Consider the following 47,780-nt stretch of genomic DNA (forward strand, 5'->3'; position numbering starts at 1 on the left):
CGGCGGCAAAGCCGTTGGCCGAGGCGCCCGCCGCCGGCGCCAGGTAGCCCGCCAGCGTCGCCGTCCAGTCCTGCGGCCCGGCGCCGCGATCCGGCACGGCGAAGCGGGCACCGGGAAACAGCCCCGCATAGGCGGGCAAGGCCGGCTCGCCGCGCATCGCGACCAGGTCCTGCCCGCGCTCGGGGGCGGCCAGCGACAGCCGGGCCCGCAGCACCTCGCGCCGCATCTGCACGCTGGAGGAGGCGGCGAGCAGCTTCAGGATCGCCAGCGAATCCGCTGGCTGCCAATAGGCGATGTCCTCGGGATAAAGGAAGAATTCCGGCGCGCCGCGCCCCCGCGCACCCAGGTTGATCTGCTCGACCCAGGCGTTGACGCCGGCGGCATAGGCTTCCAGCACGTCCAGCACCTCGGGATCCTGGGCCTGCAGCGAGGCGCGGGCATTGCGGTAAAGCCCAAGCCGCCGCGCTAGGTCGTCGGCGGCCAGCGCGCCCGGGCCATAGATCTCGGCCAGCCGGCCCTGCGCGGCGCGGCGCAGCACCGTCATCTGGAACAGCCGGTCCTGGGCATGGGCCAGGCCAAGCGCGAAGAACACGTCGCGGTCGGTCTTGCCGAAGACATGCGGCACGTCCTCGGTGGTGCGCACGATCTCGATCGGGGCCGAGATGCCCTCGACCACATAGCTGCCGTCGTAATCGGGCAGCGAACGGATGGCGAAATACCAGGCCAGCACCACCAGCGCGATGGTCAGAAGGATCAGCCCGACCGTCAGGCGCACAAGCCAGCGGAAAAGTGTCACCATGAAAAGGCGCGGTCCCGAGCTTGGGCGCGAGAGGTTGACCCCCGCGCCGGGTGATGAAATTCATCGGGGTGAATAGGGCAGGGCGCGTGTCGGATCAACGCGCCTTTCACCAGCTTGGGGAGAAAGTGATGGCGCGCGTGGCATTTCTGGGACTTGGGGTGATGGGCTTTCCCATGGCGGGCCATCTGGCCGCGGCCGGGCACGAGGTGACGGTCTGGAACCGCAGCCCCGCCAAGGCCGAAGCCTGGGTTGCCCGGCACAGGGGCCGGCTGGCCGCCACCGCCCGCGAGGCGGCCGAGGGCGCGAAATTCGTCATGGCCTGCGTCGGCAATGACGACGACCTGCGCCAGGTCTGCCTGGGCGAGGCGGGTGCCTTTGCCGGCATGGGCAAGGGCGCCGTCTTCGTCGACCACACCACGGTCTCGGCCGCGGTGACACGCGAGCTGTCGGCCGAGGCGGCCGAGGCCGGTCTCGGCTTCGTGGACGCGCCGGTCTCGGGCGGGCAGGCGGGGGCCGAGAACGGCCAGCTTTCGGTGATGTGCGGCGGCGCGCCGGCCGATTACGACCGCGCCGAGCCGGTGATCGCCGCCTATGCCAAGATCTGCAAGCTGATGGGCCCTTCGGGCGCCGGGCAGCTGACCAAGATGTGCAACCAGATCGCCATTGCCGGGCTGGTGCAGGGCCTGTCGGAATCGCTGCATTTCGCCGAGAAGGCCGGCCTCTCGATCGCGTCGGTGGTCGAGGTCATCAGCCAGGGCGCCGCCGGCAGCTGGCAGATGGCGAACCGCCACCAGACCATGGCCGAGAACCGCTTCGACTTCGGCTTCGCCGTGGACTGGATGCGCAAGGATCTGGGCATCTGCCTGGCGACGGCGGACGAGACCGGCGCCAGCCTGCCGGTGACGGCGCTGGTCGACCAGTTCTACAAGGAGGTTCAGGCCATGGGCGGCGGGCGCTGGGACACCTCCGCGTTGATCGCCCGGCTGCGCCGGTAGCGCGCGGCTTGCCAAACGCCGGCGGCTCGGGCTATCAGCCGGGGCGGGGGCGGTTAGCTCAGTTGGTAGAGCGCTTCGTTTACACCGAAGATGCCGGGGGTTCGAGTCCCTCACCGCCCACCATGCCCCAGGAACCCGGCCGCCTGTCCTTCGCCCCGCTCCCGACCTTCGGAAGCGACGGCGCCGGGCAGCCTGCCGGACAGGGATGGCGCGTGCCGGTCCTGCCATGCGCCCCGCCGGTGTCGAGGGAATCGCCGCGGCCATGCCGGAACAGGTCGCGGCGGCGGTGCCGCAACCTGCGGCTGTTCGTGCCTCCCGTGCTTCCGACCGGATAAAGTATTGATAGATCAAATGGTTGGAAGCGGTTTCCCGGCCGTTTCACCACCTGTCCCAAAGGGCAACTGGCCTTTGACCCGCGGATCGCGTTAATTGCATTCCATTAAATGTTCTCAATTTCGGGTTGGTGAGTGATGCTGGTAAACGGTAAGGTCCTGAATTTTTCCGCGACGAACGTTGCCTGCGAGGCGGGCGAGCTTGGCTTTGCGCATCTGCAGGTCTCGGGAATCGAGACGCGGGGCGTGGACTTCTCGGGTTCTGTCGCGGATTGGTGCGAACTCGGCTTCTCGATCTGCGAAAGCTACCTGATCGAGGCGCAGAACATCTTCATCGAAAACGACCTGGGCGGCTTCCTGTCGATGGCAGAGGCGCAGTTCGACGCCGACCTGTCCGACGAGGTGCTGGCCCATGCCAATGCGCTGCTTCGCGGCGTCGCCTTCCGTCGCCTGGCCGGCGAGTTGCAGGTGGTCGAGACGGTCGAGGGTCAGGCGGACCTGGACTGGCAGGCGGTCGCCAACCTGTGGCGGGCCATGGAAACGACGCAGGGCGACATGCGCATGCCGCGCCTGGATGCGGGGTTCGAGAAGCAATTGCGCGCGGCGATGTGGCTGAGCTGAGCCGCGGGCGCGCATCCGGCGATGCTTGGATCGCCGGCCGGTTTTGGCTATGACGGCGGTCCAGACCTGAAAGGATGCCGCCCGTGGACGCAACCGACCGCATCGCCCGCACCATCGCCGCCGAGATCGCTGCCAGCCCCGCCCAGGTGGCGGCGGCCGCCAGCCTGCTGGACGGGGGCGCCACGGTGCCCTTCGTCGCCCGCTACCGCAAGGAGGTGACGGGCGGGCTGGACGACACCCAGCTGCGCACCCTGTCGGACCGGCTGGCCTATCTGCGCGAGCTCGAGGCGCGCCGGGCCTCGATCCTCGAATCCATCAAGGGGCAGGGCAAGCTGACCGACGAACTGGCCCGCACCATTGCCGGGGCCGCGACCAAGGCCGCGCTGGAGGACATCTACCTGCCCTTCAAGCCCAAGCGTCGCACCAAGGCGATGATCGCGCGGGAAAACGGGCTGGAGCCGCTTTTGCGCGCCATCCAGGACAACCGTGCTGCCGAGCCCGAGGCGCTGGCGGCGGGCTATGTCTCGGAATCGGTGCCGGACGTGAAAGCGGCGCTGGACGGCGCGCGCGACATCCTGGTTGAGGAGCTGTCCGAGAATGCGGCGCTGCTGGGCCGGCTGCGCGAATTCATGCAGGCCGAGGCGATCATCTCGGCCAGGGTGGTGCCGGGCAAGGAGCAGGTCGGCGCCAAGTTCAGCGACTATTTCGACCAGTCCGAGAAATGGGCGGCGATCCCGGCGCATCGGGCGCTGGCGATCCTGCGCGGCGCCAAGGAAGAGGTGCTGACCATCGAGATCGCGCCCGAGCCGGAAACCGGCGCGGCGCGGGCCGAGGGCATCGTCGCCTCGGCCCTGGGCCGGCTGGGCGACGGGCCCGGCGACCACTGGCTGCGCAAGGTCGCGGGCTGGTGCTGGCGGGTGCGGCTGTCGAACACCATGTATATCGACCTGCTGACCGAACTGCGCACCCGCGCCCATGCCGAGGCGATCCGGGTCTTCGCCCGCAACCTCAAGGACCTGCTGCTGGCCTCGCCCGCCGGGCCGCGCCCGACCATCGGGCTGGATCCCGGCATCCGCACCGGCGTCAAGCTGGCCGCCGTGGACGGCACCGGCAAGCTGGCCGAGACGGCGACGCTTTACCCGTTCCCGCCGAAATCCGACCTGCGCGGGGCGGAAGCGGCGCTGTCCGCCGCCATCACCCGCCACAAGATCGAACTGATCGCCATTGGCAACGGCACCGCCAGCCGCGAGACCGAGCGTTTCGTGGCCGAAGTGCTGAAGCGCCTGCCCGAAGGCGTGAAGCAGCCGGTGAAGGTGATCGTCTCCGAGGCCGGCGCCTCGGTCTATTCGGCGTCCGAACTGGCGGCGCGGGAATTCCCGGATCTCGACGTCTCGCTGCGCGGCGCGGTCTCGATCGCCCGGCGGCTGCAGGACCCGCTGGCCGAGCTGGTCAAGGTGCCGCCCGAATCGATCGGCGTCGGGCAATATCAGCATGACGTGGACCAGCGCCAGCTGGCCAGGACGCTGGAAGCCGTGGTCGAGGATGCGGTGAACGCGGTGGGTGTGGACCTGAACACCGCCTCGGCCCCGCTGCTGGCGCATGTGGCCGGACTTGGGCCGTCGCTGGCGCAGAACATCGTGGCCTGGCGCGACGAGAACGGCGCCTTTCCGTCGCGGGCGGCGCTGAAGAAGGTCGGCGGACTTGGCCCGCGCGCCTTCGAGCAATGCGCCGGCTTCCTGCGCATCCGTGACGGCAAGGAGCCGCTGGACGCCTCGGCCGTCCACCCCGAGGCTTACGGCGTCGCCCGCCGCATCGTCGCCGCCTGCGGCCGCGATATCCGCCAGATCATGGGCAATGGCGCGGCGCTGAAGGGCATCCGGGCGGAAGCCTTCGTCGACGAGCATTTCGGCCTGCCCACCATCCGCGACATCCTCTCCGAGCTGGAAAAGCCCGGCCGCGACCCGCGCCCCAGTTTCGTCACCGCAAGCTTCGCCGAGGGGGTCGAGGATATCAGGGATCTGCGCCCCGGCATGGCGCTGGAAGGCACGGTGACCAATGTCGCGGCCTTCGGCGCCTTCGTCGATATCGGCGTGCACCAGGACGGGCTGGTGCATATCAGCCAGCTTGCCGACCGTTTCGTCAAGGATCCGAACGAGGTGGTGAAGGTCGGCGACGTGGTCCGGGTGCGGGTGACCGAGGTGGATGTGGCGCGCAAGCGCATCGGCCTGACCATGCGCAAGGACGGCGCCGCCGCCGCCCGCGAGGCGGAGAAGGAGCGCGGGCCCAGGGCGCAACCGGGACGCGGCCCGAAATCCGCCGCCCCTGCCGGCAAGGAGCAGCCCGGCGCTCTGGGCGCGGCGCTGCTGAACGCGCTGCGCAAGGATTGAGGGGCTGCCCCCGCTGCGCCCGCCATCGGGTATCTGGGCAACGAAGAAGCCGGCGCAGTCAGCGGCTCGGGCCATCCTGCCGCAGTGATTGCGCCGCACGGGCGCCGACGGCCCGGATGTGCAGGGCCGCTTCGACCGATCCGCCGCTGTCCACCGGGCTCGCGGACCTTCGCCCCGACAATCGCCGGCGCCCGGGGGGTGGTCGCCGCCAGCGACCTTTTCCATTGCCTTCCGGGCATAAGGCGAAGGTGGAAGCCGAGGCGGAGAGGCGGGCTGCGACAGCCACGGGCTGTTCGCCGCGACGATTCAGGCGCTTTGCGAGAGGCTGGATTGGGCCGCGCCCTGGGTCACAGATCGGCTGCTGAGATTCTATAAGTGGCTTCTTTCAATGCAAAATATGATGAAGTGGCGGAGAGGGTGGGGCTGCGGTCGAACCTTCTCTGGCTGCAGAGCCTCCGCCCAGGCCATTGAGCAGCAACAACAGCCAGCCCGGCGTTTCGGCCAAGCTCCAAGTCTATTCTACACCGTCAAGTGCGGGATTATCTGCAGGCGTCAGTTCAAAAGACGCGCTGTCAAGGACATCGTCTATCAACAATTCATAGATGGTCGGTAACTCTGAGCGTTGGGCCGTTGGATTGCGGACGATCGTGAGCCGTGCGCGGTCGCGTTTGCCGCTTAACGCGGATCAGGGACTGGCCAATCGTCGGGAGAACAGTCCCCCGGACTGTTTTCTGATCCTCCTCATACATTGCAACCCGCTAAGACCGATGCCCCATCCTGTTCCTCTCGGCCTGCGCCATGGCCGCGACCGTCATATATTGGTTGTGAGGCCTGACTCTAATCGGCGCTGGCCGCGGTCACCCGGAACGGACTGGATTCGGCAAAGCTGCCGGCGATGTAGTCTTCAAGCCGCAGCAATGCCTCCGGTGCCTTTCCCGCGGTGCGGTGCAGGCGCAGGTTCAGTTGCTCAAGCTTCGGCAGGCGGCCTCGTTCGGAAACGACGCGGACACCGTCAGGAATGGTGCTGCTGCCCATGGCGGTGACGCCGATCCCGGCGCGAACAGCGGCTGTAATGCCGTTGTAGCTGGAACTGAGATAGACGATGCGGCACGGTCGCCCGATCCCATCGAGGGCATGCAGCATCTGGTTGCGGTAGATGCAAGGTGGCGGTGCCAGAACCAAGGGCAACGGGTTCTGCTGGTGGGCGGAATGGTCGAGGCTGCCGATCCACACCAGCGGTTCCGTGAAGATCAGACGGCCCTCCTGGACGGCCGATTCCTCGTGAAGCGCGATGACCAGATCGAATTCGCCGGCATGCTGGCGACGCAGGAGATTCCTGCTCAGGTCGCTGGTAACCTCCAGAATCACATTCGGATGTGCCTGGGCGAACTTGCCCAGGAACTCGGGCAGCAGCGATGCCGTATATTCGTGTGGGGCTCCCAGTCGGACGCGCCCCGCGACATCGGGTTGGCGGAGACTGGCCAGCGCTTCGTCATTCAGGGCAAGGATGCGCCGCGCATACTGGGCAAGCGCCTGGCCTTCGGACGTCAGGTTTAGCCTGTGTGCATCCCGTTGAAACAGCGGCACATTCACCAGTTCCTCAAGCCGCTTGATCTGAAGGCTGACGGCCGACGGCGTCCGGCTGACCAACTCGCCTGCCCGAGTAAAGCTGCCGCTTTCGATGGCTTTCACGAAGGTGCGAAGCAGTTCCATCGGAATGTTCTTCATGCCCCACCTATTGTGAGTTTTGTTCAATCTATAATTGAAACAATGAATTTCCCAAAGGTCAACCGGAGACCTATAACGCAAGTGTTCGCACAGGGAGAGCCCATTGGAGGGATGGAGGACCGAGGTGTCCGAGATGCCTGTCCTCACCTGATCTCCCAAGCCTAGCCGAACACCAAGGAGGACGACCAGTTCAGCTAAATGACCGGGCGCGCGCAGCGTCCCGGAACGGATGCGCCTTCAAAGGCCAGCCGATGCAATGGTTCGGGAAGAGAGAGGAGATCAGCCGAAGATGACAATTTCCAAGCAACAACCTGCTGCTTCGCCGGCGCCCGCCGGCATCGAGGAACCGCACCTCGAACGCCAACTTGCCAATCGCCACATCCAGCTTATCGCCATTGGCGGCGCGATTGGCACGGGCCTTTTCATGGGGTCGGGCAAGACGATCTCGCTGGCCGGTCCGTCGGTAATCTTCGTCTACATGATCATTGGTTTCTTCCTTTACTTCGTCATGCGGGCGATGGGCGAGATCCTGCTGTCCAACCTGCATTACAAATCCTTCGCCGACTTTTCGGCTGATCTCGTGGGTCCCTGGGCGGGCTTCTTCGTCGGCTGGACATACTGGTTCTGCTGGATCGTCACCGGGGTCGCGGACATCCTGGCAATCACCGGCTATGTCGGCTTCTGGTGGCCCGATCTGCAGCTTTGGATCCCGGCTCTGGCGGTCATTTTTCTGCTTTTTGCTCTGAACCTGCCTTCGGTGAAGGCTTTCGGCGAACTGGAGTTCTGGTTCGCGATCATCAAGATCATGGCCATTGCCGCGCTGGTTATCGTCGGCGTGCTGATGGTGACGCGCGGCTTCGTCGCGCCTAACGGTGCGACCGCGCAGATCTCGAACCTGTGGAACGATGGCGGCTTCTTCCCGAAGGGTTTCGTGGGCTTCTTCGCAGGGTTCCAGATTGCCGTCTTCGCCTTCGTCGGCATCGAACTCGTCGGCACCACCGCCGCCGAGGCGCGCGATCCCGAGACCACCCTGCCGCGCGCGATCCGCGCCATTCCGATCCGGGTCCTGCTGTTCTATGTCGGCGCGCTGGTTGCCATCATGGCGGTCACGCCCTGGCGCGAGATCTCGCCCGATCAAAGTCCCTTCGTCTCGATGTTCGCGCTGGCCGGCCTTGGCATCGCGGCCTCGGTGGTGAACTTCGTCGTGCTGACCTCGGCGGGCTCATCGGCCAACTCCGGGATCTACTCGACCTCGCGGATGGTCTATGGCCTGGCGCAGGAGGGCGATGCCCCGGCCGTCTTCGGGCGTCTGAGCAGCCGGCACGTGCCGGTAAACGCGCTGCTGCTTTCGTGCATCTTCCTGCTGTCGGCGCTGGTGCTGCTGTTCTCGGGCGAGACGGTCCTGGCCGCATTCACCCTGGTGACCACGATCTCCGCGCTGCTGTTCATGTTCGTCTGGACTATGATCCTGGTCAGCTACATGACCTATCGCCGCCAGCGTCCGGAGTTGCATGAGGCGTCGAAGTTCAAGATGCCCGGCGGCGTGCCGATGTGCTGGGCCGTGCTGGCGTTCTTCAGTTTTATCCTGTGGGCCCTGACCACGCAGCCCGACACCCGGCTCGCCCTGCTCGTCACCCCGCTCTGGTTCGTCGTGCTGGGGATCGCCTGGATGATCGTGCGCCGCCGGCCGCGCCATCTGCGGCAGTACGAGGCCTTCAAGCACGACCTTGCCGAGTGACATCTCGCGGTGGGGACGCGAGCCGTGCGCCCCCACCACCTGCCATTCCCATTCAGGATGAACCGGATGCTCGACACTCATGATGACATTGCCGCCTTTGATCCCGCGCCGTGGACCGCGCTTGAGGACGACCGCCGCCGGCAGGAAGAACAGATTGAACTGGTCGCTTCGGAAAATCATGCCAGCGCGCGGGTCAAGGGCAACGCTGTCGTCGACGCGCCGGAGCGCGCGAACATGACCCGCAACAAGAATGGCGAGCGGAACGATCCCGAAAAGCCGACCGTCACCTCGGGCATCCGCCTGGGCACGGTAGCGGGGCGCAGCCGCGGCTTCGGACTCGAGGAGTTCCGGAAGATCGGCGGGCTGATCGGCGATGTTCTCGATGCCCCGCGCATCAACCCCGTGGGCGATGCCGAGGTGGAAGCCGCCGTCCGCGCCCGCGTTCCGGGCCTCTGCCGCCGCTTCCCGATCTACGGAGGCAAACATGCGTGACTTCGATCTGGTTGTGATCGGCGCCGGCCCCGGCGGCTATGTCGCCGCGATCCGCGCGGCGCAGTTGGGGCTGAAGGTCGCCTGCGTCGAGGAACGCGCGACGCTGGGCGGGACATGCCTGAACATCGGCTGCATTCCATCCAAGGCGTTGCTGTGCTCGTCCGAGCATTGGACCGAACTGAAGCATCTGGGTGCACATGGCATCAGCGCCAGCGAGATCGCCTTCGACCTGTCGGCGATGATGGCCCGCAAGGAGAAGGTGGTGGGCGACCTGACCAAGGGCATCGCGCATCTTTTCAAGAAGAACGGCGTCGAGTGGCTGGCGGGGCGGGGTAGCATCCCCGCTCCGGGCCAGGTGCAGGCGGGCGACGAGCTTGTTGCGGCCCGGACCATCCTGATCGCTACCGGCTCGGACTCGGCCGGCCTGCCGGGCGTGACGGTGGACGAGGAGGTCGTCGTGACTTCGACGGGGGCGCTTTCGCTGCCGCAGGTGCCCGGCCATCTCGTCGTCATCGGCGCCGGGGTGATCGGTCTGGAACTGGGCCAAGTGTGGGCACGGCTGGGCGCCAAGGTGACGGTTGTCGAATACCTCGACCGCCTCCTGCCCGGCGCCGATGCCGAGATCGCCAGGACCGCGCAGCGGCTGCTGCAACGGCAGGGCCTTGCCTTCCAGTTTGGGCGCAAGGTTGAGGCGGTCACCCGCAAGGGTGCCGGGGCGGTTGTAACGCTGGAGCGCCGCGATACCGGTGCCGCCGAAACGCTTCAGGCCGACGCCGTCCTGATCGCCATCGGACGCCGCCCCCGCACCGCGGGACTGGGGCTCGAGGCACTTGGCGTGGCGCTGGATGCGCGCGGCTTCATTGCCGTCGATGGCCAGTTCCGGACCAATGTCCCGGGCATCCTGGCCATTGGCGACGTGGTGCCGGGGCCGATGCTGGCCCACAGGGCCGAGGAAGACGGGATTGCCGCGGTCGAGGCGCTGGCCGGCCAGGCCCATGCCAGACCGGATTACGATCTGGTCCCCGGCGTTGTCTATACTGCCCCCGAAATCGCCAGCCTCGGCGCGACCGAGGAGGCGTTGAAGAAGGCCGGGCGCGACCACGTCGTCGGCCGTTTCCAGTTCATTGCTAACGGCCGGGCGCGCGCCATGGGCGCGACCGACTGGCTGGTCAAGGTCCTGGGTTGCGCCCAGACCGGCCGGATCCTGGGGGCGCATGTCCTGGGCCGGAACGCTGGTGAACTGGTCCAGGAACTGGCGTTGGCCATGTCCGCCGGTGCGACGCTTGCGCAGGTCGCGGCCGCTTCGCATGCCCATCCCGGCATGGCCGAGGCGGTCAAGGAAGCCTGCCTCGCCGCGCTCGGCAAGCCGCTGCATGCCTGAGGAGAGCAAGATGAAGGATTCTGCCGACCGGCCGCGCCATCCCGAAAAGACCCGTCGCGCCGCAAGCCCCACGCCGCGCAAGCCCGACTGGATCCGCGTCTCGCGGGCCCGGAGCCCCGAATATGCCGCGACCCGCCGCATCCTGCGGGACAACGCGCTGGTCACGGTCTGCGAGGAGGCTGCCTGTCCGAACCGGGGCGAATGCTGGTCGCAGCGCCACGCGACCATGATGATCATGGGCGAGACCTGCACGCGGGGCTGTTCCTTCTGCAACGTCGCCACCGGCCGTCCCGACGCGCTGGACGTATTCGAGCCCGGGCGCGTCGCCAAGGTGGTGGCGACGCTGGGGTTGCGCCATGTGGTCGTCACCTCGGTCGACCGCGACGATCTGGACGATGGCGGGGCGGGGCATTTCGCCCAGACCATCCGGGCGGTGCGGCACCGCAACCCTGCCACCACCATCGAGGTCCTGGTGCCCGATTTCCTGCACAAGGGCAGCGCCTGGACCAAGGTGGTGGACGCCGCCCCGGACGTCTTCAACCACAATCTCGAATGCGTGCCCCGGCTTTATCCCTCGGTCCGGCCCGGCGCCCGCTATTATCATTCGCTGCGCCTTCTGGACGACACCAAGCGCCGCGATCCGGGCATGTTCACCAAGTCCGGCCTGATGGTAGGCTTGGGCGAGACGTTCGAGGAACTGCGGCAGGTCATGGACGACATGCGCGCCGCGGGCGTCGATTTCATCACCGTCGGCCAGTACCTGCAGCCCACGCCCCGGCACCATCCGCTGGACTGTTTCGTGCCCCCCGACGAGTTCCGGCGGATCGAGGATATGGCACGCTCCAAGGGCTTTCTTGCCGTATCCGCGACGCCGATGACCCGGTCCTCGTTCCACGCGGGCGACGATTTCGCACGGCTGCAAGCCGCGCGGCGCGCCCTGACTTCAGCCACTCCGACCCTAGCCAAGGAAACCTCGCATGGATGATTCGACGACCCTGAAGAAGACGCCGCTGACGGCCCTGAGCGTCGAGCTTGGCGGCAAGATGGTCGGCTTTGCCGGCTATGAGATGCCGGTTCAATTCCCCGAAGGGGTGTTGAAAGAGCATCTGCACACCCGCAGCAAGGCGGGGCTGTTCGATGTCAGCCACATGGGTCAGGTCATCCTGCGCCCGAGATCCGGCCATGTCGAGGATGCCAGCCTGGCGCTGGAGCGCCTGGTCCCGGTCGACATTCTGGGATTGAAGCCGGGCCGCCAGCGCTATGCGCTGTTCACCGCCGCCGATGGCGGCATCCTCGACGACCTGATGGTGGCCAATCGCGGGGACCACCTGTTCGTCGTGGTCAACGCCGCCTGCAAGAAGCAGGACGTGGCGCATATGCGCGACAATCTGTCGGATGTCTGCGAGGTGGTCGAACTGACAGACCGGGCGCTGGTCGCCCTGCAGGGGCCGGCCGCTGAAAGCGCCCTTGCCGCGCTGGCGCCCGAAGTCGCCGGGATGGTGTTCATGGACGTGCGCGAGGTGCTGATCCTGGGCGTTCCCTGCATCGTCTCGCGCTCGGGTTATTCAGGCGAGGACGGATACGAGGTCTCGGTCCCCGAAGCCAGCGCCGAGGCATTCGTTCGGGCACTGCTTGCCAACCCGGACGTGCATCCCGTGGGCCTGGGCGCACGCGACAGCCTGCGGCTGGAAGCGGGGCTTTGCCTTTACGGCAACGACATCGACACCGGCACCACGCCGGTCGCCGCCGCGCTGGAATGGGCGGTGCAGAAGGTCCGCCGCACCGGCGGCGCCCGCGCCGGCGGCTTTCCCGGTGCCGATGTGATCTTGCCCGAATTCGAGCAGGGCGCATCCCGCCGCCGCGTCGGCATCGCCCCCGAAGGACGCGCGCCGATCCGTGGCGGCATCGATCTCTATGCCGACGAGATCTCGACGGGCCCCGTGGGTCACATCACGTCGGGCGGCTTCGGCCCCACGGCCGAGGCACCTGTCGCGATGGGCTATGTCGCCGCCAGCCTGTCGGATATCGGCACCCGGCTATACGCCGAGCAACGCGGCAGGCGGATGCCCGTCACCATCGCCGCACTTCCTTTCGTCCCCCCCAAATACAAGCGCTAAGGAACTGACCATGCTGAAATTCACCGAAGACCACGAATGGCTGAACATCGTTGACGGCGTGGCCACCGTCGGCATCACCACCCACGCCGTCGAACAATTGGGCGACCTCGTGTTCGTGGACCTTCCCGAGGTCGGCGCCAAGCTTTCCAAGGGCGATCCGGCGGCCACTGTCGAGTCGGTCAAGGCCGCGTCCGACGTCTATTGCCCCCTGGACGGCAAGATCGTCGCGGTCAACGACGCGCTGACGGATGATCCCTCGATCGTGAATGCCGACGCCCTGGGCGCGGGCTGGTTCTTCAAGCTGGAGCTGGCGCGGGTCGAGGATGCGGACGGCCTGATGGAAGAAGACGCCTATCAGGCGCTGGTCGGTTGAGGATAGCGCGATGACCTATTCCGAAACCCCCTATGCGCCCTATGACTTTGCCAACCGGCGCCATATAGGTCCCTCTCCCGCCGAGATGGCCGAGATGCTCGAGGCGGTCGGCGCCTCTAGCCTCGACGCCCTGATCGACGGCATCGTTCCAGCCGACATCCGGCTGGGCGAGCCGCTGGCCTGGGGCAGGGCATTGTCCGAAAAGGACGTGCTGGCGCGGCTGCGCGACGTCGCCAACCGCAACCGGGTGATGACCTCGTTCATCGGCCAAGGCTATCACGGCACGATCACCCCGCCCGCGATCCAGCGCAACATCTTCGAGAACCCCGCCTGGTATACCGCCTATACGCCGTATCAGCCGGAAATCAGCCAGGGCCGGCTCGAGGCCCTGCTGAACTACCAGACGATGATCTCGGACCTCACCGCCCTCGATGTGGCGAACGCCTCGCTTCTGGACGAGGGCAGCGCCGCGGCTGAGGCGATGGCGCTGTGCCAGCGTTCGGCGAAAAGCAAGGCGGGCGCCTTCTTCGTGGACCACCACTGCCATCCGCAGACCATCACCGTGATCCGGACCCGCGCCGAATCGCTGGGTTGGGAGGTGATTGTCGGCGACCCCTTCGTCGATCTCGACCCGGCGGGGGTCTTCGGTGCGCTGTTCCAGTATCCGGGCACCTACGGCCATGTGCATGATTTCACCGGCGTCATCGAAAACCTGCATGCGGCCGGCGCGCTGGCCTGCGTGGCCGCCGATCCGCTGGCGCTGTGCGTCCTGAAGGCGCCGGGCGAGATGGGCGCCGACATCGCCATCGGCTCGACCCAGCGCTTCGGCGTTCCGATGGGATACGGCGGTCCGCACGCCGCCTACATGGCGGTGCGCGATCCGTTGAAGCGCAACATGCCCGGCCGGATCGTCGGCGTCAGCGTCGATGCGCGCGGCAACCGCGCCTATCGCCTGTCGCTGCAGACCCGCGAGCAGCACATCCGCCGCGAGAAGGCCACCTCGAACGTCTGCACCGCCCAGGCGCTGCTGGCGGTCATGGCCAGCATGTATGCGGTCTTCCACGGCCCCGCCGGGCTGAAGGCCATCGCCGAACGCATCCACCGCAAGACGGTGCGCCTGGTGAAGGGTCTGGAGGCTCAGGGCTTCGCGGTCGAGCCGGCCGCCTTCTTCGACACCGTGACCGTCGAGGTGGGTGCCAAGCAGAACGCGATCCTGGATGCGGCGGAGGCTGCGGGCATCAACCTGCGCCGCATCGGCACGACCCGGATCGGCATCGCCTTCGACGAGCGCGCGACCCGCGCCCATACCGAGGCGATCTGGCGTGCCTTCGGGATCGACCGCAAGGACGACGACCTGGCGCATGAATACCGCTTCCCGGCAGAGCTGGTGCGAAGCTCGGACTATCTGACCCATCCGATCTTCCACATGAACCGGGCCGAGGCCGAGATGACCCGCTACATGCGCCGCCTGGCTGATCGCGACCTGGCGCTGGACCGGGCGATGATCCCGCTCGGATCCTGCACCATGAAGCTGAACGCCACGGCCGAACTCATGGCTCTGAGCTGGCCGGAATTCGCGGACGTGCATCCCCTGGTGCCGGAAAGGCAGGTGCAGGGCTATGCCGAGATGCTGACCGACCTGTCCGCCAAGCTGTGCCAGATCACCGGCTACGACGCTTTCTCGATGCAGCCGAACAGCGGCGCGCAGGGCGAATATGCGGGCCTGCTGGCCATCCAGAGCTATCACCGCGCCCGCGGTGAAGGCCACCGGGACGTCTGCCTGATCCCGACCTCTGCCCATGGCACCAACCCGGCCTCGGCGCAGATGGCGGGGATGAAGGTGGTGATTGTCGAAGTGGCGCCGAACGGCGACATCGACATCGCCGATTTCCGCGCCAAGGCCGAGAAGCATTCCGCCAACCTTGCGGCCTGCATGATCACCTATCCCTCGACCCATGGCGTCTTCGAGACGACGGTGCGCGAGATCTGCGAGATCACCCACGGGCACGGCGGCCAGGTCTATTTGGACGGGGCCAACATGAACGCCATGGTCGGGCTGTCCCGTCCCGGCGACATCGGATCGGATGTCAGCCACCTGAACCTGCACAAGACCTTTGCCATCCCGCATGGCGGCGGCGGGCCGGGCATGGGGCCGATCGGGGTCAAGGCGCATCTGGCGCCGCACCTGCCCGGCAATCCGCTGGAACTGGCGGGCGGCGCGGTGTCCTCGGCGCGCTATGGTTCGGCCTCGGTCCTGCTGATCAGTTGGGCCTACTGCCTGCTGATGGGCGGCGAGGGGCTGACGCAGGCGACCAAGGTGGCGATCCTGAACGCCAACTACATCGCCAGCCGGCTGAAGGCGGCCTATCCGATCCTCTATTCGGCGAACGGGCGGGTGGCGCATGAATGCATCCTCGACACGCGCGTGATGAAGGACCGCGCGGGCGTGACGGTGGACGACGTGGCCAAGCGGCTGGTCGATTGCGGCTTCCATGCGCCCACGATGAGTTGGCCGGTGGCTGGCACGCTGATGGTGGAGCCCACGGAAAGCGAGCCGAAGGCCGAACTTGACCGCTTCGTCACCGCCATGCTGGGGATCGCCGCCGAGGTGGAGGCGATCGTTGCGGGCAGGCTCGATGCCGAGGACAACCCGCTCAAGCGCGCGCCCCACACCATCGAGGATCTGGTCGGCGAGTGGAACCGCCCCTACAGCCGCGAGGAAGCTTGCTTCCCCCCGGGGGCCTTCCGCGTCGACAAGTTCTGGTCGCCGGTGAACCGCGTCGACAACGTCTATGGCGACCGGCACCTGGTCTGTTCCTGCCCGCCGCTGGAAAGCTACGCGCAGGCGGCCGAGTGACGCCGACGGCATAACCCGGAGGCCGGCCCCGGCGCCGTCCTCTGATCAGCTTCTTCGGCCATTTGCGCCATTTGCTTGACACCGGGGCCACGGAAGGCGCGGCCGAACCGGCCTGCCCCCTGACCCTTAGACAAGGACAATCGACATGTTTGACCGTCTTCCCAAGACCACGATCTCGGACGCGGTGATCGCCTCGGCGGTGGCCGAGGAACTGGATCGCCAGAAAAACCAGATCGAGCTGATCGCCTCGGAAAATATCGTTTCGGCCAATGTGCTGGCCGCGCAGGGTTCGGTGCTGACCAACAAATACGCCGAGGGCTATCCCGGCAAGCGCTACTATGGCGGCTGCGAATTCGTTGACAAGGTCGAGGAGGTCGCCATCGAGCGGCTGAAGCAGCTCTTCGGTGCAGGCTTCGCCAACGTGCAGCCGCATTCGGGCGCGCAGGCCAACCAGGCGGTGTTCCTGGCGCTGCTGCAACCGGGCGACCGGATCATGGGCCTGTCGCTGGCGCATGGCGGCCACCTGACCCATGGCTCGCCCGTCACCATGTCGGGCAAGTGGTTCGACGTGGTTTCCTACGAGGTCGAGCCCGACACCCATGTGCTGGACATGGAAAAGGTCCGCGCCCGTGCGCTGGAAACGAAGCCGAAGCTGATCGTCGCGGGCGCCTCGGCCTATCCGCGCAAGCTGGATTTCGCGGCATTCCGCAGGATCGCGGACGAGGTCGGCGCGTATCTGATGGTGGACATGGCTCATTATGCGGGGTTGATCGCCGGCGGGCATTACCCGAACCCGGTGCCGCACGCCCATGTCGTGACCTCGACCACGCACAAGACCCTGCGCGGCCCGCGCGGCGGCGTCATCCTGACCAATAACGAGGCCATCGCCAGGAAGATCAACAGCGCGGTGTTCCCCGGCAACCAGGGCGGCCCTCTGATGCATGTCATCGCCGCCAAGGCCGTGGCCTTTGGCGAGGCGCTGCAGCCCGAGTTCAAGGATTACGCCCGCCAGGTCATCGCCAATGCGCAGGCCCTGGCCCGCGTGCTGACCGATGGCGGCCTGGGTATCGTCTCGGGCGGGACCGACTGCCACATGGTGCTGGTCGATCTGCGGCCCAAGGGCGTCACCGGCAAGGTCGCCGAGATCGCGCTGGAGCGCGCCGGCCTGACCTGCAACAAGAATGCCATCCCGAACGATCCCGAAAAGCCCTTCGTGACCTCGGGCATCCGTCTGGGCAGCTCGGCCGGCACCACCCGCGGCTTCCGCGAGGCCGAGTTCGAAAAGATCGGCACCCTGATCCTGCGCGTGCTGGACGCGCTGTCGCAGAGCCCCGAGGGCGATGCCGCCGCCGAGGCCGAGGTGCGGGCCGAGGTCCGGGCGCTCTGCAACGCCTTCCCGATCTACGGGGCGTAAATGTTTCTCTCGGTCTTCGACATCTTCAAGATCGGTATCGGCCCCTCCTCCTCCCATACGATGGGGCCGATGGTCGCCGCCGCGCGGTTCCTCGAGGATCTGCGCGGCGGCGCCGAGAAGATTCCCGGCTCGGGCGCGTTGCACATGCTGGGGGCAAGCCTGCACGGCTCGCTCGCCTTCACCGGCAAGGGCCATGCGACGGATCGCGCCGTCATCCTGGGGCTGTGCGGGCTTTTGCCCGACACGCTCGATCCCGACCGGGCGGAAGAGATCGAGGCCGAGGTTCGCCGGACCGGGCTTGTCCGGCCCGAGGGCCTGCCGCCCTTGCGGTTCGCGCCCGAAACGGATCTGGTCTTCGATTATGGGTCGCCTTTGCCGGGCCATGCCAACGGGCTGATCCTGAAGGCTTTCGATCAATCCGGCCGCATCCGGCACCAGCAGACCTACTATTCGATCGGAGGCGGCTTCGTCGTCACCGCGGCCGAGTTGGAGCGCGCGGGCGAGGGCGGAGGCGAGGCATCCGTCATGGCAGTTCCCTATCCCTTCCGCACTGCGGCCGAGATGCTGCGGATGGGCCGGGAATCCGGCCAGACCATTGCCCGGATGAAGCGTGCCAACGAGCAGGCGATCCATGGCGCCGCGCTGGATAGAAAGCTGGACCGGATCTGGCAGATCATGGACGGCTGCATCCAGCGCGGGTTGACGCAGGACGGCCTCCTGCCCGGCGGGCTGAACGTTCACCGCCGCGCCCGGTCGATCCACCAGCAACTGCTGGCCGAACGCGGACGCAACCTGAACCAGCCTCATCAGGCCAACGACTGGATGAGCGTCTATGCCATGGCCGTGAACGAGGAAAACGCCGCCGGTGGCCGTGTCGTCACCTCGCCCACCAATGGCGCGGCGGGCGTGGTGCCGGCGGTGGCGCGCTATTACCTGGACCATTGCGTCGACGCTCGCCCGGAGAGGGTGCGCGACCTGCTGCTGGTCGCCTCGGCGATCGGCGGGATCATCAAGCACAACGCCTCGATCTCGGGCGCCGAGGTCGGCTGCCAGGGCGAGGTGGGCTCGGCCAGCGCGATGGCGGCGGCGGGCCTGTGCGCGATTCTGGGCGGCACCAACGAACAGGTGGAAAACGCGGCCGAGATCGCGCTGGAACATCACCTGGGCATGACCTGCGACCCGGCGGCGGGGCTGGTGCAGGTGCCCTGCATCGAGCGCAACGGCCTGGGTGCGATCAAGGCCGTCTCGGCCGCAAGCTTGGCGCTGCGCGGCGACGGCACCCATTTCATGCCGCTGGACAACTGCATCAGGGTCATGCGCGACACCGGCCGCGACATGGATCTGAAATACAAGGAAACGTCGCAGGGCGGCATCGCCGTGAACCTGCCGGAATGCTGATGGGAGGAATGTGTTTGGCCAATTACGTCATGATGGTTTCATGCTCTGCGCGCGCGGGTATCGTGGCCGCCGTTTCCGGTTATCTTGCGCAGGCGGGTTGCAACATCAACGACAGCTCGCAGTTCACGGATCGGGACAACGGCCGGTTCTTCATGCGCATCCGCTTCGTCTCGGAAGAGGGGCGTTCGCTGGACGACATCACCGGGGGCTTTGGTGCTATCGGGGCGGAATTCGGCATGGAACATGAATTCCATGATCTGTCGCGAAAGACCAGGGTGGTCGTCATGGTCAGCCGCTTCGGCCATTGCCTGAACGACCTGCTCTATCGCTCGCGCATCGGGGCGCTGCCGGTCGAGATCGCGGCGGTGATTTCCAACCACACCGACTATCAGAAGCAGGTGGTCAACGAGGATATCCCCTTCCATCTGATCCGCGTGACGTCGGAGACCAAGCCCCGGGCCGAGGCGGCGATCATGGATGTGGTCCACGAGACGGGGGCCGAACTGGTCGTGCTGGCGCGCTACATGCAGGTGCTGTCGGACCGGATGTGCCGGGAAATGTCGGGCCGGATCATCAACATCCACCATTCCTTCCTGCCCAGCTTCAAGGGTGCGAACCCCTACAAGCAGGCCTATGCCCGGGGTGTTCGCCTGATCGGGGCTACGGCCCATTACGTCACCGCCGATCTGGATGAAGGCCCGATCATCGAACAGGACATCGTCCGCGTCTCGCATGCCCAAAGCCCTGGCGACTATGTCAGCCTCGGCCGCGACGTCGAAAGCCAGGTGCTGGCCCGCGCCGTCCATGCCCATATCAATCACCGGGTGTTCCTGAACGGTGAAAAGACCGTCGTCTTCCCCGCCTCGCCCGGAGAATACGCCTCCGAGAGAATGGGATAGGACATCGCTGTGGGGAAAGGTTCGCATGGCCCGGTTCCCAGCGGAACGCATGTGCCGACCCGGCTCAGCTCCGGGTGAAAATCAACACATCTGAAATAGAAACAAATAACTGATCGAGCCGCTCGGATGGGCGCAGATGACCTGGGAATGGGCGCCGAAACCCCGAAAATGGGCCTCGATCGCCTGCCGATTCAATCATCCTTCATGCCCAACACCCCCCGCCCGCCTTTCTGCATCGCAGCGAATTGACGGCGCAGCATTGTTACGCTATCGCTTTCCTCGTCGTAATAATCTTGCGAGGGAAATCCCGTGGCCGAGAAAGACAGACCCTGGCTCTTCCGCACCTATGCGGGCCACTCGACCGCCGAGAAATCGAACGCGCTCTACCGCAGCAACCTCGCCAAGGGGCAGACCGGCCTGTCGGTGGCCTTCGATCTGCCCACGCAGACCGGCTATGACAGCGACCACCTGCTGGCGCGCGGCGAGGTCGGCAAGGTCGGCGTGCCGATCTGCCATCTGGGCGACATGCGCAGCCTGTTCCGGGACATCCCGCTGGAACAGATGAACACTTCGATGACCATCAACGCCACCGCGCCTTGGCTGCTGGCGCTCTACATCGCCGTGGCCGAGGAGCAGGGCGCCGACACGCGCAAGCTGCAAGGCACGGTGCAGAACGACATCATCAAGGAATATCTGTCGCGCGGCACCTATATCTGCCCGCCGAAACCCTCGCTGCGGATGATCACCGACGTCGCGGCCTATACGGCCAAGCATTTGCCGAAATGGAACCCGATGAATGTCTGCTCCTACCATCTGCAAGAGGCGGGGGCGACGCCCGAGCAGGAACTGGCCTATGCGCTGGCCACCGGCATCGCTGTGCTCGATGACCTGAAAGGCAAGGTCGCGCCGCAGGACTTCCCGGCGATGGTCGGCCGCATCAGCTTCTTCGTGAACGCCGGCATCCGCTTCGTGACCGAGATGTGCAAGATGCGCGCCTTCACCGAGCTCTGGGACGAGATCTGCCGCGAGCGTTACGGCATCGAGGAAGAGAAATACCGCCGCTTCCGCTATGGCGTGCAGGTGAACAGCCTGGGCCTGACCGAGCAGCAACCGGAAAACAACGTCTATCGCATCCTGCTCGAGATGCTGGCGGTGGTGCTGTCGAAGAATGCCCGCGCCCGCGCCGTGCAGCTGCCGGCCTGGAACGAGGCGCTGGGCCTGCCGCGGCCCTGGGACCAGCAATGGTCGCTGCGCATGCAGCAGATCGTCGCCTACGAGACGGACCTGCTGGAATATGGCGATCTCTTCGATGGCAACCCCGCCATCGCCGCCAAGGTCGAGGCACTGAAATCCGGCGCGCGCGCGGAACTGGCGACGCTGGACGAGATGGGCGGCGCCATCGCCGCCATCGAATACATGAAGTCGCGGCTGGTCGAATCGAATGCCGAGCGGCTGAACCGCATCGAGGCGAACGAGACCGTGGTGGTGGGCGTCAACCGCTGGCAGCAGGGCGAGCCCTCGCCGCTGACCGCGGGCGACGGCGGCATCATGGTCGTGGACCCGGCGGTCGAGCAGGACCAGATCGCCCGGCTGGACGCCTGGCGGCAGGCCCGCGACCAGGTGGCCGTCGAGGCCGCCCTCGCCGCGCTGCGCGATGCCGCGCAGGCGGGCCAGAACGTCATGCCGCCCTCGATCGCCGCGGCCAGGGCCGGCGCCACCACCGGCGAATGGGCGGCGGTGATGCGGCAGGTGCATGGCGAATATCGCGGCCCGACCGGGGTCTCGGCCAGCCCCTCGAACCGCACCGAGGGGCTGGAGCCGATCCGCGAGGCGGTGGACGCGGTCAGCCGCCGCCTGGGCCGGCGGCTGAAATTCCTGGTCGGCAAGCCCGGGCTCGACGGCCATTCCAACGGCGCCGAGCAGATCGCCTTCCGCGCCCGTGACTGCGGCATGGACATCACCTATGAAGGCATCCGCCTGACCCCCGAGCAGATCGTGACGCGCGCCGCCGAGGACAATGCCCATGTCGTCGGCCTGTCGATCCTGTCGGGCAGCCACCTGCCGCTGATCGAGGAGCTGATGGAACGCATGCGCGCCGCCGGCCTTGCCCATGTCCCGGTGGTGGTCGGCGGCATCATCCCCGAGGAGGACGCGGCCCGGCTGCTGAAGATGGGCGTGGCGCGGGTCTATACGCCCAAGGATTTCGAGCTGAACCGCATCATGATGGACATCGTGGCCCTGGTCGAGCCCGAGGCGGCCGCCGTCTGAGCCGCTGGCAAGGCCGCATGGGTATTTGAGAAACGGAAAGCATCGAAGAGAGGCGCCCGGTTCTTTCCGTTTTGCAAATACCCATGCAACCGCGCCGTCAGTCCTTCAGCAGCAGAAGCAGCGCGGCGGCGGTCGCCAGAACCCCGGGCAGCACCGCCAGAGGCGGCAGGCCGCGGGTCAATGCGGCCTCGAGCCCGATCACCCAGGCCGGGGTCAGGTAGGTATAGGCCATCACCTTCGAGGCGGGCAGGCGCATGGTGGCGAATTGCACCAGCGCCGTGGTCAGCGCGCTGGCGAAGATCGCCACGTAAAGCAGCGTCACCCAGACGATGGCCGGCAGATGCACCCAATCGGTGTGCAGGATCGCCCGCCCGCCCCAGACCAGCAGGATCAGCCCGCCGGCGCAGAGCGTGGCGAAGGTCGAGACGATCGGCGTCTCGCCCCGGTTCAGCCGCCGCACCATTGGCGTATAGAGCGCATGCGCCGCGCAGCCGACCAGGTAGATCGCCTCGCCGCGGCCGAATTCCAGCCGCATCAGCGCCGCCGCGTCGCCGCCGAAGATCACCCAGAGCGAGCCCGCCGCCCCCAGCGCCAGCGCCACGGCGATGCGCCCGGTCATGCGCTGACGCATCAAGAGCCAGCCGAAGCCCGCCGACATCAGCGGCGTCAGCGTGAACACCGCCGCCGCCGAGACCGGCAGCGCGGTCTTGAGCCCCTCGAACATCAGCACGAAATAGGCGGCGAAAAGCCCGCCCAGCAGCAGGTAGCGCCAGGGCGCGCGAAAGCTTGCGCGCGGGATGCCGGGCCCGGCCAGCGCGACGCCGCCGACCACGCCCGCGGCGATGGCGAAGCGCGCCGCCGAGATCGCCGCTGGGTCGATCAGGTTCGCCGCCCGCGCCCCCAGCGAGAAGGAGCCCGCGATCGCGGCCGAGAACAGCAGCATCGCCGCATGGCCCTGCAGCGCCTCGCGCCGCATCTGCGGCACCGCGGACAGCTCGGCCATCAGCCGCGGCCCAGCATGTAGAATTCGTCGTTCGGCCGGATGTCGCCGGCATTCACCAGCCGGTTCGACATGCCGAAGAAGGCGGCGATGGCGCCGATGTCCCAGATCTCGTCCTGGTCGAAGCCGGCCTCGCGCAGCGCGGCATGATCCGCCTCGCCGATCTCCTGGGCCCGCAGCGCCACCTTCTCGGCATAGGCCAGCATGGCGCGTTCGCGGGCCGTCAGGTCGGCCTTGCGCCAGTTCACCGCCACCTGGTCGGCGATGAAGGCGTTCTTCGCCCGGATGCGCAGGATCGCGCCATGCGCCACCACGCAATACTGGCACTGGTTCAGCCCCGAGGTGGCGACCACGATCAGCTCGCGCTCGGCCTTGGTCAGGCCGCCCTCGCGCTCCATCAGCGCGTCGTGATAGGCGAAGAAGGCGCGGAATTCGTCCGGCCGATGCGCGAGCGCCAGGAAGACGTTCGGCACGAAGCCGGATTTCTCGGCCACCTTGCGGATGCGTGCGGCGATGTCCTCGGGCATCTCGTCCAGCGCGGGCACGGGAAAGCGGCTGATGGGATGGGTCATGGTGTGGTCCTCCGGGGCCGAGGTTTTCACCAAAGCCGGGGCGGGGTCAACGGGGCCGCGCTTGACTTCACCGGCCATTGCGCCTATCCACGCCCGGATTCCCGGAAGGTCCGCCCTTCCGGTCCCCGCCCGCCGGGGATCGCCCCCCGTCAGCGCGTTGCGCCCACGGGGGCGTCACTGTTTATTCGCGTCCCACATCCGGGACAACGGCAACCATCAGGAGGGCCGCCGATGTTTGAAAACCTGTCCGACCGCCTTGGCGGCGTCTTCGACCGGCTGACCAAGCAGGGTGCCCTGTCCGAGGAGGACGTCGCCGCCGCCATGCGCGAGGTCCGCGTCGCGCTGCTGGAAGCCGATGTCTCGCTGCCCGTCGCGCGCAGCTTCGTGAAATCCGTCACCGCCAAGGCCACCGGAAGCGCCGTCACCAAGTCGATCACCCCCGGCCAGCAGGTCGTGAAGATCGTCCATGACGAACTGATCAAGGTCCTGCAGGGCGAGGGCCAGCCCGACGCGCTGCGCATCGACAATCCTCCGGCGCCGATCCTGATGGTCGGGCTGCAGGGCTCGGGCAAGACCACCACCACCGCCAAGCTGGCGAAGCGCCTCAAGGACCGCGAGAAGAAGCGGGTGCTGATGGCCTCGCTGGACACCAACCGCCCGGCCGCCATGGAGCAGCTGGCGATCCTGGGCCAGCAGATCGGCGTCGACACCCTGCCCATCGTGCCGGGCGAGAACGCCGTGCAGATCGCCAGGCGCGCCAAGCAACAGGCGACGCTGGGCGGCTATGACGTCTACATGCTCGACACCGCCGGCCGGCTGCATATCGACGAAGTGCTGATGGACGAGGTGCAGGCGGTCCGCGACGTGGCCAGCCCGCGCGAGACGCTGCTGGTCGTGGACGGTCTGACCGGCCAGGACGCGGTGAATGTCGCGGCCGAGTTCGACGGCAAGGTCGGCATCACCGGCGTGGTGCTGACCCGGATGGACGGCGACGGCCGCGGCGGCGCGGCGCTGTCGATGCGCGCCGTCACCGGCAAGCCGATCCGCTTCGTCGGTCTTGGCGAGAAGATGGACGCGCTGGAAGCCTTCGACGCGCAGCGCGTCGCCGGCCGCATCCTCGGCATGGGCGACATCGTGGCGCTGGTCGAGAAGGCGCAGGAGGTGCTGGAGGTCGAGCAGGCCGAGCGCATGATGAAGCGCTTCCAGAAGGGCATGTTCAACATGAACGACCTGCGCAACCAGCTTGAGCAGATGCTCAAGATGGGCGGCATGCAGTCGATCATGGGCATGATGCCCGGCATGGGCAAGATGGCCAAGCAGGCCGAGGCCGCCGGCTTCGACGACAAGGCGATCAAGCGCCAGATCGCGCTGATCAACTCGATGACCAGGAAGGAACGCGCCAACCCGGACCTGCTGCAGGCCAGCCGCAAGAAGCGCATCGCGGCGGGTGCCGGCATGGAGGTGTCGGAACTGAACAAGCTTCTGAAGATGCAGAAGCAGATGGCCGACACGATGAAGAAGCTCGGCAAGATGGGCAAGGGCGGGATGCTGAAACAGGCCATGCGCGCCATGACCGGCAAGGGCGGCGGGCTGCCCGACATGGCCAATGTCGATCCCGAGAAGATGGCCGAGGCGACGAAGATGTTGCAGGATCCCAAGGGTCTGGGCGGCGACCTGGGCAAGCTGAACCTGCCCGGCGGGCTCTCGGGGCTGTTCGGGAAGAAATAAGTGGTCACGCTCTCCGACACGCCCGTGCTGACGACCGAACGCCTGGTCCTGCGTGCCCCGCAGGCCGGCGACTGGCCGGCATGGCGCGATTTCGCCAGCGGCGAGCGGGCGCGCTGGATCGGCGGGCCGATGGTCGAGCCGGGCCATGCCTGGCGCGCCTTCGGCCATATCGTCGGCCATTGGGTGCTGCGCGGCTTCGGCTCCTTCGTGGTGACGGATCGCGACAGCGGCGCGGCCCTGGGCTCGGTCGGGCCCTGGCGCCCCGACGGCTGGCCCGAGAACGAACTGGGCTGGACGCTCTGGGATGCGGCGGCCGAGGGCAGGGGCATCGCACATGAGGCGGCGCTGGCCGCCCGCGACTTCGCGGCCCGCGGGCTCGGCTGGACCACCGCCGTCAGCTATATCCTGCCCGCCAATGCCCGCTCGGCGGCGCTGGCCGAAAGGCTGGGCGCGGTGCTCGACCCGGATGCGGCGCATCCCGGCAAGGAGCCCTGCCTCGTCTATCGCCATCCGATGGGGGCTGCGGCATGAGCGACGCGCGCTGCATCCCCGGTGCACGCCCGGTGTACGGGCGGTGTACAGCCGCCCTGAACGAAATCAACGGCTTGGAGTTTTCCTCGTGAGTGATGACGCCGCCCGCGCCGCCGCGCTCCTGAAAGAGCATCGCGCCAGCATCGACCGGCTGGACGCGATCCTGGTCTATACGCTGGCCGAGCGCTTCAAGCACACCCAATCCGTCGGCCGTCTCAAGGCCGAACACGACCTTCCGCCGTCCGATCCCGCCCGCGAGGCGCAACAGATCGAGCGGCTGGAACGCCTCGCGCGCGAGGCCGACCTCGACCCGGAATTCGCGCGCAAATTCCTGAATTTCGTGATCGCCGAAGTGATCCGGCATCACGAACGGTACCACGCCTAGGATGCGCTGCCGCGTATCCGCCAACCCCGCCATTCCAAAGGAGAAATCGCAATGGCAATGAAAATCCGCCTGGCCCGTGGTGGCTCGAAGAAACGCCCCCATTACGCCATCGTCGCCTCCGATTCGCGCATGCCGCGCGACGGCCGCTTCATCGAGAAGCTGGGCACCTACAACCCGCTCTTGCCGAAGGATTCGGAGGAGCGCATCAAGATGAACCTCGAGCGCGTCCAGTACTGGCTGGGCCAGGGCGCGCAGCCGACCGACCGCGTCGCCCGCTTCCTGGAAGCCGCCGGCGTGAAGGAGAAGGCCGAGCGCAAGAACCTGAAGAAGGGCGAGCCGGGCAAGGCCGCGAAAGAGCGCGCCGAGAAGCGCGCCGCCCGCGAGGCCGCCGCCAACGCCCCGGCCGAAGAAGCCGCCTCGGAATAATCCGGCATGGCCGAGCGGATCTGTGTCGGCGCGATCGCGGGCGCCTTCGGCGTCCGGGGCGAGGTGAGGCTCAAGAGCTTCACCTCGGAGCCCTCTGATATTGCTGCCTATGGTCCGCTCTGGTCCGAGGATGGAAAACGCTCCTTCACTGTCCGGCTGACCCGGCCGGTGACCGGGGGACTCGGGGCCCGGCTCTCGGGCGTCGAGACGCGCGAACAGGCCGAGGCGCTGAAGGGCGTGACGCTTTGGGCCGACCGCGACCGGCTTCCGGCGCTGCCGGACGACGAATTCTATCACACCGACCTGATCGGGCTTTCCGTCTACGACACCGGCGGCAAGCCGATCGGCAAGGTCCGCGCCATCTACGACCACGGCGCGGGCGACATTCTCGAGATCACCGGCGCCGGCCGGCGGCAGGTGCTGTTGCTGCCCTTCACCCGCGCCTTCGTGCCGACGGTGGACATCGCCGCCGGGCGCATCATCGCCGACCCGCCGGAAGAGGAACAGGAATGACGCGCATCGCCTTGTTTGCCATCGGTTTTCTTCTGATGCTCGCCGGCCCGCTGATGCAGGGCCTGTCGGGCAGCGACAATCCGAACGCCTATGTCTTCGCGCCGATCATGCTGGCCGGGGCCATCCCGGTGCTGGCCGGGCAGGCGCTGTCGCCCAGCCCGCGGCTGATGGCGCAGGCCATCCTGATCTGCGGTGCGCTCTGCATGGGCGCCTGGTATCTGGGCACGCTCTTCGATCCGATGGCGGTGCCGCCCGCCGCGCCGGTCGGCACCGCCATCCTGGGGGCGCTGCTGGTGGTGGCGGGCAATTTCCTGCTGCGCCGCGACGCATGAGCGTGCCGTCGAAATCACACGCGGCCAAGTCGCACGGCCGCCTGACCATGCGACCCAGCCTGCAGCCCCGCGACCTGATGGCCGAGCCCCAGGTCCGCGGCGCATGGACGGCGCAGGTCGTCACCCTGTTTCCCGAGGCTTTCCCGGGGGTTCTGGGGCTTTCCCTGACCGGCCGGGCGTTGGCCGAGGGGCTGTGGAACCTGCGCAGCCTCGACCTGCGCCCCTTCGGCATCGGCCGGCATCGCAATGTCGACGACACGCCCGCCGGCGGCGGCGCCGGCATGGTGATCCGCCCGGATGTCATGGACGCGGCGCTGCGCGAGGCGGGCGGTGACCTGCCGGTGATCTATCTCTCGCCGCGCGGCAGGCCCTTCACCCAGGCGCGGGCGCGGGAACTGGCGCAGGGGCCGGGCATGACGCTGATCTGCGGCCGCTTCGAGGGCGTGGACCAGCGCGTGCTGGACGCCCATGGCGTCGAGGAGATCAGCATCGGCGATTATGTCCTGACCGGCGGCGAGCTGGCCGCTCAGGTCTTGATCGACGCGACGGTTCGCCTTATACCGCGCGTGCTGGGGAATCAGAAGTCTCTGGCCGAGGAATCCTTTTCCCCGGACCATGGCGGCCTGCTTGAACATCCGCAGTATACGAAGCCCGCCCTTTGGGAAGGCCGCGCGATCCCGGAAGTGCTTCTGTCCGGCAATCACGCGGCTATTGCCAGTTGGCGGCGCGACATGGCCGAAAGGCTGACCAAGGAACGCCGCCCCGACCTGTGGCGGGCATATGAGGAAACTCGTATGGACCCGGCAAAGGACCGACAGCTCTCGGGCGCATCAGACCAATCGCGGGGCTACCGCGAGTAACCGAAGGAACAAAGCGATGAACCTGATCGCCCAGATCGAAGCCGAGCAGATCGCCGCGCTCGGCAAGGAAATCCCGGACTTCAAGGCCGGCGACACCGTGCGCGTCGGCTACAAGGTGACCGAAGGCACCCGCACCCGCGTGCAGAACTATGAAGGCGTGGTCATCTCGCGCAAGGGCGGCGGCATCGGCGCCTCGTTCACCGTGCGCAAGATCTCGTTCGGCGAGGGCGTCGAGCGCGTCTTCCCGCTGTATTCGACCAATATCGACTCGATCACCGTGGTGCGCCGTGGCCGCGTCCGCCGCGCCAAGCTGTATTACCTGCGCGATCGCCGCGGCAAGTCGGCCCGCATCGCCGAGGTCAGCAACTACAAGCCCAAAGCCGAAGCCAAGGCCTGAGGAGACGCGCCATGAAAGCAGACATCCATCCCGACTACCACCTGATCGAGGTCAAGATGACCGACGGCACCACCTATCAGGTGCGCTCGACCTGGGGCAAGGAAGGCGACACCATGTCGCTGGACATCGACCCGAACTCGCATCCCGCCTGGACGGGCGGCTCGGCCAAGCTGATGGACACCGGCGGCCGCGTGTCGAAGTTCAAGAACAAATATGCCGGCCTGGGCTTCTGAGCCCACCACGCCCGGATCTGCAAACGCCGCCCCTTCGGGCGGCGTTTCTCGTTTCGAGGGATGGTGGGCGATCCCCCCGCGCGAAGAAGGCCGGAAGGCCCGGGCAGAACCCCTGGTCAGAAACCCGGTCAGAAGGCCAGGCCCAGGATCGGCATCCAGCTTGGCGCCCGCGGCGGCCGGTTCAGCGGCAAGCCGGTCAGCGGCCCGCTGCCGGTGTCGATCATCACCCGGCCATCGCGATATTCGCGCAGCACCGGCCCTTGCACGCTTTGATAGGCCGAAAGCGCGATGGTCGCATAGTTGCGGACGGGCGTCGGGAAAACGGCGCGGATCATTGCAGGGCTCCTTTCCTGTCGAGGCGGTGGATGGCGGTGTCCCAAAGCGCGGGGTCGCGGTCGCGCATCAGGTCCCGGGCGGTCTCGAACGGCTCGCAGGTGATCAGCCGCAGCGGGATGTCCGAGATCCGATGCGGCCTTCCCGTGCGGCGGTCGATCAGGCTGACCGCATAACGGGGGGTGGGCATGGCGGCCCGCATCGCGCGATCGGCAAAGGCCGACAGATGGTGCAGTGAGGTCATCTTTGGCTCCTTCCCTTGGCTGACCTGCCGGTTCGTTCCGGCAGGTATATGACGACATAGACAGTCGTATTTTGCAAGATAAATCTCGACCCGCCGTGTCGTGATGAAAGAATGAAGCCGGAACAGAAGGTTGTGCGGCGGTCCTCCGGGCCTGCAGGGGCGATGCAAAGCGCGGAAAAACGCCGCGATGGCGACGATTCGCGCCGATGCGGTGCTTTTCATCGCACCGGGCGCGGCCTATGGTCCGGCCCGAGGCGGCGGGCATTTCCGGGGGATTCGTGGCGCATATCATCGTTGTCGGGAACGAAAAGGGCGGTTCGGGAAAGTCCACGACCTCGATGCATGTCGCCACCGCGCTGGCGCGCATGGGCCATCGGGTCGGGGCGCTGGACCTGGACCTGCGCCAACGCAGCTTCGGCCGCTATCTTGAGAACCGCGTGCATTTCGCCCAGCGTGAGGGGCTGGACCTGCCCACGCCGGTCCTGGGCCATCTGGCGCCCGAGCCCGAGGCGGGCAGCGATCCGCTGTCCCAGGCCGTGGCGGCGCTGGAGGCGGAATGCGACTTCATCCTGCTGGACTGCCCCGGCTCGCATACCCGGCTCAGCCAGATGGCGCATACGCTGGCCGACACGCTGATCACGCCGATGAACGACAGTTTCGTCGATTTCGACCTGCTGGCCCGGCTGTCGCCCGAGGGCAAGATTCTCGGCCCCTCGATCTATGCCGAGATGGTCTGGTCGGCCCGCCAGCTGCGCGGCGAGGCGGGGGCGGGGCCCATCGACTGGCTGGTGCTGCGCAACCGCCTGGGCACCCAGGCCATGCACAACAAGCGCAAGGTCGGCGGCGCGCTGGCGGCGCTGTCGAAGCGCATCGGCTTCCGCGTTGCGCCCGGCTTCTCCGAGCGGGTAATCTTCCGCGAGCTGTTCCCGCGCGGCCTGACGCTGCTGGACCTCAAGGATATCGGCACGGAGCAGCTCAACATGTCCAACATCGCCGCCCGCCAGGAGCTGCGCGAGCTGATCGGCGAGTTGAACCTGCCCGGCGTCAGCATTTCCTTCTGATCCGCGACCGGCATTGTTGCGGGCGGCCGCCGCCATTATGTTGCGCCGCAGATTGGTTAGGAGGGGACGATGACCGCAGCCTGGCGGATCACCCGGGCCGCGACGCTGGCCCTTGCCCTGTCCCTGTCGGGACCGGCCGCCGCAGCTATGGCCGAGACGGCGGGCGCGGTCGAGCAGTCGGAACTGCCGGTGGTGACGCTGGCGCGGGCCGAGAAGACGCGGATCGAGGCGCGGGTGCCGGTCTCGGGCTCGCTGGTGGCGCGGCAGGAGGTGCTGGTGCATGCCCAGGTCGCGGGCTACGAGATCACCGGCATCGAGGCCGAGGTCGGCGACCGGGTGAAGGCCGGCGCGGTGCTGGCGCGGCTGTCCGATGAGGCGCTGTCGGCGCAGCTGGCCCAAGCCGAGGCAGAATACCAGCGTTCCGAGGCCGGCATCAGCCAGGCCGAAAGCCAGATCGCCAGCGCCGAGGCGACGCTGACCGAGGCCGCCGCGACCCTGGCCCGCACCCGCAGCCTGCGCCAAAGCGGCAATGCCAGCCAGGCGGTGCTGGACCAGGCCATCGCCGCCGAGGCCTCGGCCCGGGCTGCGGCGGCTTCGGCCGCGGACGGGTTGGGCGTGGCGCGGGCGCAGCTGGCGCAGGCCGATGCCAGCCGCCGCATCGCCCGGCTGAACCTGGGCTATGCCCGCATCACCGCGCCGGTCGATGGCGTGGTGGTCGCCCGCACCGCCCGGCTGGGGGCGATCTCGGGCAGCGGCGGCGAGCCGCTCTTCACACTGATCGCCGGCGGCGAGATCGAGCTCGACGCCGATGTGATCGAGACCGCGCTGTCGCAGCTGAAGCCCGGCGATGCGGCCGAAATCCGCGTGGCGGGCGTGGGCGAGGTCCGCGGCAGGCTGCGGCTGGCGCCGGCGGCGGTCGATCCGGTGACGCGGCTCGGCTCGGCGCGGATCGCACTGGACCCCGATCCGCGGCTGCGCACCGGGCTTTTCGCCAGCGGCTGGATCATCACCGACCGGCGCGAGGCGCTGACCGTGCCCAGCTCGGCCATCCTGGCCGATGACCGGGGCGAGCGGGTGCAGGTGGTCAAGGACGGCCGCATCGAGACCCGCCCGGTGAAGGCCGGGCTGATCTGGCAGGGCCGGCGCGAGATCCTGGAGGGGCTGGCGCCGGGCGAGCAGGTGGTGGCGCGCGCCGGCGCCTTCTTCCGCAGCGGCGACCAGGTGCAGGCGGCGCCATGAACGTCTCGGCCTGGTCCATACGCCATCCGGTGCCGCCCATCGCGGTCTTTCTCGTCCTGCTGCTGATGGGGTTCTACAGCTTCAGCCGGCTGGCGGTCACGGCCATGCCGAATATCGACCTGCCGCTGGTCAGCGTCGTGGTCAGCCAGCCCGGCGCCGCGCCCAGCGAGCTGACCAGGCAGGTGATCCAGCCCATCGAGGATTCCATCGCCTCGATCACCGGCGTGCGGCACATCACCTCGTCCGCGACCGACAGCTCGGCCCGCATCTATGTCGAGTTCGAGCTGGAGACCGATACCGACCGGGCCGTGAACGACGTCAAGGACGCGGTGGCCAATGTCCGCGCCGACCTGCCCGAATCCATCGTCGAGCCGCTGGTCCATCGCATCGACGTCAGCGGCATGGCGATCCTGACCTATGCCGTCAGCAATCCCGGCATGAGCATCGAGCAGCTGTCGGATTTCGTCGATGACGTGGTGGCGCGCGACCTGTCCACCGTGCCGGGCGTGGCCAGCATCACCCGCATCGGCGGCGCCGACCGGCAGATCAATGTCGATCTGGACCCCGACCGCATCCAGGCCTTCGGGCTGACGGCGGCCGAGATCTCGGAACAGCTGCGGGCCAAGAACATCGACCTGGGCGGCGGGCGCGGCGACCTGGCCGGCACCGAATATTCCATCCGCGCCCTGGGCTCGGCCGGCGATGTCGAGCGCCTGGCCGCCACACCGATCCTGATCGGCGGCGGAGAGGCGGGCGGGCGCACGGTGCGGCTGGACCAGCTGGGCAGCGTCAGCGACGGCGCCAGCGAGGAGCGCAAGTTCGCCCTGCTCGACGGCCAGCCGGTGGTGGCCTTCGGGGTGTTCCGCGCCAGCGGCGAATCCGACCTGGAGGCCGGCGACGGCGCCAAGGCCCGCATCGCCCAGATCGAGGCGCGCCATCCCGGCACCCGCATTACCCTGATCGACGACGCGACCACCTATACCTCGGGCAGCTACCATTCGACCATGGAGACGCTCTACGAGGGCGCGGCGCTGGCGGTGGTGGTGGTGTTCCTGTTCCTGCGCAACTGGCGCGCCACGCTGATCGCCGCGGTGGCGCTGCCTTTGTCGGTCATCCCGACCTTCTTCGTCATGCACTGGCTGGGCTTTACGCTGAACGGCATCAGCCTGCTGGCGATCACCCTGGTCACCGGCATCCTGGTCGACGACGCCATCGTCGAGATCGAGAACATCGTGCGCCACATCAACATGGGCGTGCCCGCCTATCAGGCCAGCATGGAGGCCGCGAACGAGATCGGCCTGACCGTCATCGCCATCAGCTTCTCGATCGTCGCGGTCTTTGCCCCGGTCAGCTTCATGGGGGGGATTCCGGGGCAGTATTTCAAGCAGTTCGGCCTGACTGTCGCGGTGTCGGTGCTGTTCTCGCTCTTGGTGGCGCGGCTCATCACGCCAATGCTGGCCGCCTATTTCCTGCGCGACAACACCCGCCTGGCCGAAGAGCGCGACGGGCCGGTGCTGCGGGCGCTGATGGCGGTGCTGGCCTGGACGCTGCGCCATCGCGGCCTGACATTGCTGATGGGGCTGGGGGTCTTCGCCGGCTCGATCTTTTCCGCCACGCTGCTGCCGACCGAGTTCATCCCGGCCTCGGATGTCGGCCGCAGCCAGATCACCATCGAATTGCCGCCCGGCGCCACGGTCTCGGAAACCGAAGCCGCGGCGCGGATGATCTCGCAACGCATCAAGGCGGTGCCCGAGGTGCGCTCGGTCTTCGTCAATGGCGGCGAGAACGACGTGGCCAAGGCCAAGCTGATGGTCAATTACGGCCCCAAGGAAGAGCGCGAGCGCTCGAGCTTCGAGATCGAGGACGCGTTGAAGCGCGACCTGTCGCGGATCCCCGACCTGCGCATCAATTTCCAGAACGAGGAGGGCAATGCCGACCTGTCCATTTCCGTTCTGGGCGACAGCGAGGAAGGCGCGACCGAGGCGGCCGAGCGGCTGATGGCGGCGATGAAGACCCTGCCGACCCTGGAAGGGGTGACATCCTCGGCCAGCCTGCAACGGCCCGAGATCCAGATCCATCCGCGCCCCGAGGTGGCCGCGCAGCTGGGCGTCACCGCCAGCGCGCTGGCCACCACGCTGCGGGTGGCGACGCTGGGGGACACGGAATCGAACCTGGCCAAGTTCAATACCGGCGACAAGCAGATCCCGATCATGGTGCGGCTGGACGAGTCCGCCCGGCGCGACCTGATGACGGTCAGGAACCTGCGGGTGCCCAGCTCGGCCGGGCAGCTGCCGCTGGAGGCGGTGGCCGATGTCTCGCTGTCGGCCGGCGCCACCGAGATCGGCCGCTACGACCGGCGCTATCGCACCACGGTGTCGGCGAACCTGGCCGGCGGGGCGCTGCTGGGGCCGGTGAACGCGCAGGTCACCGCCTTGCAGAGCCAGGTAGAACTGCCGCCGGGGACCGAGATCCAGCCCTCGGGCGATGCCGAGATCATGGCCGAGGTGTTCCAGGCCTTCACCGTGGCGATGATCTCGGGCGTGCTTCTGACCTATGTCGTGCTGGTGCTGCTGTTTCATAATTTCGTCACCCCGGTCTCGATCCTGATGTCGCTGCCGCTGGCCATCGGCGGCGCGATCCTGGCGCTGTTCCTGACCGGCAATTCCATCAGCATGGCGGTGGTGATCGGCTTCCTGATGCTGATGGGGATCGTGACCAAGAACGCCATCATGCTGGTGGAATTCGCCGTCAGCTCGATGGACCGGGGCACGGAAAAGCGTGCGGCGATCCTGGATGCGGTGCACAAGCGCGCCCGGCCCATCGTGATGACCACCATCGCCATGACCGCGGGCATGGTGCCCTCGGCCCTTGGCACCGGCGAGGGGGCCGAGTTCAGCGCCCCCATGGCCATCGCGGTGATCGGTGGGCTGCTGCTGTCCACGCTGCTGTCGCTGCTGTTCGTGCCCTCGCTGTTCTCGGTGATCCATGGCGGGCAGGTGCGGCTGGCCTGCTGGCTGCGGCGGCGGATCGGGCTGAACGTGGCGCAGGGGGCGGCGGGCGAGTGAGGCCGCTGCCGGGGGCTTCGCGCCCCCGGACCCCCGCGGGGTATTGGGAAAACGGAAAAAGGGGGCCGCGAAGGCCCCCTTGTTCGTTCCTGGCGGGTGGGATCAGGCCAGCATGCCCATCGGGTTTTCCAGATGCTTGACGATGGCTTCCAGAAGCTGGGCGCCAAGCGCACCGTCGATCACCCGGTGATCCACCGAAAGCGTCATCGACATGACGTTGCGGATCACCACCTCGCCATTCTCGACCACCGGGGTCTGGATGCCGGCACCGACGGCGAGGATCGCGCCATGCGGCGGGTTGATCACCGCGTCGAAATTCTCGATGCCGAACATGCCCAGGTTCGAGATGGCGAAGCTGCCGCCCTGGTATTCGTGGGGCGCGAGCTTCTTGGTCTTGGCGCGGTTGGCCAGGTCCTTCATCTCGGCCGAGAGGGCGGACAGCGTCTTCTGCTGCGCGTCCTTGAGCACCGGGGTGAAGAGCCCTCCCTCGACCGCCACGGCCACCGCCACGTCCGAGGGTTTCAGCTTCAGGATGCGGTCGCCGGCCCAGACCGCATTCGCGTCCGGCACCTCTTGCAGGGCCAGCGCGCAGGCCTTGATGATGAAGTCGTTCACCGACAGCTTCACGCCCCGCGATTCCAGCTGCTTGTTCAGCATGGCGCGGAACTTCATCAGCTCGTCGAGCTTCGCGGACCGGCGCAGGTAGAAATGCGGGATGGTCTGCTTGGCTTCCGACAGGCGCGCGGCGATGGTGCGGCGCATGCCGTCCAGCGCCACTTCCTCGGTCTCGCGGTCGGCATAGATCTTGAGGATGGTTTCCGCAGCGGGGCCAGCCGGGGCGGCGGCAGCCGGGGCTGGCGCGGCGGCCTTCGGCGCCTCGGCGGCAGCGGACTTGGCCGCGCCGGGCTTCGCGCCCTCGACATCCGCCTTGACGATGCGGCCATGCGGGCCCGAGCCCCTGATCGCGGCAAGGTCGATGCCCTTTTCCGCCGCGAGGCGCCGCGCCAGGGGCGAGGCGAAGATGCGCCCGCCCTCGGCCGATTTCGGCGCCGCCGGGGCAGGGGCGGCGGTGGTCGCCGCAGCCGGGGCGGCTTCGGCTTTCGCCGCCTCGGGCTTGGCTTCCGCCTTGGGTGCCGGCGCCGCGCCGATGTCATCGGCGGATTCGCCTTCCTCCAGCAGCACGGCGATGGGGGTGTTGACCTTGACCCCCGCGGTGCCCTCGGCCACCAGGATCTTGCCCACCGTGCCCTCGTCGACGGCCTCGAATTCCATCGTGGCCTTGTCGGTCTCGATCTCGGCCAGGATGTCGCCGGATTTGACCGCGTCGCCCTCTTTCACCAGCCATTTGGCCAGCGTGCCCTCTTCCATGGTCGGAGAAAGCGCGGGCATCAGGATTTCTGTCGGCATCTCGCTCGCTCCTTAACGGTAGGTGACTTTCTTGACCGCCGCCACCACCTCGTCGGAGGTGATCAGCGCGTGCTTTTCAAGATTGGCGGCATAGGGCATGGGCACGTCCTTGCCGGTGCAGTTGATCACCGGCGCGTCGAGATAGTCGAAGGCGTTCTCCATGATATGGGCCGAGAGGTGGTTGCCGATCGAGGCGACCGGGAAGCCCTCTTCTACCGTCACGCAGCGGTTGGTGCGCTTCACCGATTCGATCAGCGTGGCGTAATCGATGGGGCGCAGGGTGCGCAGGTCGATCACCTCAGCCTCGATGCCTTCCGACGCCAGCTTCTCGGCGGCTTCGAGCGCATGGACCATGCCGATGCCGAAGCTGACCAGGGTCACGTCGCGGCCGGGGCGCACGATCTTGGCCTTGCCGAAGGGGATGGTGAAATCTTCGAGATCCGGCACCTCGAAGCTGCGGCCGTAGAGGATTTCGTTTTCCAGGAAGATCACCGGGTTCGGGTCGCGGATCGCCTGTTTCAGCAGGCCCTTCGCATCGGCGGCCGAATAGGGCATCACCACCTTGAGGCCGGGGATCTGCGCATACCAGGCGGCGTAATCCTGGCTGTGCTGGGCCGCCACGCGCGCGGCGGCGCCGTTCGGGCCGCGGAAGACGATGGGGCAGCCCATCTGGCCGCCGGACATGTAGAGAGTCTTGGCGGCCGAGTTGATGATATGGTCGATGGCCTGCATGGCGAAGTTGAAGGTCATGAACTCGACGATGGGGCGCAGCCCGGCCATGGCGGCGCCGGTGCCGATGCCGGCAAAGCCGATTTCCGAGATCGGCGTATCCACGACGCGACGCGGGCCGAACTTGTCCAAGAGGCCCTGCGAGATCTTGTAGGCGCCCTGGTATTCGCCGACTTCCTCGCCCATCAGGAAGACGGTTTCGTCGCGGTTCATTTCCTCTTCCATGGCCTCGCGCAGGGCCTCGCGCACGGTCATGGTCTTCATCGGCGTGCCTTCCGGCCAGTCGGGCGAGAGGTCCGCGACCGGAGCCGGGGCAGGGGCGGCCGCCTGCGCCGGGGCGGCCGGAGCCTCGGCTCTGGCCTCGGCGGGTGGGGCCTCGGCGGGCGCCTCGGCTTTCGGCGCCGGGGCGGCATCGACGGATTCGCCTTCCTCGACCAGCACGGCGATGGGGGTGTTCACCTTGACCCCCTGGCTGCCCTCGGCCACCAGGATCTTGCCGAGGATGCCCTCGTCGACGGCCTCGAATTCCATCGTGGCCTTGTCGGTCTCGATCTCGGCGAGGATGTCGCCGGATTTCACGCTATCGCCTTCCTTGACCAGCCATTTGGCCAGCGTGCCTTCCTCCATGGTCGGCGACAGGGCGGGCATCAGGATTTCGGTTGCCATGGTTCCCTCCCCTCAGGCGTTCTGTTCCGCGCCGCCCTGCGGCACTTCCCCGGCATAGATATCGGTCCAGAGCTCCTCCAGCGGCGGCTCGGGACTTTCCTTGGCGAATTCGGCGGAATCGTTCACGATATCCTTGATTTCCTTGTCGATGGCCTTGAGGTCCTCCTCGGAGGCGTGCTTGCCGGTCAGAAGCAGCTCGCGCACATGCTCGATGGCGTCGCGCTCGTCGCGCATCTTCTGCACTTCCTCGCGGGTGCGGTATTTCGCCGGATCGGACATGGAATGGCCGCGATAGCGATAGGTCATGACTTCCAGGATGTAGGGGCCCTTGCCGGCGCGGCAGTGGGCCACGGCCTTCTCGCCCGCGGCCTTGACCGCCAGCACGTCCATGCCGTCCACCTGCTCGCCCTTGATGCCGAAGGCCTCGCCGCGGCCGAACAGCGTCGTCGACTTGGTCGAACGCTTCATCGACGTGCCCATGGCATATTGGTTGTTCTCGATGACGAAGACCACCGGCAGTTCCCAGAGTTCGGCCATGTTGTAGGTCTCGTAGACCTGGCCCTGGTTCGAGGCGCCGTCGCCGAAATAGACGAAGGTGACGTTGTCGTTGCCGAGATACTTGTCGGCGAAGGCGAGACCGGCGCCCAGCGGCACCTGCGCCGCGACGATGCCGTGGCCGCCGTAGAAGTGCTTCTCGCGGCTGAACATGTGCATCGAGCCGCCCTTGCCCTTGGAATAGCCGCCGATGCGGCCGGTCAGTTCGGCCATCACGCCGCGGGCTTCCATGCCGCAGGCCAGCATGTGGCCGTGGTCGCGATAGGAGGTGATGCGCTTGTCGCCTTCCTTGGCCGCGGCCTCGAGGCCGACGACGACGGCCTCCTGGCCGATATAGAGATGGCAGAAGCCACCGATCAGGCCCATGCCGTAAAGCTGGCCGGCCTTTTCCTCGAATCGCCGGATCAACAGCATGTCGCGGTAGTATTTGAGCAGCTCATCCTTGGACACGTTGGACGTGCTTTGCCTGGCTGCGGGCTTTCTGACCATGGGCCTCCTCCTCGGGGCAAGGAATAGTTCAGCGTTAAACTAATTCTAGGCGAAGCTTTCGGGGGAAGTAAACCGGCCTTGTGCATCCGTCCAGAGGGCAGATGCGGAAAGCTGCTCGTGCGGGGCACGCGCACAGGGCCATCGCCGTGCCCCGGGGCGCGCGGTCGCATGGGTATTCGGACAACGGAGAATGAGCGGCCCCGGGCCGGCGGGGCAGTCAGCGGATGATGATCTCGTCGGCGCGCACCAGGCCCAGCACGTCGCGGGCGCGTTCATCCAGCAGGTCGAGGTCGAGATAGTCGTCCGACAGGCGCCGGGTCAGGTTGCGCATCCGGTCCACCTCGGCCTGCAGCTTGTCGCGCTGCTGGACCAGTTCCTGCGTTTCGGCCTGCAGCTGCACCCGCCGCAGGATGCCTGAGGGGCCCTGCACCGCCGCATAGGCGAAATAGACGCCCAGAAGGATCATCACGACGAAGAAGATGATGGCGCTGATCGACAGGCGTTGGGTCATGGGCTGCTCGGCGGATGCTTGGTTGTTTCGGGCGATCATGCCACAGGCGCGGGACGGGGGGAATCCCCCGCAGGGCCGCGCAGGATGTCGTCCAGCACCAGGGCCATGACGCGGGCGGAATCCCGCATGTCGTCCACCCCCACCCATTCGTCGGGCTGGTGCGCCAGGTCCAGCACGCCGGGCCCGTAGGCGATGCAGTTCTTCAGCTTGCCGATGCGGTCGATATGCTTCTGGTCGTAGGTGCCGGGGCTGACCACATAGCCGGCCTCGCGGCCCAGCACCCGTTCGATGGCGGCGGCGGTCGAGCGCGCCACCGGCGCATCGCGGTCGGTCATGCTGGGGATCACCTCGAACAGGTCGCGGATTTCATAGGAGAACCCCGGGCGTTGCGCCTTGATCTGTTCGAGCAGCGCGGTGACCTCGCGCTTCACTTCCGCGAGTTCTTCTTCGATCAGGAAGCGGCGGTCGATCACGATGCGGCAGCGGTCGGCGACGCAGGGCGCCGGCAGGCCGGTGAAGTCCGGACCGTGATCCGGCTCGCCGCCGTGGATCGAGTTGATGTTCAGGGTCGAGTTCCGCGCGCCCTCGGGGATCACCGGCATTTCCGTTTGCTTGCTCATCAGCAAGGGGAACAGCGTGCGCTCCATTTCTTCCAGCACCGCGCCCATGTGGCGGATGGCGCTGTCGCCCAGGAAGGGCATCGAGCCATGGGCGATGCGGCCATGCGTCTCGATCTCGGCCCACCAGACGCCGCGATGGCCCAGGCAGATGCGGTCCTTGTGCAGCGGCTCGGGGATGATGACATGGCCGACATGGGCGAAGGCGCCCTGTTCGGCCAGATAGGCCACGCCGCCGAATCCGCCCGATTCCTCGTCCGCGGTGGCGCTGATCTCGATCTGGCCGGGATGGTCGGGGTAAAGCGCGACGAAAGCCTCGGCCGCGATGATGCTGGAGGCCAAGCCCCCCTTCATGTCGCAGGCGCCGCGGCCATAGATGCGGCCGTCGGCCAGTTCCGCGCCGAAGGGATCGCGGCTCCAGCCATGGCCGACCTCGACCACGTCGTGATGGCTGTTGAAATGCACGCAGTCGCCTGGCGGGCCGCCCAGATGCCGGGCGACCAGGTTCCAGCGCGGGAAGGCTTCGCTGTCGCCGGGCGCGCCGTGGGCGCGGATCAGCTCGCAGGCCCAGCCCTGCGGCTCCAGCCGGGCCTGCAGGTATTCGCAGATCTCGCGATAGTTGCGGCCCGGCGGGTTCAGCGTCGGAATGCGGATCAGATCCCGGGTCAGGCGGACCAGGTCGTCGCGGCGGTTCTCGATCTCGAGGGCAAGGGTGTCCATGGCGCAAGGCTAGGCCGGGCGCGGCGGCGCCGCAATGGGGTCATTGACAGTCGCGGCGCGGGGGCCTTCCATGGGGCAGGCTTTTCGCAACCAGGGTCGGCCCGATGATCGCCTTTCTTCGCCTGATCGGCATGGTCCTGATCGTCGAGCTGGTCTTCTATGCGCTGCTTTCGATCTATATCCGCAGCCTGCGCCGGGAAGAGCTTGAAAAGGAATGGGATCGCCGCCATCCCGAACGCGCCGGCCCTTCGCCGGAACGCGCCGAGTTCGTGCGGCGTTCGATGGTGGGTTTCGGCAAGACCCTGCGGGCGCGGCTCGTCGGGCTGGTGCTGGTCCTGCCGGTGGTCGCGATCGTCGTGATCATCGTGATCGTGAACTACAATTGAGGGGGCGCCGATGCGCTGGTTCCTGACCGTCCTTGGGGTGATCTTCGGGATCGCGGTCTTTTCGTTCCTGGACTACACGCTGCCCTCCAAGCAGACGGTCCGCATCACCAATACCTACAACCGTCTGACCGACATCGGCGCGAACCGCATCTTCTATGCCTCGCCCGACACCGGCACGGTGCAGAACGCCCAGGGGCAGCGCGACGTGCGCTTCATCGACACGGTGCGCCCGAACGGCAAGCCCTATGTCTATCGCAACGAGGATACCGGCTGGATCTGGCCGCCCTATTTCAAATACGACAGCTCGAACCTGCATGCGCAGGCGACGGACCTGCGCTCGACCTCGGCAAATCCCGAATGGGTCAGCGTGACCTCTTACGGCTGGCGCATTTCCTGGCTGTCGATCTATCCCAACGCCATCTCGGTGAAGCCGGTGGCGGGGCCCGAGGTGAAGCCCTTCAACTGGGCGGCGCAGATCATCCTGCTGGTGCTGGGGGCGCTGCTGTTCCTGATCTGGCGGATGTGGAACCAGTTCCGCGAGCGCACCATCGACCCGGCCGTGCGTTCGGCGGACGAGGCCTGGGACCGGATCGACGCCAGCGCCGACGCAGCCCGCGACCGGGCGCGCGGCCGCCTGCGGCGCTGGTGGGACGGGCTGCGGGGGCGCTGAGCGATGGAGCGCAGAAATCCCGGCACCGATTTCCGCCTCGACTGGTTCGAGGGCATCCAGGTCAATACCCCGGCGGCCGAGCGGCGCGCCGCCAGCCTGACCGCGCGCCGCAGCCTGAAGAAGGAATGGCAGGTGGCCTGGCTGCTGAACGCGGTGCGCTGCATCGACCTGACCACGCTGTCGGGCGACGACACGCCGGACCGCGTGGCGCGGCTTTGCGCCAAGGCGCGCCAGCCGGTCGATGCCGGCCAGTTGGCGGCGCTGGGGGTCGATCACCTGACCGTGGGCGCGGTCTGCGTCTATCCGACCATGGTGGCGGCGGCCAAGCGGGCGCTGGCCGGCACGGCGGTTCCCGTCGCCTCGGTCGCGACCGGCTTTCCCGCCGGGCTGATGCCGCTCGACCTGCGGCTGGCCGAGATCCGCTATGCGCTGGACCAAGGCGCGGACGAGATCGACATCGTGATTTCCCGCGCGCTGGTGCTGCGCGGCGAATGGGCGGCGCTCTACGACGAGATCTGCGACATGCGTGAGGCCTGCGGCCATGCCCGGATGAAGGCGATCCTGGCGACGGGCGAGCTCAAGACCCTGGGCCATGTCGCCAAGGCCAGCCATGTCGCCATGCAGGCCGGCGCCGATTTCATCAAGACCTCGACCGGGAAGGAGCCGGTGAATGCCACGCTGCCGGTGTCGCTGGTCATGCTGCGGGCGATCCGCGACTATCGCGACCGGACCGGCTTTGCGGTGGGCTTCAAGCCGGCCGGCGGGCTGAAGACCGCCCGGGACGCGCTGAACTGGCAGGTGCTGATGGCTGAGGAGCTGGGCCGCGACTGGCTGCGGCCCGAGCTGTTCCGCATCGGCGCCAGCTCGCTTCTGGGCGATATCGAGCGGCAGATTTCCCATCACGTCACCGGGCGCTACGCTGCCGCCCATCGTCTGGCTGCGGGGTGAACATGCCGAAGGTAAGCGAGATCATGGAAAGCATGGAATACGGCCCCGCGCCCGAGGATGCCTCGGCCGTCCGCGACTGGCTGCGCGAACGCGGCCGCTTCGGCCATTTCATCGCCGGGCGCTTCACCAGGCCGGGCGAGACCTTCGCCAGCCGCGATCCCTCGACCGGCGAGGACCTCGCGCAGGTCACGCAGGGCACCGCCCGCGACGTGATGAAGGCGGTGCGCGCCGCGCGCCGGGCGCAGCGCGGCTGGGGCGCCATGCCGGGGCACGACCGGGCGCGTTTCCTTTATGCCATCGCCCGCACCATCCAGAAGCGCGAGCGGTTCCTGGCGGTGCTGGAGACGCTGGACAATGGCAAGCCGATCCGCGAAAGCCGCGACATCGACGTGCCGCTGGTGGTGCGGCATTTCTACCACCATGCCGGCTGGGCCGAACTGGCCGAGACCGAGTTTCCCGGCCACGGCCCCTTGGGCGTCTGCGGCCAGATCATCCCGTGGAATTTCCCGCTGCTGATGCTGGCCTGGAAGGTGGCGCCGGCGCTGGCTGCCGGCAATACCGTGGTGCTGAAGCCCGCCGAATACACGCCGCTGACCGCACTGGCCTTCGCCGAGATCTGCGCCCATGTCGGCCTCCCCGCCGGGGTGGTCAACATCGTCACCGGCGACGGCCAGACCGGCGCGGCGCTGGTCTCGGCCCCGGTGGACAAGATCGCCTTCACCGGCTCGACCGAGGTCGGGCGCGGCATCGCCCGCGCTGTCGCGGGCTCGGGCAAGCGGCTGACGCTGGAACTGGGCGGCAAGTCGCCCTTCGTGGTCATGGAGGATGCCGACCTGGACGCCGCCGTCGAGGGCGTGGTCGAAGGGGTCTGGTTCAACCAGGGCGAGGTCTGCTGCGCCGGTTCGCGCATCCTGGTCGCCGAATCGGTCGCCGCGCGGTTCGAGGCGCTGCTGCGGGCGCGGATGGACAAGCTGCGGCTTGGCGCGCCGCTCGACAAGTCCACCGATGTGGGCGCCATCATCGACCCGGTGCAAAAGGACCGCATCCTGCGCATCCTCGACCGGGCGACCGCCGCCGGGGCGGAACTGGTCGGCGGCGCGCCCGGCAAGGGCTGCTTCATCGCGCCGGGCTATCTGCGAAACATCGCGCCCGCCAATCCCGGCATGATCGAGGAGATCTTTGGCCCCATCGCCACGCTTTCGACCTTCCGCACCCCGGACGAGGCGGCGGACCTGGCCAACAACACCCGCTACGGGCTGGCGGCCTCGGTCTGGTCGGAAAGCGCCGCGGTGGCGACCGACATGGCGGCGCGGATCAAGGCCGGCGTGGTCTGGGTGAACTGCGCCAACCTCTTCGACGCGGCGGCGCCCTTTGGCGGCATGCGCGATTCGGGCTATGGCCGCGAGGGCGGGCGCGAGGGGATGCTGGACTATCTTGCCGCCCCCGTCGCCGCGCTGCGCGACCCGGTGCCGGCGGACATCGCCCCGGCCGAGGCATCCGAGGAAAGCGCCGGAATCGACCGTACCGTCAAGCTCTATATCGGCGGCGCGCAGAAGCGTCCCGACGGCGGTGCCAGCTATGCGGCGCAGGACGCATTGATCCCGCTGGGTAACCGCAAGGACATCCGCAATGCCGTCGAGGCGGCGGGATCCGTGCTGGCGAAATGGCAGGGCCTGGGCGGGCATGGCCGGGCGCAGGTGCTGTATTTCCTGGCCGAGAACCTGGCGCAGCGCCGCGGCGAATTCGCCGGCTTCGCCAGCCCGGCCGAGGTCGATGCCACCATCCGCCGCTGCTTCTTCTATGCCGGCTTTGCCGACAAATACGACGGCGCCACGGTTTCGGCCAAGCCGGGCCACCTGTGCCATGTCCAGCCCGAGCCGCATGGCGTCATGGGGCTGGTCGCGCCCACGGCCGCGCCGCTCGCCGGTTTCATGGCGCTGGTGCTGCCGGCCATCGCCATGGGCAATGCGGTGGTGGCGATCCCCTCGCAGGACCGGCCGATGGCGGCCCTGACCCTGGCGCAGGTGCTGGCCTGCTCGGACGTGCCGGGCGGCGTGGTCAATATCGTCACCGGCCCGCGCGATGCGCTGGCGGCGGCGCTGGCCGCGCATGATGGCGTCTCGGCGATCTGGCATGCCGGCGGGAACGGGCCCGGGCAGGGCGAGGGGCTGGCCGAGGTGCAGCGCGCCGCGGCCGAGACGCTGATTCCGGTCTGGACGCCCGAGCCGCGCGACTGGACCGATGCGCAGGCGCAGGGCCGGGAATTCCTGCGCGCCGCCAGCCGCAGCAAGAGCATCTGGCTGCCCTATGGCGCGCTTCCCGCCGGCGCCGGCAGCGCGGCCTATTAGCGGCGCCTGTCCTGCGCCCGCAGCGGGCGCAGGGACATGATCGGGCAATCCTGGCATCGGAACCGCAGCATGTATGTCCCCCCGCATTTTCACGAGATCCGTCCCGACGAGATCGCCGCGGTCATCGCGGCCGCGCCTCTGGCCTGCATCGTGGCCCAGACGGACGAGGGGCTGGTTGCCAACCATATCCCGCTGCTGGCCGCCCCGGACGGCACGCTGATCGGGCATGTGGCGCTGGCCAACGACATGCACCGACTGATCTCCGACGGCCAGGAGGTGCTGGCGATCTTCCGGGGCGAGGACGGTTATGTCTCGCCGAATTTTTACCCGAGCAAGCCCGAGCATCACCGGCACGTCCCGACCTGGAACTATCAGGTGGTGCATGCCCATGGCGCCATCAGCTTCCAGCATGACGACCATGCCAAGCGCGCGGCCGTTGGCCTGCTGACCCGCGCCCATGAGCGCCGCCTGAACGGCGCCCGGGCGTGGCACATGGCCGATGCGCCGGCCGATTACCTGCGGCAGATGCTGGACGGCATCGTCGCCTTCCGCATCGCCGTGCACCGGACCTTGGCGAAATCGAAGCTCAGCCAGAACCGCGAGCCCCGCGACCGCCAAGGCGCCATCGCCGGCCTGCGGGCCAGCGGGCAGCCGGCGCTGGCCGAACGGATGGCCGGGTGCCTGCCCAATCGCATGCCCGGCGAGGGCTGACGGACCGGCGCCCACAGAAGGCAAGGCCGACCTGTGCAGCCCGGCAGCCGGTCCCAGCGCTGGAGCGGCGCCGCCCGGCAATCGCGCTCCGGCCCCCGCGCCGGCCCGGCCGCCCTCAGGCCGAGCGCAGCCAGCGCAGCCCGGCCTCGGTCGAGGTGCGCGGCGAATATTCCGCCCCCACCCAGCCCCGATAGCCCGAAGCATCGACGGCGCGCAGCAATTCAGCGAAATGGAGATCGCCCTGGCGCGGTTCGTGCCGTCCCGGGCAGCCGGCGATCTGGATGTGCCGCACCCGGCCGGCATGGCGCTGCCAGACCTCCAGCGCGTCGCCATGGATCATCTGCGCCTGGTAGGCGTCGAATTGCAGGCCCAGATTGGCGGCGCCGACCTCATCGACGATCTCGGCCGCCAGGTCGAAGCAGTCGAGGAAATAGCCCGGCATGTCCTCGCGGTTCATCGGTTCGATGGTCAGGCTGGCCTGCGGCGCGCGGGCGCAGGCCCAGCGAAGGTTCTCGACCAGCGTCCGCCGGGCCTCGGGCCCTTCGGCCTTGCCGGCCATTACATGCAGGTGCTGCACCCCCAAGGCCCGGGCAAAGCGGATGGCGCGGTCGAAATCGCCGCGGAAGCGTGCCTCGTTGCCCGGCTCGGCGGCAAAGCCGCGCGGGCCGCCGGCCCAGTTCGGCGGCGGCGTGTTCATCAGCACGAATTCCACACCCGCCGCCTGCGCCGCCCGGCTCAGCTCCTTGACCGCCAGGTCATAGGGGAACAGGATCTCGACGCCGTGAAAGCCGGCGCGCCGCGCGGCGGCAAAACGCTGCTGCATCGGCAGTTCGGTGAACAGATAGGTCAGGTTGGCGGCGAATCGCGCCATGATCAGGGCTCCAGGGGAAAGGCCGTCCCTCCCGATCGCACTTCCATACGCCCGCTTGCATCGGGCATAGCCGCATCGGCCAGTCGGTAGAATGTCTTGCGGTCGATCAGCGCCCAGAGACCGCGGCGGATATGCACATAGGGCCGGGGCTCCTTGGCCGTCCCGCGCAACGCGATCGCGTGCTCGGGACCGGCGATCACCCGGTCGCCCACATTGGTGGTAAAGCTGATCTCCTCGCCGATTTCGGCATCGACGGCGACGAAGGGCGCGTCGACCACGCGGATGCCGACCTTTTCGACCGGGGTGACCAGAAAGTAATCGTTACCCTCTCGCTTCAGGATCGAGGCGAAGAGGCGCACCATCTCGGGCCGGCCGATGGGGGTGCCGTTGTAGAACCAGCTGCCATCGGCACGGATCTCCATGTCGAGATCGCCGCAGAAGGGCGGATTCCACAGATGCACCGGTGGCGGGCCCTTCTTCGAGGCACGGCTGGCGGCGGCGGCGATTCCGGCCGCATCGCTCACGCTATTGTCAGTGTTTTCCACCATTCGCTGTGGACCCCGTCACGCCTGCCTTTATGTTGTCCTAGAGCAGAAACGGGGCGTTGTCATGGCCGAGGATGAAAAACTGGTTTCTGAAATCTTGACGCTGACCGACCGGCTGGCCCAGGTCCGCGCCAGCGTCGAGCGCCGCTTCGTCGGCCAGCATGCGGTGGTCGAGCAGGTGCTGGCCGCGATCCTGTCGGGCGGGCATGCGCTGCTGGTCGGCCAGCCGGGCCTGGGCAAGACCATGCTGGTCGATACCCTGGCCACGGTGCTGGGCCTTGATACCGCGCGCATCCAGTTCACCCCCGACCTGATGCCGGCCGACATCCTGGGCTCGGAGGTGCTGGACATCCGCCCCGACGGCACCCGCGCCTTCCGCTTCATCGAGGGGCCGGTCTTCACCCAGCTGCTGATGGCGGACGAGATCAACCGCGCCAGCCCCCGCACCCAATCCGCGCTGCTGCAGGCCATGCAGGAGGGCGAGGTGACCATCGGCGGCGAACACCGGCCGCTGGGCCGGCCCTTCCACGTCCTCGCCACCCAGAACCCCATCGAGCAGGAGGGCACCTATCCCTTGCCCGAGGCGCAGCTGGACCGTTTCCTGTTGCAGATCGACGTGGACTATCCCGACCGCGACACCGAGCGCGCCATCCTGCTGGCCACCACCGGGATCGAGCAGGGCCGCGCCCATGCGGTCTTCGACGCGGCGGGGCTGGTCGCGGCGCAAGCGCTGATCCGGCGCATGCCGGTGGGCGAGACGGTGCTGAACGCCATCCTCGACCTGGTGCGGGCCGCGCGGCCCGGCGCGCCCGAGGCGCCCGGCTGGATGGCCGACACGCTGGTCTGGGGGCCGGGGCCGCGCGCCGCCCAGGCGCTGACGCTGGTGACG

Annotated in this window: 45 protein-coding genes and 1 tRNA gene; 33 read left to right on the forward strand and 13 right to left on the reverse strand. The window is 67.6% G+C overall.

Annotated features, from left to right (window positions below):
• Positions 1 to 799, reverse strand: a 799-nt coding sequence (locus tag I9P22_RS06725) for a penicillin acylase family protein (protein WP_199258590.1), incomplete at its 3' end; no start/stop codon positions are given.
• Positions 800 to 927: 128 nt separating this feature from the next.
• Here I9P22_RS06725 and I9P22_RS06730 point away from each other — a divergent pair.
• The 4 genes from I9P22_RS06730 (at position 928) to I9P22_RS06745 (ending at position 5,134) form a co-directional block, all read left to right on the forward strand.
• Positions 928 to 1,794 carry an NAD(P)-dependent oxidoreductase gene (locus tag I9P22_RS06730; RefSeq protein WP_199258591.1) on the forward strand — a complete coding sequence of 289 codons (867 nt, stop codon included), beginning with the start codon at positions 928 to 930 and terminating at the stop codon, positions 1,792 to 1,794.
• Positions 1,795 to 1,841: 47 nt separating this feature from the next.
• Positions 1,842 to 1,917 (forward strand) — tRNA-Val (locus I9P22_RS06735).
• 347 nt (positions 1,918 to 2,264) lie between these two features.
• Positions 2,265 to 2,747, forward strand: coding sequence for a hypothetical protein (locus I9P22_RS06740; RefSeq protein ID WP_199258592.1), 483 nt, complete (start codon positions 2,265 to 2,267; stop codon positions 2,745 to 2,747).
• Between the two features lie 74 nt (positions 2,748 to 2,821).
• Entirely contained in the window at positions 2,822 to 5,134 is a 2,313-nt protein-coding gene (locus I9P22_RS06745; RefSeq protein ID WP_233253256.1) for a Tex family protein, read from the forward strand.
• Positions 5,135 to 5,971: 837 nt separating this feature from the next.
• Here I9P22_RS06745 and I9P22_RS06755 read toward each other — a convergent pair.
• Positions 5,972 to 6,862, reverse strand: coding sequence for a LysR substrate-binding domain-containing protein (locus tag I9P22_RS06755; RefSeq protein WP_199258594.1), 891 nt, complete (start codon positions 6,860 to 6,862; stop codon positions 5,972 to 5,974).
• Positions 6,863 to 7,151: 289 nt separating this feature from the next.
• On the opposite strand from I9P22_RS06755, the gene cycA reads away from it, so the two are divergent.
• The 11 genes from cycA (at position 7,152) to I9P22_RS06810 (ending at position 21,799) form a co-directional block, all read left to right on the forward strand.
• A complete protein-coding gene (cycA, locus tag I9P22_RS06760) occupies positions 7,152 to 8,600 on the forward strand; it encodes a D-serine/D-alanine/glycine transporter (RefSeq protein WP_199258595.1) in 1,449 nt (482 codons plus the stop codon).
• A 57-nt stretch (positions 8,601 to 8,657) separates the two neighbouring features.
• Positions 8,658 to 9,092 carry a PLP-dependent aminotransferase family protein gene (locus I9P22_RS06765; RefSeq protein ID WP_199258596.1) on the forward strand — a complete coding sequence of 145 codons (435 nt, stop codon included), beginning with the start codon at positions 8,658 to 8,660 and terminating at the stop codon, positions 9,090 to 9,092.
• Positions 9,085 to 10,473: a dihydrolipoyl dehydrogenase gene (gene lpdA, locus I9P22_RS06770; RefSeq protein WP_199258597.1), complete on the forward strand. Its 1,389-nt coding sequence runs from the start codon at positions 9,085 to 9,087 to the stop codon at positions 10,471 to 10,473. The genes I9P22_RS06765 and lpdA overlap by 8 nt, the downstream gene beginning before the upstream one ends.
• A 10-nt stretch (positions 10,474 to 10,483) precedes the next feature.
• Entirely contained in the window at positions 10,484 to 11,458 is a 975-nt protein-coding gene (gene lipA / locus I9P22_RS06775; RefSeq protein WP_199258598.1) for a lipoyl synthase, read from the forward strand.
• Positions 11,451 to 12,590 carry a glycine cleavage system aminomethyltransferase GcvT gene (gene gcvT, locus I9P22_RS06780; protein WP_199258599.1) on the forward strand — a complete coding sequence of 380 codons (1,140 nt, stop codon included), beginning with the start codon at positions 11,451 to 11,453 and terminating at the stop codon, positions 12,588 to 12,590. Before lipA ends, gcvT begins: the two co-directional genes overlap by 8 nt.
• A gap of 10 nt (positions 12,591 to 12,600) precedes the next feature.
• Positions 12,601 to 12,963, forward strand: coding sequence for a glycine cleavage system protein GcvH (gcvH, locus tag I9P22_RS06785; RefSeq protein ID WP_233253257.1), 363 nt, complete (start codon positions 12,601 to 12,603; stop codon positions 12,961 to 12,963).
• Positions 12,964 to 12,973: 10 nt separating this feature from the next.
• Positions 12,974 to 15,820 (forward strand): aminomethyl-transferring glycine dehydrogenase, encoded by a 2,847-nt coding sequence (gene gcvP, locus I9P22_RS06790; RefSeq protein ID WP_199258600.1) that lies wholly within the window; start codon positions 12,974 to 12,976, stop codon positions 15,818 to 15,820.
• 145 nt (positions 15,821 to 15,965) lie between these two features.
• Positions 15,966 to 17,234, forward strand: coding sequence for a serine hydroxymethyltransferase (glyA, locus tag I9P22_RS06795; protein WP_199258601.1), 1,269 nt, complete (start codon positions 15,966 to 15,968; stop codon positions 17,232 to 17,234).
• Positions 17,235 to 18,632, forward strand: coding sequence for an L-serine ammonia-lyase (locus I9P22_RS06800; RefSeq protein WP_199258602.1), 1,398 nt, complete (start codon positions 17,235 to 17,237; stop codon positions 18,630 to 18,632).
• Between the two features lie 29 nt (positions 18,633 to 18,661).
• On the forward strand, positions 18,662 to 19,531 hold the full coding sequence (gene purU, locus I9P22_RS06805; protein WP_408635161.1) for a formyltetrahydrofolate deformylase: 870 nt from the start codon (positions 18,662 to 18,664) through the stop codon (positions 19,529 to 19,531).
• Positions 19,532 to 19,840: 309 nt separating this feature from the next.
• Positions 19,841 to 21,799 (forward strand): methylmalonyl-CoA mutase family protein, encoded by a 1,959-nt coding sequence (locus tag I9P22_RS06810; RefSeq protein WP_199258604.1) that lies wholly within the window; start codon positions 19,841 to 19,843, stop codon positions 21,797 to 21,799.
• A gap of 97 nt (positions 21,800 to 21,896) precedes the next feature.
• Here I9P22_RS06810 and I9P22_RS06815 read toward each other — a convergent pair whose 3' ends face one another.
• Together I9P22_RS06815 and I9P22_RS06820 are read right to left on the reverse strand one after the other, a co-directional pair.
• Complete coding sequence (locus I9P22_RS06815) at positions 21,897 to 22,802, reverse strand: DMT family transporter (RefSeq protein WP_199258605.1); 906 nt, start codon at positions 22,800 to 22,802, stop codon at positions 21,897 to 21,899.
• Entirely contained in the window at positions 22,802 to 23,371 is a 570-nt protein-coding gene (locus I9P22_RS06820) for a peroxidase-related enzyme (RefSeq protein ID WP_199258606.1), read from the reverse strand. Before I9P22_RS06820 ends, I9P22_RS06815 begins: the two co-directional genes overlap by 1 nt.
• Before the next feature lie 231 nt (positions 23,372 to 23,602).
• Here I9P22_RS06820 and ffh point away from each other — a divergent pair, with 231 nt between their 5' ends.
• The 9 genes from ffh (at position 23,603) to rpmE (ending at position 28,776) form a co-directional block, all read left to right on the forward strand.
• Positions 23,603 to 25,099 (forward strand): signal recognition particle protein, encoded by a 1,497-nt coding sequence (gene ffh / locus I9P22_RS06825; protein ID WP_199258607.1) that lies wholly within the window; start codon positions 23,603 to 23,605, stop codon positions 25,097 to 25,099.
• Positions 25,100 to 25,630, forward strand: a complete 531-nt coding sequence (locus tag I9P22_RS06830) for a GNAT family N-acetyltransferase (protein ID WP_199258608.1) — start codon at positions 25,100 to 25,102, stop codon at positions 25,628 to 25,630.
• Between the two features lie 88 nt (positions 25,631 to 25,718).
• Positions 25,719 to 26,015: a chorismate mutase gene (locus tag I9P22_RS06835; RefSeq protein WP_199258609.1), complete on the forward strand. Its 297-nt coding sequence runs from the start codon at positions 25,719 to 25,721 to the stop codon at positions 26,013 to 26,015.
• A 51-nt stretch (positions 26,016 to 26,066) separates the two neighbouring features.
• On the forward strand, positions 26,067 to 26,441 hold the full coding sequence (gene rpsP / locus I9P22_RS06840; RefSeq protein WP_199258610.1) for a 30S ribosomal protein S16: 375 nt from the start codon (positions 26,067 to 26,069) through the stop codon (positions 26,439 to 26,441).
• A gap of 6 nt (positions 26,442 to 26,447) precedes the next feature.
• Positions 26,448 to 26,954: a ribosome maturation factor RimM gene (gene rimM / locus I9P22_RS06845; protein ID WP_199258611.1), complete on the forward strand. Its 507-nt coding sequence runs from the start codon at positions 26,448 to 26,450 to the stop codon at positions 26,952 to 26,954.
• A complete protein-coding gene (locus tag I9P22_RS06850) occupies positions 26,951 to 27,286 on the forward strand; it encodes a hypothetical protein (RefSeq protein WP_199258612.1) in 336 nt (111 codons plus the stop codon). The genes rimM and I9P22_RS06850 overlap by 4 nt, the downstream gene beginning before the upstream one ends.
• A 47-nt stretch (positions 27,287 to 27,333) precedes the next feature.
• Complete coding sequence (gene trmD, locus I9P22_RS06855; RefSeq protein WP_408635158.1) at positions 27,334 to 28,146, forward strand: tRNA (guanosine(37)-N1)-methyltransferase TrmD; 813 nt, start codon at positions 27,334 to 27,336, stop codon at positions 28,144 to 28,146.
• A gap of 16 nt (positions 28,147 to 28,162) precedes the next feature.
• The gene (gene rplS, locus I9P22_RS06860) at positions 28,163 to 28,543 is read left to right on the forward strand and encodes a 50S ribosomal protein L19 (protein WP_199258614.1); all 381 of its coding nucleotides are present in this window, start codon (positions 28,163 to 28,165) and stop codon (positions 28,541 to 28,543) included.
• Positions 28,544 to 28,554: 11 nt separating this feature from the next.
• Positions 28,555 to 28,776, forward strand: coding sequence for a 50S ribosomal protein L31 (rpmE, locus tag I9P22_RS06865; protein WP_011750118.1), 222 nt, complete (start codon positions 28,555 to 28,557; stop codon positions 28,774 to 28,776).
• A 128-nt stretch (positions 28,777 to 28,904) separates the two neighbouring features.
• Here rpmE and I9P22_RS06870 read toward each other — a convergent pair whose 3' ends face one another.
• Both I9P22_RS06870 and I9P22_RS06875 read right to left on the reverse strand, forming a co-directional pair.
• Positions 28,905 to 29,111 carry a hypothetical protein gene (locus I9P22_RS06870; protein ID WP_199258615.1) on the reverse strand — a complete coding sequence of 69 codons (207 nt, stop codon included), beginning with the start codon at positions 29,109 to 29,111 and terminating at the stop codon, positions 28,905 to 28,907.
• Complete coding sequence (locus I9P22_RS06875) at positions 29,108 to 29,353, reverse strand: hypothetical protein (RefSeq protein WP_233253258.1); 246 nt, start codon at positions 29,351 to 29,353, stop codon at positions 29,108 to 29,110. The genes I9P22_RS06870 and I9P22_RS06875 overlap by 4 nt, the downstream gene beginning before the upstream one ends.
• Before the next feature lie 278 nt (positions 29,354 to 29,631).
• On the opposite strand from I9P22_RS06875, the gene I9P22_RS06880 reads away from it, so the two are divergent.
• The 3 genes from I9P22_RS06880 to I9P22_RS06890 all read left to right on the forward strand — a co-directional run bounded on the left by I9P22_RS06880 (position 29,632) and on the right by I9P22_RS06890 (position 34,718).
• Positions 29,632 to 30,414, forward strand: a complete 783-nt coding sequence (locus tag I9P22_RS06880; protein WP_199258632.1) for a division plane positioning ATPase MipZ — start codon at positions 29,632 to 29,634, stop codon at positions 30,412 to 30,414.
• A 69-nt stretch (positions 30,415 to 30,483) separates the two neighbouring features.
• Positions 30,484 to 31,653, forward strand: coding sequence for an efflux RND transporter periplasmic adaptor subunit (locus tag I9P22_RS06885; protein WP_199258616.1), 1,170 nt, complete (start codon positions 30,484 to 30,486; stop codon positions 31,651 to 31,653).
• Positions 31,650 to 34,718, forward strand: coding sequence for an efflux RND transporter permease subunit (locus I9P22_RS06890; RefSeq protein ID WP_199258617.1), 3,069 nt, complete (start codon positions 31,650 to 31,652; stop codon positions 34,716 to 34,718). Before I9P22_RS06885 ends, I9P22_RS06890 begins: the two co-directional genes overlap by 4 nt.
• 102 nt (positions 34,719 to 34,820) lie before the next feature.
• Here I9P22_RS06890 and I9P22_RS06895 read toward each other — a convergent pair whose 3' ends face one another.
• The 5 genes from I9P22_RS06895 to I9P22_RS06915 all read right to left on the reverse strand — a co-directional run bounded on the left by I9P22_RS06895 (position 34,821) and on the right by I9P22_RS06915 (position 40,412).
• Complete coding sequence (locus I9P22_RS06895; protein WP_199258618.1) at positions 34,821 to 36,125, reverse strand: pyruvate dehydrogenase complex dihydrolipoamide acetyltransferase; 1,305 nt, start codon at positions 36,123 to 36,125, stop codon at positions 34,821 to 34,823.
• 12 nt (positions 36,126 to 36,137) lie between these two features.
• Positions 36,138 to 37,520 carry a pyruvate dehydrogenase complex E1 component subunit beta gene (locus I9P22_RS06900; protein WP_199258619.1) on the reverse strand — a complete coding sequence of 461 codons (1,383 nt, stop codon included), beginning with the start codon at positions 37,518 to 37,520 and terminating at the stop codon, positions 36,138 to 36,140.
• Positions 37,521 to 37,532: 12 nt separating this feature from the next.
• Positions 37,533 to 38,564, reverse strand: a complete 1,032-nt coding sequence (gene pdhA, locus I9P22_RS06905; protein ID WP_199258620.1) for a pyruvate dehydrogenase (acetyl-transferring) E1 component subunit alpha — start codon at positions 38,562 to 38,564, stop codon at positions 37,533 to 37,535.
• Between the two features lie 217 nt (positions 38,565 to 38,781).
• The gene (locus I9P22_RS06910; RefSeq protein ID WP_028712501.1) at positions 38,782 to 39,075 is read right to left on the reverse strand and encodes an FtsB family cell division protein; all 294 of its coding nucleotides are present in this window, start codon (positions 39,073 to 39,075) and stop codon (positions 38,782 to 38,784) included.
• 35 nt (positions 39,076 to 39,110) lie between these two features.
• Positions 39,111 to 40,412 (reverse strand): acetylornithine deacetylase/succinyl-diaminopimelate desuccinylase family protein, encoded by a 1,302-nt coding sequence (locus I9P22_RS06915; RefSeq protein WP_199258621.1) that lies wholly within the window; start codon positions 40,410 to 40,412, stop codon positions 39,111 to 39,113.
• 104 nt (positions 40,413 to 40,516) lie between these two features.
• On the opposite strand from I9P22_RS06915, the gene I9P22_RS06920 reads away from it, so the two are divergent.
• From I9P22_RS06920 to I9P22_RS06940, 5 genes are all read left to right on the forward strand, one after another.
• Complete coding sequence (locus I9P22_RS06920) at positions 40,517 to 40,798, forward strand: hypothetical protein (protein ID WP_199258622.1); 282 nt, start codon at positions 40,517 to 40,519, stop codon at positions 40,796 to 40,798.
• A 10-nt stretch (positions 40,799 to 40,808) separates the two neighbouring features.
• A complete protein-coding gene (locus tag I9P22_RS06925; protein ID WP_199258623.1) occupies positions 40,809 to 41,468 on the forward strand; it encodes a DUF1523 family protein in 660 nt (219 codons plus the stop codon).
• A 3-nt stretch (positions 41,469 to 41,471) separates the two neighbouring features.
• Positions 41,472 to 42,416, forward strand: coding sequence for a deoxyribose-phosphate aldolase (deoC, locus tag I9P22_RS06930; protein WP_199258624.1), 945 nt, complete (start codon positions 41,472 to 41,474; stop codon positions 42,414 to 42,416).
• A 2-nt stretch (positions 42,417 to 42,418) separates the two neighbouring features.
• Positions 42,419 to 44,764, forward strand: coding sequence for an aldehyde dehydrogenase family protein (locus tag I9P22_RS06935; protein ID WP_199258625.1), 2,346 nt, complete (start codon positions 42,419 to 42,421; stop codon positions 44,762 to 44,764).
• 69 nt (positions 44,765 to 44,833) lie between these two features.
• Entirely contained in the window at positions 44,834 to 45,475 is a 642-nt protein-coding gene (locus I9P22_RS06940; protein ID WP_199258626.1) for an FMN-binding negative transcriptional regulator, read from the forward strand.
• Between the two features lie 115 nt (positions 45,476 to 45,590).
• Here the strand turns inward: I9P22_RS06940 and I9P22_RS06945 are convergent, their stop codons facing one another.
• Together I9P22_RS06945 and I9P22_RS06950 are read right to left on the reverse strand one after the other, a co-directional pair.
• Positions 45,591 to 46,346, reverse strand: coding sequence for a hydroxypyruvate isomerase family protein (locus I9P22_RS06945; protein WP_199258627.1), 756 nt, complete (start codon positions 46,344 to 46,346; stop codon positions 45,591 to 45,593).
• Between the two features lie 2 nt (positions 46,347 to 46,348).
• Positions 46,349 to 46,894, reverse strand: a complete 546-nt coding sequence (locus I9P22_RS06950) for a DUF1285 domain-containing protein (RefSeq protein ID WP_199258628.1) — start codon at positions 46,892 to 46,894, stop codon at positions 46,349 to 46,351.
• Positions 46,895 to 46,955: 61 nt separating this feature from the next.
• Between I9P22_RS06950 and I9P22_RS06955 the strand changes: the two genes are divergently transcribed.
• The coding region (locus I9P22_RS06955) for an AAA family ATPase (protein WP_199258629.1) at positions 46,956 to 47,780 on the forward strand (825 nt) is incomplete at its 3' end.

Source organism: Paracoccus binzhouensis, from assembly GCF_016446475.1.
GTDB lineage: Bacteria > Pseudomonadota > Alphaproteobacteria > Rhodobacterales > Rhodobacteraceae > Paracoccus > Paracoccus binzhouensis.

Coding starts and splice junctions, on each gene's coding strand:
- I9P22_RS06940 (WP_199258626.1), top strand. CDS start 44,834: ATGTATGTCCCCCCGCATTTTCACGAGATCCGTCCCGACGAGATCGCC.
- I9P22_RS06870 (WP_199258615.1), bottom strand. CDS start 29,111: ATGATCCGCGCCGTTTTCCCGACGCCCGTCCGCAACTATGCGACCATC.
- I9P22_RS06740 (WP_199258592.1), top strand. CDS start 2,265: ATGCTGGTAAACGGTAAGGTCCTGAATTTTTCCGCGACGAACGTTGCC.
- lpdA (WP_199258597.1), top strand. CDS start 9,085: ATGCGTGACTTCGATCTGGTTGTGATCGGCGCCGGCCCCGGCGGCTAT.
- I9P22_RS06945 (WP_199258627.1), bottom strand. CDS start 46,346: ATGGCGCGATTCGCCGCCAACCTGACCTATCTGTTCACCGAACTGCCG.
- I9P22_RS06850 (WP_199258612.1), top strand. CDS start 26,951: ATGACGCGCATCGCCTTGTTTGCCATCGGTTTTCTTCTGATGCTCGCC.
- rpsP (WP_199258610.1), top strand. CDS start 26,067: ATGGCAATGAAAATCCGCCTGGCCCGTGGTGGCTCGAAGAAACGCCCC.
- gcvP (WP_199258600.1), top strand. CDS start 12,974: ATGACCTATTCCGAAACCCCCTATGCGCCCTATGACTTTGCCAACCGG.
- I9P22_RS06815 (WP_199258605.1), bottom strand. CDS start 22,802: ATGGCCGAGCTGTCCGCGGTGCCGCAGATGCGGCGCGAGGCGCTGCAG.
- cycA (WP_199258595.1), top strand. CDS start 7,152: ATGACAATTTCCAAGCAACAACCTGCTGCTTCGCCGGCGCCCGCCGGC.
- rplS (WP_199258614.1), top strand. CDS start 28,163: ATGAACCTGATCGCCCAGATCGAAGCCGAGCAGATCGCCGCGCTCGGC.
- I9P22_RS06935 (WP_199258625.1), top strand. CDS start 42,419: ATGCCGAAGGTAAGCGAGATCATGGAAAGCATGGAATACGGCCCCGCG.
- I9P22_RS06745 (WP_233253256.1), top strand. CDS start 2,822: ATGCCGCCCGTGGACGCAACCGACCGCATCGCCCGCACCATCGCCGCC.
- I9P22_RS06885 (WP_199258616.1), top strand. CDS start 30,484: ATGACCGCAGCCTGGCGGATCACCCGGGCCGCGACGCTGGCCCTTGCC.
- trmD (WP_408635158.1), top strand. CDS start 27,334: ATGCGACCCAGCCTGCAGCCCCGCGACCTGATGGCCGAGCCCCAGGTC.
- I9P22_RS06820 (WP_199258606.1), bottom strand. CDS start 23,371: ATGACCCATCCCATCAGCCGCTTTCCCGTGCCCGCGCTGGACGAGATG.
- ffh (WP_199258607.1), top strand. CDS start 23,603: ATGTTTGAAAACCTGTCCGACCGCCTTGGCGGCGTCTTCGACCGGCTG.
- I9P22_RS06915 (WP_199258621.1), bottom strand. CDS start 40,412: ATGGACACCCTTGCCCTCGAGATCGAGAACCGCCGCGACGACCTGGTC.
- I9P22_RS06755 (WP_199258594.1), bottom strand. CDS start 6,862: ATGAAGAACATTCCGATGGAACTGCTTCGCACCTTCGTGAAAGCCATC.
- rpmE (WP_011750118.1), top strand. CDS start 28,555: ATGAAAGCAGACATCCATCCCGACTACCACCTGATCGAGGTCAAGATG.
- I9P22_RS06950 (WP_199258628.1), bottom strand. CDS start 46,894: ATGGTGGAAAACACTGACAATAGCGTGAGCGATGCGGCCGGAATCGCC.
- glyA (WP_199258601.1), top strand. CDS start 15,966: ATGTTTGACCGTCTTCCCAAGACCACGATCTCGGACGCGGTGATCGCC.
- lipA (WP_199258598.1), top strand. CDS start 10,484: ATGAAGGATTCTGCCGACCGGCCGCGCCATCCCGAAAAGACCCGTCGC.
- purU (WP_408635161.1), top strand. CDS start 18,662: ATGATGGTTTCATGCTCTGCGCGCGCGGGTATCGTGGCCGCCGTTTCC.
- I9P22_RS06910 (WP_028712501.1), bottom strand. CDS start 39,075: ATGACCCAACGCCTGTCGATCAGCGCCATCATCTTCTTCGTCGTGATG.
- I9P22_RS06765 (WP_199258596.1), top strand. CDS start 8,658: ATGAACCGGATGCTCGACACTCATGATGACATTGCCGCCTTTGATCCC.
- deoC (WP_199258624.1), top strand. CDS start 41,472: ATGGAGCGCAGAAATCCCGGCACCGATTTCCGCCTCGACTGGTTCGAG.
- gcvT (WP_199258599.1), top strand. CDS start 11,451: ATGGATGATTCGACGACCCTGAAGAAGACGCCGCTGACGGCCCTGAGC.
- I9P22_RS06875 (WP_233253258.1), bottom strand. CDS start 29,353: ATGACCTCACTGCACCATCTGTCGGCCTTTGCCGATCGCGCGATGCGG.
- I9P22_RS06895 (WP_199258618.1), bottom strand. CDS start 36,125: ATGCCGACAGAAATCCTGATGCCCGCGCTTTCTCCGACCATGGAAGAG.
- pdhA (WP_199258620.1), bottom strand. CDS start 38,564: ATGGTCAGAAAGCCCGCAGCCAGGCAAAGCACGTCCAACGTGTCCAAG.
- I9P22_RS06925 (WP_199258623.1), top strand. CDS start 40,809: ATGCGCTGGTTCCTGACCGTCCTTGGGGTGATCTTCGGGATCGCGGTC.
- I9P22_RS06920 (WP_199258622.1), top strand. CDS start 40,517: ATGATCGCCTTTCTTCGCCTGATCGGCATGGTCCTGATCGTCGAGCTG.
- rimM (WP_199258611.1), top strand. CDS start 26,448: ATGGCCGAGCGGATCTGTGTCGGCGCGATCGCGGGCGCCTTCGGCGTC.
- I9P22_RS06730 (WP_199258591.1), top strand. CDS start 928: ATGGCGCGCGTGGCATTTCTGGGACTTGGGGTGATGGGCTTTCCCATG.
- gcvH (WP_233253257.1), top strand. CDS start 12,601: ATGCTGAAATTCACCGAAGACCACGAATGGCTGAACATCGTTGACGGC.
- I9P22_RS06900 (WP_199258619.1), bottom strand. CDS start 37,520: ATGGCAACCGAAATCCTGATGCCCGCCCTGTCGCCGACCATGGAGGAA.
- I9P22_RS06890 (WP_199258617.1), top strand. CDS start 31,650: ATGAACGTCTCGGCCTGGTCCATACGCCATCCGGTGCCGCCCATCGCG.
- I9P22_RS06800 (WP_199258602.1), top strand. CDS start 17,235: ATGTTTCTCTCGGTCTTCGACATCTTCAAGATCGGTATCGGCCCCTCC.